The sequence below is a fragment of the Candidatus Nanosynbacter sp. TM7-076 genome (assembly GCF_022828325.1).
GTDB lineage: Bacteria > Patescibacteriota > Saccharimonadia > Saccharimonadales > Saccharimonadaceae > Nanosynbacter.
In genome coordinates this window covers 57,672-115,342 of sequence record NZ_JAJQJS010000001.1, presented here as the reverse complement: position 1 = coordinate 115,342, position 57,671 = coordinate 57,672, and the positions used below count along the sequence as shown (strand labels likewise).

The following is a 57,671-nucleotide window of genomic DNA, read 5'->3' as shown; positions in this document are numbered from 1 at the left end:
GCTCTATTATACAGGTTATGCCTATAATTTGGCAAGCGAATTAGCCTAAAGCTTCGTCAGAATTTCAGCGCCAGTTTCAGTAATCAATACCGTATGCTCAAAATGCGCACCCAGACTGCCGTCTTTCATACTAATTGTCCAGCCGTCGCTGTCGGTAATAATTTTCTCACCACCCAAGCTCGCCATCGGTTCAATTGCAATTGTGTCGCCAGCGTGCAGCATCGGACCAGTTCCTCGCCTGCCGTAATTCGGAATTTCTGGCTCCATATGCATACTCAGCCCCACACCATGACCAACCAATTCACGGATTATACCAAGTTTAGCCTTCTTCAACACAGCTTCCACCCCCGCTGAAATATCGCCAACTCGCGTTCCATCGCCAGTTATCGCGTCAATTCCAGCATATAAACTCTGTTCTGTTGCGTGCAATAAATGTTTCTTCGCACCCTTAGGCTCCTCATCAACAACCATAGTAAAGGCACTATCCGTCTTCATTCCACGATAGCCAATCACCAAATCGAAGCTGACCACATCGCCCTTTTCAAAAACATATTCGGTCGGAAAAGAGTGCACCAATTGCTCGTTCGTCGATATACAGATCACTCCCGGGAACTTCACTTCGTCTGTAAGATAAGTCGCTTCTGCGCCAAAATCTTTAATTCTCTTGGCTACAAAATCATTAGCGTCCAGTTCACTCATTCCAGCCGTTACGGATTTTTTCAATTCATCGTAAATTATCGCAAGCATTTTGCCACACTCGCGCATATCTTTCATCTGTTGCGGCGTTTTTTCTCCGGTAATCAATTGACTCATTTTACGCCCTCAACGATACCGCGACTGACCAGCTCTCTCTCGATTTCATCATGAACTTGACCAACAGTCCCAACGCCGCTCATATGCACAATTGGAACACCATTGTCATTCAAATAGTTCAACATCGGGTAAATTTCACCTCGATAAATACTGAGCCGTTTGTCGATTGCTTCAGGCGTGTCGTCAACTCGACCGCGAACCCTCAAACGCTCCAGAATTTCATCGCGCGGAACTTCCAGCACAATCACCAACTTAACATCTTTTCCGTGATGTGAACGCGACTCAATCAGCCATTTAGCTTGCTCTAATTGCCTTGGATAGCCGTCCAAAATTACACCATTAATATCCTTAGCTTTATTAAGAGCCTCGCCCATTAAACCGTTGATAGTTTCTACTGGCACCAGTTCGCCAGATTGCATACGGTGAATCAATTCGCCATCGTGAGTATCGCGCAACAACTGCCCGGCGCTAAGCCATCGCCAACCGTGACGCGCCGCTAAAATCTGCCCCTGCACACTCTTACCAGCACCCGCCGGCCCAAAAAATACAATCATTTTTCCTCCTATTTTGTGAGTTTTTCTTTAACAATTTTTGCCACCAACGCGCCATCCGCAGCATTGCCAACCTTACTTTTTACCGCGCCAATAACTTGTCCCATTTTCTGAATTGAAACATCGTTCATACCCGCAACAATCTCATCTACAATTTTGGCAATTTCCGCCTCACCAAGTTGCTCTGGCAAAAATTCTCGTAAAATTTCCGCTTCTTTTTCTTCAGGTTCCGCCAACTCCGCACGGTCGTTCTTTCGATATAAATCCGCACTTTCGACGCGCTTTTTCACTTCTCGAGCAACGACTTTTTCAATTTCAGTATCATCCAAGCCGTTTTCTCGCTTGCCCAAAGAAACTTCTTCGTTTAAGATTGCTGCCTTTAGATTACGCAAAACATCACCACGAAAACGATCGCCGCTCAATAGAGCGGCTTTCATTTCACTAGTAATGCGCTCTTTTAGCGCAGACATTAACGCACCCCTAGGCGCATTTTTGCCGTTTTTTCAGCTCGTCGCTCGCGGCGAATAATAGCTTTTTTACGACGCTCGGTCTTTGAAATTGGTTTTTCAAAACGCATAACGCTCTTAGCGCGAGCCAAAACACCGCTTTGCAAAACCCTGCGGTTGAAACGACGAATGATATTTTCGTTCGCTTCCTTCTGATCTTTACGTGTTACTTGTACCATACTGCAAACATTATAACAGATAAGAAAGTATTTGCCAACTAGGTTTAGTTAAGGTTGCCATAAATAATCTTGAAATCCACTTCTTGGCTACCGTTAACATCTATTGCCGATATAACATACATCTCGCGTATTGGGTAGAGCTCTCCATCTGGAAATTTCTCAAGTACTGGGCACGTGAATTTATACGACTTATGACTTCTATCCGCATCCACAACACACCTCGTTCTTGACAAGTCTATAAACACCTCCTCAGGTACGGAACGCTCTTCTACAGACATCTCTCCTCCATCATCTAGGGATGCTGTTGCTATAAGCCTTTTTGTATTAATTTTAACTGGAATAGGCTCATAACTATGTGCAGCCATTTCTTGTGCAGCTTTTGCGAATTCGTCCCAAGAACCAAATGGAACGCTCCCTAATAAGACAGCCTCTTTCCTAATGGTAGTTTTTTTAAGCTCTTCAGTTGCTTTCATTGCTAACGCGCCCATTGTTCGCAACTCACCTTCCGTCAAACCTTCTCCACGCCCAATTTCAGTAAAATTTTCATAGTTTCTCATATTACCACAACTCCTAAAATCACCCTCTACTTAAAAAGTATTACTACACTATAATACACTACTCTACAAGTAATGAAACTATTACACCTAAGCCAAATGCAATAATCACCCTGCAAGCTTTAGGCGGACAAGGCGAGATCTTTAGTGTCAGCGCCATACACAATCGCTAACACAGTAGGGTCGTTCATGACATTGTGAGTGTGGTTGTTCAAAATTCCATATAGTCCGACTTCAGCACTTGTCGACTTAGGCTCACCATTCACAATACCGACAATGCGAGCCATGTCACGCATATTAGTCAAATGACTACCTTCGGGTACAAATATAATAATATTGTTTCGGACATTTGGCGCGGCTTTCAATAAATCTTCCAATAAGCCATCATTACTTAAGGCAAAAGGATCAGTAAGGAATTGCTGGCGCCAACCTTGTTTCGGCGGAGCAAACTCGACACTTGACTCTCCTAAGAGTTTACCAACCTCCTCAATAACTTTAGGATCTTCTCTCTGCAAGAACTTCAAGCCCAGTTCTTTTGCGCTTGGACTCAATGATTTCTTGCCGTAACGTATCAATTCCATGCCTTCTTTTCCTATGAAATTCCACCCCAAAGCAATAATCCCCATTTTACGCGATCCCACCGGATCGAATAGTCGTAACTCATTAACCTTAGATTCCATGTGAGCAACTGACGACGTCGCAACACGACCGCCCAAAGAATGCCCACCAACACTAACCTCGTCGAAATCTTTCGCGACATGGTCAATTACTGAACCAACATATTCCCCTAAGCTATCGTAGCTACCAGTCTTTCGTATCTCCTTACGAACAGACTCGGGCAACATCCCAGAATTGCCCACTCCCGGCATATTCACAACCACAATAGCTGTATCCGGATTCCCGCACGCCAGAACGGAGGCTTCTCGAATTGCGACTGGATTATGGTCATCTCCTCCCCATCCATACAAAACAGCCTGAATCTTATTCGCATTTTCATTACCAAATATCGCGACTTCAAGCCCAACCCTGCCTAGTCCACTAAATACACGAATATAGCGCTGATCTCTCAGTTGTTCAACAGTCTTATTCATGTGGTTTGAATTGTAAGATTCCTCAGCCAAGCGACGCATATCTTCCTGCGTAGCAAGTTGTATAGTCTTTCCCTGTCTTAAGCCGCTATCAATCTTGGCGACCTGTAGACCATTCTCAAAGCCATAATCTGTAGGTTTAGATGACGGCACCCAAAGTTTTTCCGATTTCACAAGAACTTCACTCCAAATAAATTTAAACTACTGGATTTATTATACAATATATATCTAAGTAATGCAACTATTACACCTAAGTCAAATGCAATAATCGCCCCTCAACATACCGCATTCCCTGCCATTCATTTACGGTCGGCTGAAACCAAGCAGATACTTCGTCGCCCACTTCACGGAAAAATTCTTCTGGTGCATTAAAAGCCAGCATTTGCAGCGCAACGTCATTTTTATCACGTAAGGTCAATTTCACGTGTTGCCCATCCGCACCCATTCTCCTCACATTTAAAACCGTCGCTTCAGTTATTTTCAATATAGGCTCCGCGTTACCATTGCCAAACGGTTCCATCTTCGCCAAATTATCAATCAGCTCCTCATTAATTTCCGAAAAATCGTCAATCTCAACATCAGCCCTCGGCAACAAATATAATTCCTGATTTTTTAATTGCAGCGAATCGTAAAACTCATTCACTCGTCGCCTAAAATCGTCAATTCTCTCGGTCGCCAGCGTCACGCCCGCCGCCGCTCCGTGACCACCACCTTTAATAATGATGTCGTCAGCTGCACGAACCGCGTCAGCTGCGGAAAAATCACCAAAACTTCGCGCCGAACCCGTAGCCTCGTCACCACGCTCGCCAATTATAAAAACTGGCTTCTTATATTTCTCAACCAACTTTGACGCCACGATGCCGATAACCCCGTGATTCCAATTGCCGCTATTCACCACCAAAACTCGATCATCAGTCATATTGTCCGCCTGCTGGCAAGCTTCGTCAAAAATCTCGTCCTGAATACTGCGACGCTTAATGTTCAATTCTTCCAGCTTTTCGCTAGCCTCCAACGCCTCCAGCCCATCATTCGCCGTCAGCATATCCAGAGCATATTGCGCCGTCTCCAGTCTACCCGCCGCGTTCATTCGCGGACCCAAACCAAACCCCAAATGCCTAGCATTAACCCTCTCTGGATCAATTCCCGCCACCGACATCAATGCCTTCAAACCAGGACGCTTCTGCTTTTTCAAAACCTCCAAGCCCCAATAGACATTCGCTCTATTTTCATCCGCCAACGTAACTATGTCGCAAACCGTTCCCAGCGCCACCAGATCCAATAGCCACTTCTCGTAACCATCTGGCAGTCCGCCTAGTTCAGTTTGCAGAGCTTGCACCAATTTAAACGCCACACCCGCGCCGCATAAATCGCGGAACGGATATTTATGACCAGGAAACTTCGGATTGACCGCGGCAATACTCGGCGGTGGAGTCTCAGCAACATTATGGTGATCAGTCACCACCGTATCAATTCCCAAACTCGATGCATATTCAATTTCCGCATGGCACAAACTTCCCGTATCAACCGTGACAATCAAATCCGCGCCCATATTTCGCACCTTATCAACGGCGCCTATCGTCATTCCATAACCCTCAACAAACCGATTCGGAATAAATGCATCAACTTCCTTAAAGCCAAACTTGCCAAACGCATCCAGTAAAATTGCCGTCGCGCTCAGCCCGTCAATATCATAATCGCCATAAATAACAATTTTCTCACCCTCAGCGTGCGCCTTTTTCAGGCGATCCACCGCTTTTCTCATATCTGGCAATAAAAACGGATCGTGCTTTACTGACGCGTAATTCGGATGCAAAAATTCTTCACGCGCCGCACGCGTAGTCAAGCCTCGAGCCGCTAAAATTTTCTCAAATAATGTCATTAGTCTTTATCAGCCATGCCACGCTTTGATCGCGCTGAATATTGCTGAGATTTAATCACCATACTTTGCAATTCCTTAAAAATTGGGAATTGTTTATTAGTGAAATACGTACGTGAGTTACCTTGCTTTTCACTCTGCAAAAATCCAACCTTTTCTAGTCGCTTCAATTCTCGTTGAATATTTCCAGGATCTTCCTTAATTAGCTTTGCCAATCCGCGAACATGTGTGTGAAAATCAGGATACTTAGCGTATACTACTACAATTTTTCGCCGCACCCTAGATGTAATAAAAACGTCTAACATAACCTCCCTAACGCATCTTTCTTATTTAGAGTTTATCACAATTTTACAACACCCGACAAGTTTTTTTACTTCCAATTCAAAATAACCTGATTAATTTTCGCTATCGTTTCCTCTTTGGACGGCAATGTATTGTCCTCATAATAATGATTTAATCCCATAAAATTCTCCTTCACATCCAAGATATGCATTTCATCAACCGTCATGTGCAATTTATCCACCGCCGCCACACTGCAAAACGGCACCGCAATCACCAATTTCTCAATCCGAACAGACTTCAGAAAACTCAAAGCCACGTCCAAAACCGACAAATCATCACCAAAACCATCACTCGCCAAAATCACCACCCGATCCTTTAGCATATCCTTATCGATGATTCCACCATCACCCAAAAGTCTATTCATTTTCTGATGAGCCTCGCGCTTTTTCTCTTCCAGATAACCGTGAAATTCACTAGTATATTCATTAATTTCGCCGTCAGAAAATTGACTATTATACGTAAATTGCCCAGACTGCGACATCGCCCCGATACTTAAACTTTCCCCAGGAATCTCAATCCCTTCGCTAAGCAACATCATGAGGACACAGTGAAGCTTCACTGCAATTTGCTCGCCGATCAGCACGCCACCTTCGCCAATTGCAACCACTGCGCAGTTTTCATAGCGATACTTTTCCAGTACTTGATCAGCCAGAATTGCCCCAGCCTGCGAACGACTCTCAAAATACATATGCTTATTTTAGCATTTTTTTCGCGATATAATATAAACATGCATTACTATTTGGTTTCGCCAACAAGAATCGTCCGCGCCGACGCAAGTTCGTTTACGTATTCTTCAGAGGAAAGACTGCCGACCGGAACGATTGTCGCTATAGAAATCGGCAAAATTAACGCTATTGGCGTAGTTCTACAAGAAGTTCGCCAACCAGATTTTGAAGTCAAGCCAATTAGTAAAATCATTGAAGAATATCCCTTGCCAATCGAACTCGTTCAAACTGCTATATGGATGAGTAAATATTACGCTACACACCAAGCGACCGTCTGGCAAGCAATTTTACCCAGCGGATTATCTAAAAAACGTCGCTCAATTAACCAGTCCACCCCAGTTAATCCAGCAGAAAATCGAACAAAAAATGTATTCACAGATGAGCAAAAATCAGCCCTCCAGGCCATCGAAAATCTCCATTCTGGAACGGCACTTTTACACGGAGTAACTGGCTCAGGAAAAACTTTAGTATATATAGAAGCCGCAAAACAAACCTTAAAAGAAGAGCGATCATCAATAATTTTAGTCCCCGAAATCGCCCTAACCTCACAACTGGTTGCTGAGTTTTCCGCTCATCTACCAAATGTCATAGTTACCCATTCCAAACAAACCGAAGCTCAACGATATGCAATCTGGAAAAGAGTCATCAGCTCAAACGATCCAGTAGTAATCATCGGTCCACGATCTGCTCTTTTTGCGCCCGTGCAACAACTTGGACTTGTGGTAATTGATGAGTGTCATGAACCGAGCTTCAAGCAGGAGCAGTCCCCTCGATATTCAGCCCTCCGCGTCGCCTCAGTCCTTACAAATCAACATCGCGGCAAACTAATTCTAGGTAGCGCCACTCCAGCAGTCGCCGACTATTACGTTGCCAAAAAATCAAACACGCCAATCATCACAATGACAAAACCAGCAAGACCAGACACCGTTCGCCCCAACGTGACGCTGGTCGATATGACAAAGCGCAACAATTTTACTCAACATCAATTCCTCTCTGACCCACTTCTGAAATCTATAAACACAGCATTATCAAAAAATGAGCAAGTTCTTATTTTTCACAATCGGCGCGGCACAGCATCAATCACATTATGCGACAACTGCGGCTGGCAGGCTGGCTGTCCACGCTGTTTTATTCCGCTCACTCTGCACGCGGATAGTCATAAATTGTCATGCCACATTTGCGGTTTTTCAACCAAAGTTCCTACTAGTTGCCCTGAATGTAAAAACGCCGACATCATTCATAAAGGTATCGGAACTAAGCGAATTGAAGACGAATTACAGAGGTTATTCCCGAACAAAAAAATTGCTCGATTTGATAAAGACACCGATTTGAAAGCTACCGTGGACGAGCGTTATGATGAACTGAAAAATGGCGAAATAGATATAATTATCGGCACGCAAGTTATCGCCAAAGGACTGGACTTACCGCATTTAACAGTCGTCGGAGTCATTCAAGCCGACACCGGACTTTCCCTCCCTGACTATTCATCGCCCGAACGAACATTCCAATTGCTCGCCCAAGTCGTCGGCCGCGTCGGCAGGTCAAGCACACCAACAGAAGTTGTCGTCCAGTCGTATCAGCCAAGTCACCCATCCATCACAAACGGACTATCTCAAAACTATACAGAATTTTATCAAAGAACCATATCTCAACGACAAAAAACCAACTTTCCACCCTTCACTTACTTATTAAAACTAACCTGCGTTTATAAAACCGAAGCCGCCGCCATAAGAAACGCTAAAAAATTGTCCGAACTATTAAAATCTAAGTTTGACGACATTGAAGTTTTTGGACCAACGCCCACTTTTTATGAGCGCGTCCGCGATACATATCGCTGGCAAATCGTAGTAAAAAGCCCCAAACGACAAGAGCTTCTTGACGCCTTGAATTTCCTGCCGTCATCACACTGGCAGTACGAGCTCGATCCTGTAAGTCTACTGTAATTTCTGGTATAATTATATCAATGACAAAAGACGATATTATCACATTACCAAACCCACATCTTCGCCAAAAATCATCGAAAATCCACGTTGTTACTAATGATGTTGTAAAACTGGCAGACGAAATGACCGCAGCCGCGCTGGACTGGGAAGATTCCAGACCTCACGAAATTAGTGCCGCCCTGGCTGCTGTGCAAGTCGATAAATTAGAGCGTGTTGTGATTGTTCGAGCCGACTTTGAGAGAAAATCAACTCGCGAATTCATTACTCTTATCAATCCAGAAATCGTGAAATATGAAGGTGAAATTGTCGAAGATTTTGAGGGATGCTTAAGCGTTAAAAGTATTTACGGAAAAGTTCCTCGCTATAGTAAAATTCGCGTAAAAGCCATGAATTTAGATGGCGAAGAAGTGCGAATTAAAGCCGAAGGATTTTTGGCGCGCGTATTGCAGCACGAGATAGACCACTGCAATGGATTAGTTTTTATAGACCATATTAAGGACAAGAAAGACGCTTTTTATACACTCGACGAGAAAGGCGAGTTGCAACCGTTAGATTATGACAAAGATATCGCCGAAAATAGTATTCTTTGGAACTGAAAATTACAGCCTAATTACTTTAGAAGCTCTCGTTGAAGAGGAATTTAACGTTGTTTGCGTTATTACCAAACCTGACACTAAGCGCGGTCGCGGACACAAACTTACTGAACCTCCAGTAAAAACATTCGCTAAATCTCACAATATTCCAGTTTTGCAGCCAAACAAAGTCAGTGAAATTACCGACTATATAAAACAACTTCAGTCAGTAACGGGAGTTTTGGTTGCGTACGGAAAAATCATTCCCCAGTCAATTATCGACTTATTTACACCGGGAATTATCAACGTCCACCCTTCTCTACTGCCAAAATATCGAGGGCCTTCACCCATTGAATCAGCTATAGCCAATAGAGATACCGAAACTGGCGTATCGATAATGCAACTTGATAGTAAAATGGATGCCGGCCCCATATACATCCAAACTCGACAACCTCTCACTGGAAAAGAAACAAAGTTCGAATTATACGACAAATTATTTCACGACGGCACTTCTCTGCTAATAAAAAACCTGCCAAACATCATCAATGGGAGTCTCCAGCCAACACCACAGGACAATTCTCAGGCTTCGTACTGTCAACTATTAAGCAAGGACGATTCATGGCTCGATACGGAGCGTATGACCGCCGTCGAAGGTGAAGCTCACGTCCGCGCACACCTCGGGTTTCCGCGTAGCCGAATGACAATTGACGATCGAGATATCATTATCACGAAATCTCATTGCGACAAAACTCCGAATTCTCATCTTGATAAAAAATTTGCCGACGGCAACTATTTAATTATTGACGAGCTCATCGCGCCCAGCGGAAAAACAATGACCGCAGAAGACTACCTAAGAGGCTACAAATAAAAAATAACCCCACATAAGGGGGTTATTTCTATCATCCGCATAAAATTACGCTTGGATTGAACCTAAAATGGCATCTTTATTCGCTATAATTTCCTTTTTCAAATCAGCCATCACTGCAGCCACAACGTCACGATAATCTGGTCGATTAACCTCCAGCCACTTAGTAGCTGCAAATTCATCCTTCAGACGCGGATCGTCAACTGGCAAACCTGAAGCTTGCGACATTTTCTGCAACATTGGTTCCTGTTGATAATTAGGCGCGTGTTTCATCAGAAAGTCATCCACAGCACCCGGAGTTTTATCGATAATTCCCGCAAACTCCTCCAACTGAGCATCGCTCATTCCCTGGCTTAATCGTTCGCCAACTCGAAGCTCTAACTCGCTATAAATATGCTGCAACAACGATTTTTGCTGATCTTCCGGCAGCTGGTCCAGCCCCAATTCTTTAAGAAATTCTTCATTCAGTTGGAACATAGTCCTCCTTTTCTTTCGTCTATATGATTAAGTTAAATTATACCAGTAACTGTTTAATATTACTATCCACGCATCATATTCAGCGCGTCATTGTATAATTTTTGCAGCTCAATCATAGTCTCATTCATCGAGTTTTGAACAATTTCCGTTAAATTAACGCCATTATTTACACACCAATTAAGCACCGCGGGAACATCGTCTCCGTCCAGTAATTTTATAAACTCGTCCAGCTTCGCTTCGCCAACAGCTAGTAAAATCTTCCTTATGATCTTATCCTGGACGCTGTTAGTTACATCTTCCCTCATCTGCTCTTTCTTATCTGTGGGTAGTGATCCAAAACCAGCCTGTGCTAAGAATTCGTCAGTAATTTCAAACATTTTTTTATCTCCTTGTTTATTTTTATATTTTATCTATTAAACATATTTACCCAATATCTCCAACACGCGCGGAGTATCGCTAAGTCCGTCAACTTCCATCCATGTTCCGCCAGGGCCATCAAGCCACCGTACGGTATGACCGTCAGCCATTGCCTTGTCAGCCAGGTTGTGAAGCTGATCCATTGCATTAGCGTCGCCAAACTTCTCAGCAGCCCAGTTCCAAGGATAGTCGTAAGAATTGAAGTTTGATGTATCTGGATTAATATTATTTACGATTTTGTCAACAGAGTTGTCCACAGAAGATGCGCCGCTAGACTGTGGTATTTGCTCACTACCAGATTGTGAAGGTGTAGCAGTATTACTCTCAGCTCCAGTAGCGTGTGCAGAGTTGGCCCAGTCGCCAACATATTTACCAGCAAAGCCGCCCAAGGCAAAACCAGCACCATACTTACCTAATGACGATCGTACTTTCTTACGCAGGGCATCCTGCCTCTCTATACTCACATCCTTAAGATTGTCAATCGATACATTGACTGCATGCTTCATAACATCGTCAATTTTCATGTTAGCCACAGTATCCTTAAATGAAGGATCTATAGCTTCAAGACTGTCGTCATCTATGCGATCTTCGCCACGACGCTCTTCCAGAACAGCTTGCTTTGTTGCTCCAGCAACTCCTAATTCCGTTACAATACCGACAGCCGTAGTAATAGGCCATCCAGCGAAGGTTGCTGTAGTAGCACCTACCGCAAAACCAGTACCGCCCAACTTCAACAACTGAGCAATCCTACCACCCTTATTAAACCATTTACCAACTTTAGCGGCAGCTTTCTTAAATTTACCACGATCATCAAGCATGTCGTCATACTTATCTGTCGTCATTCTTGAGGTTTCTTGCATACTTGCAAACGCCGCTTGACCCATTTCCGCTGCTAATTCAGCCTGCTTTTCTGGATCCTGTTTTGCTGCTTCGATTTTATCAGCAAACTTAAGACGCATGTATTCCAATTCGCACTGCTTCAATTGTTCCGTAGCAGCTTCTAATTCAGCTTGGCGCTTCTTTCCACCAAAGAACCTCTTAAAGAAGTGTGATTCAACGGCAACGCTCGCTTTAGCGAATCTACTTCGAGCAATCTTAAGATTAGTAGCAGCTTCATATGTCTTCAAATCAATCTTCTCTGTTGGGGTGTCATCAACATAAGTTGCGCCTTCGGAATTCAAATCTTCAACCCGCTCATTCTTCTCTGGTTTATCGTCGCCATACTCCGCTTCATCATACTCATCACCAAGATATTTATCTCGCATAGCCTGTTCGTATGGCGTTAAGCCTTCTGGATTATCATTCTTCTCTGGTTTATCGTCGCCATACTCCGCTTCATCATACTCATCACCAAGATATTTATCTCGCATAGCCTGTTCGTATGGCGTTAAGCCTTCTGGATTATCACCAGACTTCATTTCTTTACCTTCATTAGAATCTTCTAGCGTCGCTGATTCTCCTAGAGCATTAACCTTCCTCTTTTCAGTTTTCGATTCATTCGCGCCAGGTTTTGAGGTATCAGTAGAGCCTTCTGAAGCTCCAGTTGGATTTTCGGGATTACCAGGAAAACCAAGCTTTCCCATCAATCCCTTATCATTTTCAGGCCTTTTTGCGTCCGCGCCTATGCGTTTAGCATACTCTTTTCCTGTCGTTACTACACGACTAGCTGCTCTCATTACAGCCTCTCCTATACGCCCAGGCAAACCTTTATCACGACGCTTTGCAGAATCATATTCACCTACTACTCTAGGTATTCTATATTTATCTGATTGGTTCTTGTCCATTTTGTGGTGGTTTCCTTTCGCCTTCTGCACGCAGAATGGCAATAAACTTATGTATATTTAAGATACTATCATAAATACATAAAAAAGTCAATACTTAGAACAGTTTACCCCAGAGTTTTCTTCACTAATTCCCTAGTAAAGAACTCCAATTTGTCGCCAATTTCTAAGGTAACCTTTTTCTTCGTCCTGAGACTCAATCCGCACATTTCGCCTTCAAAGACCTCTTTTGCTTCTTGTTGCTGACGCTGCACAGAAGAAACTTCCACTTCAGCAATTTGCTCTCCGCCACGTTTTACGCGCGCCAGCAAGTCCTTAGCGACTTTACCGTGCTTCACTTCACCACCAGCGATTACTTCTTCGCGCATTGTCCTAAACACGCCCTTAATTTCCAGCTCGCCAATTTCAGTTTCAACGATTTCTGGCGCTAACAAAGCCTCCATTGAAGCCTTAGCGTCATCTAGTAGTTCATAAATTACCTTAAAAATCCGCACTTCCACGTGTTCACGCGCCGCTAATCGCTTAACTGCCGGTGGCAAATCGACATTAAAGCCATAAATCACCGTATTCTCACCAACCGCCAAATGAATATCGTTCTCAGAAATATTGCCAACACCAGTTCCGACAACATGAAGCTCAACTTCACCATTCGTGTCAATCAGCTTCAAACTATCAACCACAGACGTTACCGAACCCTGAACGTCAGCCTTAACGATTACGTTAAATTCTTCCGCATCAAGCTTTCGATTCATCATCTTAAGAATATCTGCGCCAGTAACATTGGTTGTGGCCGCCATTTTCTCTTGTTCAATTTTAGCCTTTTGCGCCAAATTGCGAGCTTCTTTTTCGCTCTTCGCAATCTCAAATCCATCACCGAATTGTGGCAATTCCTTAAATCCGGTCATATTCACCGGCATACTCGGACCAGCATCCTTAACGGCTTTACCGCGAAAATCTTGAAGCGTTCGAACTCGCCCGTAAGCCGTCCCAGCAACCAGATAATGACCAGGCCTCAAATGACCGTTCTCCACCAACAAGCCAACTACGGCGCCACGACCAGTTTCCATGTGCGCCTCAATAACCAAACCTTCAGCCGGAACATCTTCATCTGCGCGCAAATCTTCCATATCCGCCACCAATAAAACCATATCCAAAAGCTTGTCTAAGTTCTGACCAGTTTTTGCGCTAACCTCAACCATCACAGTGTCGCCGCCCCATTCTTCAGGGTTCAAACCATGCTCAGATGCCAATTGGGTCTTTACCAGTTGCGGATTAGCTGCTTCTTTATCAATCTTATTAATTGCCACTACAATTTTAGCGTTAGCTGACCTAGCAAATCGAATAGCTTCAACAGTCTGAGGCTTAACTCCATCATCTGCCGCCACCACGATAATCACCACGTCTGTAAGTGTGGCTCCGTGTTGTCTTAACGCTGCGAAAGCCTCATGGCCTGGAGTGTCCAATAAAGTGATGGTCCGTCCGTTGCGCTGAGCTTGATAAGCGCTAATATGCTGAGTAATTCCTCCGGCTTCACTAGCCGCTGTTTTCTTATCAAGAATCGCATCTAGCAAACTCGTTTTACCGTGGTCAACATGCCCCATCACAGCCACAATCGGCGGACGAGGAACTGCCTTGTCTGATAATTTGTGCGCATGGTGATGAATTTCCGCAGAAACCGTCTTCCGTTTCAGCTGCACATCCAGCCCCAATTCTTCAACAATAATCTGCGCAGTCTCAAAATCCAGCCGCTGATTAATCGTCGCGGCAATACCATTCTTAAACAATTCACCAATCAGCGTAGTTACTGACAATCCCAGAGTTTCAGCCAACTCGCCAACCGTTACCGAATCTGCAATATTGACGATTTTTTCTGCCATAATAAGCTCCTCTCACCTCTGGGCGTAACTACGCTTCAGGGGATTTGTATTATTTTTTCTTTGATGATTTGCCGAGCGAAAGAGAAATCTTACGATTTTCCTTATCGATATCCAAAACTGTAAATTCTTTACGCTCGTTCAACGTAAATACCTTTTCAGGATCAGTACCGTCACCACCAAGCTCTGACACGTGAACCAAAGCTTCAACCGCTGGACTCAACTGTACGAATGCACCAAATGGAGTAATTCGAGTTACAGTTCCCTCAACTTTTTCACCAGGCTTAAATTGCTCAACTTCATCCAACCATGGATCTTTAGTCAATTGTTTCATACTCAAGCTCAAGCGCTCTTTGTCGATTGCAATAATCTTAGCTTCGATAGTTTGACCAACTTTTACGTAGTCGGATGGGTTATTAACACGCTCCCAGCTAATTTCTGAGATGTGAATCAAACCTTCAATACCTTCAACGTTAACGAATACACCAAAGTCAACAACACCTGTAACAACACCTGCAACTGTGTCGCCAATTGCCAACTTCTGGAATCGCTCTGCCAAACCTTCTTTAACTGCCTCTTTTTCAGAGAAGATCAATTTGTTAGCTTTTCGGTCAGCGTCCAAGATTCGCGCCTTGATATCTTTCTTTACCAAGCTGTTCAATCGTTGCAAGATTTCGTCCTTATCGCTAGAACCTACACGAGGATAGTGTTCGGCTGACAATTGCGATACTGGCAAGAATCCGCGAATACCTTCGTATTCAACTAGTAGTCCACCACGGTTAGCGTCGTATGGCACAACGGTGATGATTTCACCAGATTCCAATTTGGCCATAATTTCATCCCAACCACGATCTTTCGCAGCCTTGCGCAATGAAAGTAGCGAATAACCGTCTTCCAATTCGGTATCAATTACGCTAGCAATTACTGAATCGCCAACATTGTAATTCTTTGAAAGGCTAACTTCGCGGCGTGGAACCAAGCCAACACCCAAAGGTCCTAAATCGATTAAAATTTCGTGCTTCTTTACTGATAAAACAGTACCGTCAACCGTTTCGCCAACAGTAATTTGTTTAACACTATCGCCTGCTTGAGCCAGCAGGTCATCCATTGTAATTTTGGCATCTGCCATAAGTCTTCTAAAGACCCCTTCCTTAAAATTGATATTATTCTTCAGGGACATAATAAAAATATCCCCACAGATTATCACAATTATATCACAACAGATAGATAGAAGTCAAAGCTAGATCAGATAACGAGATCGCTGATAAGCCACCGTTAAAAAAGCCAAAATGCCAAAAGCCACTGCAGAAATAGCTACATCTTCTGGTCCAGTTTTTGGTAATCCTTTATCAGATTGCTTAGAAGGAGTAGAAGGAGCTGGCGTTATAGATGATGGCGATTGTTGAGACTGGGAAGGCGCAGGTGTAGGAGTTGTCTTTTTCGACTCTTCAGTCTTCACGTCGGTTCGTGCCTCACCTCTTCCACCTGATTGATTATTCGTTTTTTGATCTGCAGACTGCTGAGATGTGTTGTTGCTCTGTGAATTCTTATTACTATTCTCTGATGCTACCAAATCGCTAGAGATTGGCGACCCATCTTGCGACAAATTATTCTGCCTAATTCCGTAAAGAACAGCCAAAGATATAGCCACTAAAATAGCACCCACTACTACAAAAACTCCGATTGATCCAGCCTGATTTACTCGCTTCATATTATATCTCCACTCAAATTTTCTTTATTATATCATAATGATCTCTTACAAGTAAAGCTGGTGATATAATAAATATATGATTATTACGGTTGACACAGGTGGGACGAAAACATTAGTAGCCAGCTTTGACAAGGAAAAAGACCCTAAGTATATCATTAAATTCCCCACCCCTAAAAATGTAGACCAATACATTCAACGCGTCGCCGATCAAATTCACCTGATTACGAACAATAAGCCAATTGATGCAATTTCTGTGGCTCTGCCAGGAGTAGTCAAAGACGGCGTGGCAGTGTGGTGCCAAAACCTCGGCTGGAAAAATCAACCTATCCGTAAGCTACTTTCACGATATTTTCCTAATATACCAATATTCATTGCAAATGATGCCAATATGGCAGGACTGGCAAGTATTCTCAGATTGCCCAAAACTCCCAGATGCGGCCTATACATCACCCTAGGAACCGGCGTTGGCACTTCCCTAATCCTGAATGGAAATCTGCATAAAGAACTTAGCGACTGCGAAGGCGGACATATGTCTTTAAATTACAATGGCAAGATTACCACTTGGGAAGAGATTGCTGCGGGTAGAGTTTTACAGAGAATTTTTGGCGAATTATCATCAGACACCCCCCTGGAAGTCTGGGAAGAGGTTGCTAATAGAATAAAAGCTGGATTGCAACCGCTCATCGCCTTTACGCAACCAGATGTCGTTGTTGTTGGCGGGAGCGTGGGAGCATTCACATCCTATTTTTCAGATATTTTAAGCGGTCTTCTGGCAGAAAACTTACCCGCCGCCATATCAGTACCAAAAATAATCAGCGCCCCTAACCCCGAAGAAATTGTATTATACGGATGCTACGACAATGCCATCAGTCAGCTTGCCTCAAATTGAACACGATTTTCCAGAACTGCAATTCAAGGAGGGCGAAGTATTTTCCTGGAATCCTAATTCGCAAACAATCTATTACGAAAAATTAGATTCACAAGAAGACTTAGTGCAACTTTTACACGAAATCGCCCACGCTAAGCTTGGTCATAAAAATTATCAATATGATGTCCAGTTAATCGAAATGGAAAGATCTGCCTGGGAATATGCCGTTGATATTTTGGCGCCAAAATACGGCTTAACTCTCAGTATGGACGACGATAACATTCAAGATTCTTTGGATAGCTACAGGGATTGGCTACATAAACGTAGTCTTTGCCCTCAGTGTGGCGCAGTTGGATTACAGGCCACTTCCTCATCTTACAAGTGTATTAATTGCCGCTCAGAATGGCGCGTGAATCAAGCAAAATCCTGCCAGCTTAAAAGATATCAAATAAAATAAGCCTCTCATACGGAGGCTAATTTTAAGAGATTGGAGCGGTCTTATTCTGCAATTTTTTGTACTGTCTTTTTAGTACGGCGTGAAATGCGTCCGCCCTTAGCACCAGCGATACGAGCCAAAGCTGGATTTGCGGCAAAGCCACCAGTTCGACCGTTTTTACCGCCCTTGCGTCCGATTTTTGCGTAAAAATCTGGATCGCGAGCTAGATTTTTTTGAGCAGCCTTTAAGCCGCCAGCCTTTGTTCCTGCCATAGGAAGGTTTTCCTCCATTTTTAAAAAAGATTTCCACATAAATTTAAATGGAAACCCTCACCTTTATATATCACACATGATATGTGTTATGTTTATATGCTAGCATATTACTAATACTTTGTCAATATTTACATAAGTAGTTTTTATTGTGAATAAAATATTGCATTTTACTGACGCGTTAGCTATACTAATAAAGTCAGTTACTGACGGCACCTGTTGGAGCTTCAGAAATCATGAGTTCCACCACAAAAAATTCTCGTTTTCTGCGAGATTCGAGAAGAAAAATATCCCATCACATAGAGGGATATTTTTTATTGCAGATTTATTCTAAAACTCTCTTAATAGATTGTCTATTCTAAGCTGAGATTCTTGTGTTAACTCATTTTGCAAACCAATCCAGGCGTTAATAGCCACGGTAAATTTATCCTTGGCTATAGTAAACTGGTCGCTATCTTTCTTTTCGTTAGTCGACTTCAAATCGCGCGCAGCCAATAAAATAGCGTCTATTCTCTTCATCGCTAACTTACGTAAGTCAACCTCGTTTTCTCTGGATTCCAACCTCTTCTTTGTATCAGTCCATATTTTCTCCATAGCAATAAAGTCATTTTGCTTGGTCTTCGATAACTTATCTGACACCGTACGTATTTCACCGCTCAATTCCTTATCAAACTCCATAAAGCCGACAATCTTCTCTATACTCTGTATAGTTCGGTTCATCTTCTCTACCGATTTATTGCATTCTTCTGAATACTTTTTAAATCTAGTATTAACGTTCTTCTGCCAAGATACAAAAAATACTACATCACAGCTTTGGCGTTTATTTTTTAAATCAGCCAAATATTCATTCAATTTTTTAGTAGATAATTTGTCTTTTTGCAAATTAACAAACAGCGAGCCCTCCACCTCATTAGTGTTTTTTGTTACGCTTTGAACGTTTTCCCAAGATTTCCAGCTCACAAATCCATATGCCAATATCATTATCAGCGTTATAAAACTCATGACAATAGCCAATTTAAGCGTGCGATAATTTTTTATCAATTTCATAGTTCTATCCCCAGCGTAGTTGACCATAATTCACTATCAAGCGGCCAAGGATTAAAAGCACACCCCTGTAAATCAATTGATTGCTGCTGCATAACCGCCGCTGGATTATTAACCCCAGAACAATTCAAATGCCCATGCCCCAACCAGTGCCCAACTTCATGATTGATTACCATATGTCGATAATTACGAATATCACCACCTGCTTTATTCCACGCTGTAGTCGCGCCAGACCATCGATTGTCATTGATAATGACAGAAGACCCGACTCGACAACTCCAATCCGCGTCACAGCCTGACGAGAATGAGGACATCAATTCAGCTTGCGACAGAACTAGATTGAAACTTCCACTCTCTTTTACCTCTTTAAAAATAATCCCCATACGCGCCCAGCCTCGATTATCGTTTAAGGTTTCATTTACCTGTTTCGAGAATTCAGCTAGATTTGATCGGACATTGCCCTTTGTTGATATTGTATATGTGACTTCTTTTTTCACTCCAGAATTCAATTTTTTTGACGATTGAGATGTGGAGTGCCAATCTGGAGTCTGGATATCTGACACCTTAAATCTGGATAGTGATGATGGAGATTTTATTTCAGAAAAAAATTTAGCACTAATCGCCTTCTTCGCATCACTCTTATTCTCATTGGGTGCTGTTATGCTAATCGTTGGAGTTAAAGCAACAGCAATCGCCATACCGCCAGTAGCCACCCTACACACTATACACATACTTATATTCTATCACCCGCCAAAACATACCACAAACGTTTTAAGACAAAGAAGAAAGCCACCCTATTAGGATGGCTTTCTTATAATTCGGCACCGTGCTAGTTTCCCACTTTCGCAGTATAATCGCCGCTGGGGAGCTTAACTTCTGTGTTCGGAATGAGAACAGGTGTTTCCTCCTCGCTATGGGCACCGAAGGAGGGGGTTACGACGCTTGGTTCCGTATATACTCCACGGTGGGCCAAACCCCTTTCTTCGATGTCCAACATCAGCACGGAATTGATTTTTAATTGACCGGTACTTTTGAAAAGCACCAATTACTAGTTAAGTCTACCTTATCCGCAATGTTTATGCAAGCATAAACTCCACGGACAAGGACATAAAAAGGCAATGGGACTATTAGTACGCTTTAGCTCCATACATTACTGTACTTCCACCTTGCGCCTATCAAACAGATAGTCTTTCTGTGTCCTCATAGGGAAACCTTATCTTGAGGTTAGTTTCGCGCTTAATATGCTTTCAGCGCTTATCTAGTCCGCACATAGCTACTCGACAATGCAGCAGGTGGCCACAATCGATACACCAGAGGTGCGTCCGCCCCGGTCCTCTCGTACTAGGGGTAGATCCTCTCAAGTTTCCTATCGTCCATACCGGATATAAACCGAACTGTCTCACGACGTTCTGAACCCAGCTCGCGTACCACTTTAATCGGCGAACAGCCGAACCCTTGGAAGGTGCTCCCCCTCCAGGATGTGATGAGCCGACATCGAGGTGCCAAACAGCGCCGTCTATGTGAACTATTGGGCGCTATAAGCCTGTTATCCCCAGGGTAACTTTTATCCGTTTGCGCTGTCGATCCCACATTCATGTACAAATGTACGTACAGCGGATCACTTGCTCCGACTTTCGTCTCTGATTGGAATGTACTCCTCACAGTCAAGCTGGCTTATGCGCATACACTATCACTTCGATTTCCATCCGAAGTTAGCCAACCTTTGAACGCCTCCGCTACTCTTTAGGAGGCAACCGCCCCAGTTAAACTACCCACCATACACGGTCCGCTAACCGGATAACGGTCAGCGTGAGAACACAATCACAACAAGGGTGGTATTTCACTTGGTGACTCCACAAATACTGGCGTATCTGCTTCAAAGTCTCCCACCTATGCTACACATGTTGAAACCATATTCAATGTAAAGCTGTAGTAAAGCTCCATGGGGTCTTTTCGTCCTGGTACGGACAGACGGCATCTTTACCGCCAATGCACTTTCACCGAGTCCTTCGCTGAGACAGTGCCCACATGATTACTCCATTCGTGCGGGTCAGAACTTACCTGACAAGGAATTTCGCTACCTTAGGACGGTTATAGTTACCGCCGCCATTGACTAGGGCTTCAGTTCGCACCGTGAAGCGCTCCCCTTAACCTTCCAGCATTGGGCAGGAGTCAGCCCCTATACATCCACTTTCGTGTTAGCAGAGACCTGTGTTTTTGATAAACAGTTCCGTGGGCTCTTTTGCTGCGGCCCCCACATCGTTAGATGTCAGAGGTTCACGTTCAAAAGAACAATTCGTTTGCTCTATCTCAGAAAATTCGTTTTGTGATTAAAAATGTACTCTTTAACCTAATATTCACTGAGTGAACGCGGCTGATATCCACCGAAGTGGGGGCAGACCTTATCCCGAAGTTACGGTCGCTGTATTGCCGAGTTCCTTAGCGAAGGTTCGCTCGTAAGCCTGAGTCTACTCGACTCGAGCACCTGTGTTGGTTTGCGGTACGGGCGGCTAAGTCCACGCGTACACCTGCTTTTCTAGCCAGGGCTTTCACCAAAATCGCGACTCCGAAGAATCACTTTCACTCCCTTTGCGTTCCCGCTCGGTTGGACGGATAAACCATGAATCCGCTTCAATTACTTCCCCGTGAACAGTGTACAAAACTTAACCGGTTCAGGAATATTAACCTGATGTCCATCGCCTACGCTCTGCGCCTCGGCTTAGGCCCGACTAACCCTGAGATGATTACCATGGCTCAGGAAACCTTGCTCTTACGGCCGAGAGGATTCTCACCTCTCTTATGGTTACTCATTCCAGCATTCTCACTTCCTACCGCTCCACCGAACCTTCCGATTCGACTTCACCGCTGATAGGAACGCTCCTCTACCACTACACACTAAGAACAAAATCAAAGTTTCTTAATCAATTCAAACCTTGGAATGATCTTTCCGTCTTTTTCAATATTATCTAAAAACATTTTCTTAGGTCTAGCCCATAATTCTCCGTCGCCATAAATGGCTCGATAAACTACAAGCTCTTCAAGCGTCTCAGTATGAACAGCTATACTTACAACAACATACTTATTGCCTTTATAGTGTTTATAAACGCTACCTACGTAAATCTCATTTTCCATAAATTGATTGTAACACAACTTTAACTTTGTACTTAGCGTGTAATCCATATCTTCGGTATAACGTTTTAGCCCCGTTACATTTTCCACGCAAGATCTCTTGACTAGTGAGCTGTTACGCACTCTTTAAATGAATGGCTGCTTCTAAGCCAACATCCTAGCTGTTTAAGAAATCTCACCTTGTTTCCCACTGAACGTTAATTTAGGGACCTTAGATGATGGTCTGGGCTGTTTCCCTTTTGAGCACCGATCTTAGCACCGATGTTCTAACTGCCGTGATTACACACATGGTATTCGTAGTTTGTTAAGGGTGGGTACAGTTGCCCGCCCCAGTCCTTTACAGAGCTCTACCCCCATGTGCTACTAACACGACGCTAGCCCTAAAGCTATTTCGAGGAGAACCAGCTATCTCCGAGTTCGATTGGCATTTCACCGCTAACCACAAGTCATCCAAACACTTTGCTGCGTATCCTGGTTCGGTCCTCCACCACCTGTTACAGTGGCTTCAACCTGCTCATGGTTAGGTCACCCGGTTTCGGGTCTAATCCTTACAACTTAATCGCCCTATTCAGGCTCGCTTTCACTGTGGCTCCGTCAATTGACTTAACCTCGCTGTAAAAATTAACTCGCTGGATCGTTCTACAAAAAGCACGCCGTCACCGGACAAGCCGGCTCCGACTCCTTGTAGGCACTAAATTTCAGGATCTATTTCACTCCCCTCCCGGGGTTCTTTTCACCTTTCCATCACTGTACTAGTTCACTATCGATCGTATATTATATTTAGCCTTGGCTGGTGGTCCAGCCAGATTCAAACAGGGTTTCTCGTGCCCCGTCCTACTCGATAAAACATACATAAGGTCAGCGTCGTTTTCATATACACGGCTTTCACGTTCTTTGGCTAGTCATTCAAACTATTCTACTAACCACGCCGATTTCTTACCTTACTAACTGTTGATAGCCAGTTATCGCAAATCAGATTATTTGAATGAATCAAATTCTCTGACTTGGTCATATGTAATATCACAACCCCTTATAAGTATTCGTCTATCAACTTATTTGCCTAAATTAATAGGCAAAAACTTAAAAGGTTTGGGCTGTTGCGATTTCGCTCGCCACTACTTTCGCAATCGTTATTTACTTTCTCTTCCTCATCCTACTAAGATGTTTCAGTTCAGATGGTTCCCGCTCGCTTGCCTATGTGTTCAGCAAGTGGCAACATGACATGACTCATGCTGGGTTTCCCCATTCGGAGATCTCCGGATCAAAGCTTGTTGACAGCTTCCCGAAGCTTATCGCAGTCTTCCACGTCCTTCATCGGTAATATACGTCTAGGCATCCATTTAGCGCCCTTGAGTACCTTTTTATGCATTGACTTAACTAGTAGTTGCTACTTTGCAATTACTACTACCGTCAATTAAAAACTCAATTTCTTTTACTCTCAAATTGTTAATGATCAGTGCCTCACACATTTGAGTGCACAATCGACAAGTCAATAAATTGACAAATCTATCTACACTCAGATGTTTTCTCACTGCCCTCGCACGTTTTGCAGTGTATTGCCAGAGGTTCGTTTGAACATTCGCTTAACTAGTAATTAACTATACAGCAGCTGAGATTCTTTTGCAAGGGTTTTTTCAAAGTTTTTTCGACTTTTTTTGCTTTTTATTAAAATCAGCGCCAATCGCCTCAGAAATGCTAGAAAAACCGTCATTTTTTAGCAGCTGAAGCAGCTCGCGATTTATTCGCCCAATTAGTTGCGGACCTTCAAAAAACAGCCCAGTTATAAGCCCAACTAGACTAGCCCCTGCCTTAATCTTAGCGTATGCATCTTCGGCCGAAAAAACTCCGCCAACACCAATAATAGTCAGTTTATCTCCATGGTTTTTATATGTATGCTTAATCAATTCTAAGCTATGTGCGCGAGTAGGTTTGCCGCTTAATCCACCCCTAATGTCATCAGTCAAAGGATCTTTAAGATCTACCTTCTCACGATCCTTTATTAAATTAGCGACCGTTACGCCCTGAATATTATGCTCAACAATAACCTTTAATAGCGAATCGAACTGCTTCAAATCATACAAATGTGGCATTTTAACCCAGAAATGAACATTTCTCTCTATAGAATCTAATTCGCTTAATAAAGTCTCTAGCGTATCGGCATAGATAAACGGCTCCTTGCCAGCATTCGGACAAGAGATATTAATCTCTATAACGCTTGCCAGATTGTTTTCTACGATATAACTAACCGCTTTTTTTACGTCCCGAATTATATATTCTTCCGGAACGACTGGCCCAAATTTGTCTTTCGTGGATTTATCAGCAATAACAGCCACAGACACAACTGTCGGCATTGATTTAACCTTAGGTCTATTTAATTCAATGTAGTCACTAATCTTCTCTAGCCCATAATTTGGCATGCCAGCGTACACAACTACAGATTTGGTGTTCGGCAATCGATGAAACCATGGTCGAGGATTTCCTCTTCTCGGCTCCATAGTTACAGATCCGCCAGAAGCAAAGCCAAATCCAACATCTTCCATTAAAGGTGACAATTGTACATTTTTATCAAACCCCGCTGACAAGCCTATTGGGTTATTAAATACAATTCCATCAATTTCCTGCTGTAGCGACTTGTCCTGGAAGCTCCATAATTTACGAATAGCCCATCTAATAGGAGAAAATGCTTGCACCAGACGACCGCAAAAAATAGTTAACTTATGAGTAAAGTCTGGTGTTAGTAGGAATAATATTGGCTTAACAATATGCTTATACATATTCTAAGAGTATAGCTATCTATGCTTTATTAAGCAAGGTTACTTGCAAATAAAAAATCGCCTGTTCGGCGATATTCCTGACTATCTATGATTGGTGGGCGCTGAGGGACTCGAACCCCCGACCCTCTCGGTGTAAACGAGATGCTCTAGCCAACTGAGCTAAGCGCCCATATTAAAAAATATGGTGGGCGATGAGGGACTTGAACCTCCGACCTCGTCATTATCAGTGACGCGCTCTAACCAGCTGAGCTAATCGCCCTCATTCGTCTTGGTGGAGTGTCGTGGACGTAAGCCCACTTCACCCCATATGGTGGAGACACAGGGACTCGAACCCTGGACCCCCTGCTTGCAAAGCAGGTGCTCTAGCCAACTGAGCTATGTCCCCATAAATGGCCAAGACCTTTTAATTGTACAGTATCTTTTTAATTCTGACAAGTGTATAATTAATAATATGTTATATCAATTTAGTTTTAGCGCATTATTTTTTGGGATTTTAGTCTTAATTGCTGGTGGAATAGTCGTCATTTTTCATCAAAAATTAGCCGACAATCTGGGAAGCGGTGTAAGCAGCTATGACCGTTTCAAGTTTTGGGGGCTTGTTACATGTGGAGTGGGATTCGCTATTATGCTCAGCCTGCACACTATCCCACTAAACTGGCTATTAAACTCCCTTTTTGGCGGCGGACTATAATAGACGCTTACTAAAAACAAAATAGCCAAACACTGTTGGCTATTTTTTTGTAATCGCAATTCTATCAAAACATCAGATTTAATAAAATCAGTCACATAAAAAGCCCCTCGTAGAGGGACTTTTTTGTTTAACAATTTGATTGTGCAATTCATCAATCGGTTTATCGTAGAGAAAGGTTGAACTTTTGTCTCGTCCTCGAGAGGACTATTGTAAATATGTAAGCTCGACACATTTACGAGACCGACCTAGCTCAATCTGTGATTGCTCGACAGATTGGCATCGTTACTCCCTAGAAAGGAGGTAATCCATCCGCACCTTCCGGTACGGATACCTTGTTACGACTTAACCCCAATCATGCCCCCCACCTTAGGCCGACGAATCGGACTTCGGGTGTTGGTCACTTTCATGGTTTGACGGGCGGTGTGTACAAGACCCGGGAACGTATTCACCGCAACTTGCTGATTTGCGATTACTAGCGATTCCGACTTCATGCAGGCGAGTTTCAGCCTACAATCCGAACTGGGACTAGCTTTGATGCGATTTGCTTCACCTCGCGGCTTCGCTGCGCATTGTACTAGCCATTGTATTACGTTTCTAGCCCAGGACGTAAGGGAAATACTGACCTGACATCATCCCCTCCTTCCTCCCCGTTACCGGGGCAGTCTGAATAGAAAAATACAACTATTCACAAGGGTTGCGCTCGTTGAAGGACTTAACCTAACATCTCACGACACGAGCTGACGACGGCCATGCATCACCTGTCACAGGGTTCCAAAAGGCACAGTCTACTTTCGCAGACCTTCCCTGGATGTCAAGCCCTGGTAAGGTTCTTCGGTTATCATCGAATTAAAGAACATAATCCACCGCTTGTGCGGGTCCCCGTCAATTCCTTTATGTTTTAGCCTTGCGGCCGTACTCCACAGGCGGGATACTTAACGCGTTAGCTTCGCTACTGAAGGGGTCGATACCTCCAACAGCTAGTATCCATCGTTTACGGCGTGGACTACCCGGGTATCTAATCCGGTTCGCTCCCCACGCTTTCGTGCCTTAGCGTCAGAAATGGCCCAGTAACCTGCCTACGCCATCGGTGTTCCTTCTAATATCTACGGATTTCACTCCTACACTAGAAATTCCAGTTACCTCTACCATTCTCGAGTTTAACAGTTTGAATAATAGTCTGTATGGTTGAGCCACCAGGTTTCACTATTCACTTATTAAACCGCCTACGCAACTCTTTACGCCCAGTCACTCCGGATAATGCTTGCACCCTACGTATGACCGCGGCTGCTGGCACGTAGTTAGCCGGTGCTTATTCATGAGTTACCGTCATATTCTTCACTCATAAAAGAAGTTTACAACCCGAAGGCCTTCATCCTTCACGCGGCGTTGCTCCATCAGGCTTTCGCCCATTGTGGAAGATTCCTCACTGCTGCCTCCCGTAGGAGTCTGGACCGTGTCTCAGTTCCAGTCTGGCTGATCATCCTCTCAGACCAGCTATGGATCGTCGGCTTGGTAGGCCATTACCCTACCAACTACCTAATCCAACGCAGGCTTCTCCCAAAGCGCCCGAAGGCTTTAATCCGAAGACCATATGCGGCATTAGCTACCCTTTCGGGCAGTTATTCCTCACTTTGGGGCAAATTCCTACGCGTTACTCAGCCGTCCGCCGCTCGCCGACATTTTACACAAAATTCTTGAATAGATCTTCTATATTACCCAGAAGCTTCCAGAATTCAGTGTAAAACTCGCTGCCGCTCGACTTGCATGTGTTAGGCACGCCGCCAGCATTCATCCTGAGCCAGGATCAAACTCTCCGTTAAAATCTACTTTGTATCAAAGTATTAAGGCTCTACAAAAATATAAACTGACGATGATATTGCACAATCAAATTGTTAAAGTTCATCTTAAGTCAGACTGAAGTATGATTTACCTCGCTCTACAGATTGTAAATCGTTGCTTAACTCGCACTCCAGCAGCCAGACTTGTTACTAATCTTACAGTATATAATTGTCTAGGTCAATAGATTTTTACAATTATTTTGTTGCGAAAAATACAACGACAGCTACAACCATACCAATGGCCGCCCCAGCCGCCACTTCTACAGGGGTGTGACCATGAGCAACGCGAAGTTTTTTCAACTTGCTACCCTGCTCTGAGATCAACTTATTAAGTGTTTCGCCCTGCATTCCAGACGAATAGCGAACCATCATGGCATCATACATTACTATAATAGCCAGCCAAGTAGCTAGTCCAAATACAGAACTATCCCAGCCATCTTGTAGCCCCAGAAATACCGCCAGCGACACAACAATCGCACTATGAGCGCTTGGCATACCTCCGGATAGAAGTATTTTTGGGTTTGTATCACCGCTAAATACTCGACGATTACGCCCCATGAGATGAAACACTTGCTTCAACCCTTGGGATATCGCCCATGCAATTACTGGGACTATCAAGACTTTCATTTATTAATTACCATCATCCTGCGGACGATCCGCCATCAAGCCGATTGACGAAACAGCGTCGCCGTCAGATAGACGCATAATCGTCACGCCCTGAGTTGTCCTTCCGAGTAGCTTAATATCGCTCAAGCCCAGGCGGATAGTTTGACCATTCTGAGAAACCAATAACGCCTCTGTTATTTCTGGGTCGATAGTCTGCACAGAGATAATCGGACCAGTTTTTGCAGTTACGACTGCGGCTTTTATACCGACTCCGCCACGTTTATGACTTGGGAAATTCGACACCTTTGTACGTTTACCGAAGCCTTTTTCACTAACCACCAGCAAGGTTTGGTCGTCACCCGTAACGATATCCATACCAACAACAGAGTCATTTGGACGCAATCTTACACCACGGACACCACGAGCTGATCTGCCCATTGGGCGCGTATCTTTCTCATTAAAACGAATGGCTTGTCCTGCAGACGTAGATATAATCACATCATTTTCGCCAGTCGTCCTCTTTATCCAGCGCAGTTCATCGCCTTCATCCAATTTAATAGCAATCAATCCATTCGTACGGACATTGGCATAATCTTTCACAGGAGTCTTCTTAACTGTACCCTTCTTTGTCGCCATGAACAGATATCCGTCTTCATTAGCGTTCTTTTCGTGCTTGATAATTGCCGTTATCTTCTCTTCTGGCTGAAGTTGCAATAAGTTAACCGCAGCAACGCCTTTAGCACTTAGGCTAGCAGCTGGCACTTCGTAAGCCTTCAAGCGGAAGATCCTACCCATATTAGTGAAGAATAATAGATAATCGTGCGAGCTCGCCTGAACGACTTGATCAATAACATCTTCTTCCTTAGTCGTCATACCACGCTTGCCTTTACCGCCACGATTTTGCCTACGATAATCACTTACTAAGGTTCGCTTGATGTAATTTTCGCTTGTAAGTAGAATTACCGACTCTTCCTCTGGAATCAATTCCTCATCAGAGAATTTCCCTAATTCATGATTAATAATCTTACTGCGCCTATCATCACCATACTTTTCTTTCATAGCAAGCAGCTCTTCCTTAACAACACGCAAAATCTCGTTCTCGTCAGCCAAAATTGCTTCCAGCTTCTTAATCAGTTCGTGAAGCTGCTTCAATTCTTCTTCAATCTTGTCGCGCTCCAATCCCTGCAATCGTCGTAGTTGCATTGCCAAAATTGCGGCCGCTTGAATTTCCGACAGACCAAATCTCTCCATCAAGCGCTTGTCGGCATCGTCATAACTTTCGCGAATTGTCTTAATCACCTCGTCAATATGATCAAGCGCAATTTTCAGACCTTCCAATATATGAGCTCGTTCCTTAGCTTTGCGAAGTTCAAACTCGGTCCTGCGTCGAATAACACCTTGACGGTGCTTAATAAACTCCGCCAAAATCTCTTTTAATCCCATAACCTTAGGCTGAATACCATTGACCAAAGCCAGGACATTATAATGGAATGACGTCTGTAGTCCAGTCAATTTATACAATTGGTTAAGAATCTTCTTTGGATAAGCGTCTTTCTTCAATTCAACGACAACTCGAACCTTACCGCGAGCACTTTCATCTCGCGCATCGGCAATATGCGTTATTTTTTTGGCAAGGACAAGTTCTCGAACCTTATCAACAAAGCCTTCCTTACTCATACCATACGGAACTTCGGTGATTATAATGCTATAACGACCATTTTTGCGCTCTTCAATCGACGCAACCGCACGAATCGTAACTGAACCACGCCCAGTTTCATATGCCTGACGCATTGGCGCACCACCATAAACTTCCGCACCTGTCGGAAAATCAGGACCCTTAATGTGTGTCAATAGTTCGTCTAGTGTAATTTCAGGATTATCTATTTGAGCAACTGTAGCGTCAACCACCTCGCCAAGGTTATGCGGTGGAATATTCGTTGCCATACCAACAGCAATACCCATCTGACCATTCAACAGAATATTTGGAACGGCCGACGGCAAAACTACTGGCTCTTTCTCTGTTCCGTCGAAGTTATCACGAAAATCAACGGTTTCTTTGTCGATATCAGATAGCAGCTCGCCACCAATTTTATCCATTCGCGCCTCAGTATAACGGGAAGCCGCTGGCTCATCACCGTCCATAGAACCGAAGTTACCCTGACCTTCAACTAGCGTATACCGCATCTTCCAAGGTTGAGCCAAGTTTACCATGGCATCATAAATTGATGAGTCACCGTGCGGGTGGTAGTTACCCATAACTTCACCGACAATTTTTGCTGACTTCACTGTAGCGTGAGGAGCGCGCCAACCATTCTTATTCATCGCATACAAAATACGACGATTAACAGGCTTCAGCCCGTCACGAACGTCCGGCAAAGCACGGTCAATAATAACCGACATGGAGTATTTAAGGAAGGAGTCTTCCATAACACGCTCAACTGTCGACTTTTCAATACCGCGAACTTCTGGCTCTTCGTTCGGAATTTCTGATTCTACTATATTTTTATTATCGTTGTCCGCCATATCTCCTCCTTAAAAGTCCAAATCTTCCACATTAACCTTAGCGGCATTTGTTTGAATAAAATTTTTCCTCAATTCTACGCTATCACCCATAAGCTTCGTAAATATCGCGTCTGCCCGTTCTGCGTCCTCAATATTAACCTTCACTAGTGTTCGATTTTCTGGATTCATAGTAGTTTCCCATAATTGAGCAGCATCCATCTCACCAAGACCCTTAAATCGTTGCTGCGCCGTGTAGCCCGCCTGCTTAAATTTCTCAGCATTTTCATCAATCTTTACACCAGCAGCCTTGCGCTCATTAATCTTTTCGTTCAATTTTTGTTCGAGGGCTACTTCATCATAGACGTAATCTATCTTACGATTACTGCCAGTTCCTCTACTCAGCCCAAACAGAGGCGGCTTCGCCAAATATACGTGACCCGCTTCAATCACTTCAGACATGTATCGGAAGAAGAATGTCATCAAAAGTGTAGAAATGTGCGCACCGTCAACGTCGGCATCTGTCATAAATATAATCTTGTCGTAACGAATACCACTGATATCAAATTGGTCGCCAATTCCAACACCCATAGCCTTAATCAAGGAAACAATTTCAGCATTAGCAAACATCTTATCAAACCTTGCGCGCTCAGTATTCAACACCTTACCGCGAAGAGGAAGAACAGCCTGAATAGTTGAATCGCGACCATCCTTAGCTGAACCCGCAGCAGAATTACCCTCGACAATAAATAATTCACAATCTTTTCGGTTACGAGATGAGCAATCCGTCAATTTAGATGGCAAGTTTAAACCCTCAAATGCTCCCTTACGGATAACGTTGTCGCGCGCAGCCCTTGCTGCCTTACGAGCTCGTGCCGCCAATGTAGCCTTGCCGACAACCTTCTTAGCTGTAGCTGGATTTTCCTCCAAGTAATACGCAAAATATTCGCTCATTACCTGATCAACATAGCGGCGCATCTCTGGATTACCAAGTTTATTCTTGGTCTGACCTTCAAACTGAGGATCTGGCAACTTCACCAAAATAACTGCCGTCAAACCTTCGCGGATGTCATCACCAGTCAGATTATCCTCTTTTTCTTTCAGTAAGCTATTTTTGCGAGCGTAGTCATTAATTACACGCGTGAGAGCTGTTCGAAAACCAACCAAATGAGTACCACCATCAGGAGTTAAGACGTTATTAGCAAATGGCTTTACCACTTCAGCGTAGGTGTCATTATACTGAACCGCAATTTCCACCATACAATCTTCAACCTGCTTCTCGACGTAAAATATATCGTCCGATAAAACGTCCTTGCCAATATTCAGGTTTTTTACATAACTCTGAATACCGCCCTCAAAGTAGAAAGCTTTTCGTTCGTCAGTTCGCTCATCAATAACCGACGTGTGAATACCTTTCGTAAGATATGCCTGATGACGAAGATAATTAACAACCCATTTATAGTCAAAATTAACCGTCTCCTTAAAGATGGTTGGGTCTGGATAGAAAGTAATTGTCGTACCAGAACCATCAGACTTTCCGACTACTTCTAATTCTGTCTGAGGCACGCCTGTTGCGTATTCTTGGCGATAGATTTTACCGTTCTTCCTAACTTCAGCAATCATCCGAGTAGACAGCGCATTCACAACACTAGAACCAACACCGTGAAGTCCAGACGAGACCTTATAGCCACCGCCACCAAACTTACCGCCGGCGTGTAAGATTGTTAATACCGTCTCCAATGTACTCTTACCCGTCTTTGGATGCTTATCGACAGGAATACCACGACCGTCATCAGATACTCGAACACCACCATCCTTTAACAAAGTTACTTCGACCTTTGTAGCGTAACCAGCGATTGCCTCGTCAATTGAGTTATCGGCAATCTCCTTAATCAAGTGATGCACGCCCTCATACCCCGTACTACCGATGTACATTCCTGGACGCTTACGAACCGGCTCAAGACCCTCTAGGACCTGGATTTGTGAGCCATCATAAGATTGTTCATTTGTTTGTTTAGCCATATCTCCCTCACTATTATCTGAATTATCAGCTCTTTTCAACAACCTTATTATACATCAAAATAGATATATTCTCAAACTATTTACTTTTTTAGTATGCTTATGCTAAAGTTAGATTAAAGTTATATAACAACAAAAATAAAAGAGGTCAAAATGTTCAAAAAAATTATCTCGCGCCTACCATACAGCCCTTCAATGATCCACAATTTGGGCTTTTATGCGAAACGCTTACGTAAGGAAGAAGCTAATCGAAAGATCGGTCTTATCTTAACCGCCCTAGCGCTTATCGTGCAATCTTTCACTGTTTTTTCACCGCCAGAATCAGCCAATGCAGCAGATTCCAGCGACCTAATTTATGGCGGAATTTCTAGCGGTCAACAACTAATGGCTCATTATGACGCGAACACAAATAATATTCACGACCTCTACGATCATCTTGGTATTAGCCGCTCAGATCTAGTAGCTGCAACAGGAAATCTTCAGACATTGAACAGTAACATGGGAACTTATTCTTGGGGACTTACGCCTCATTTTGGACCATCAAGAGGTGAAGGTTCATATGTAGTGCGCACATCTCAAGGAGGGGCTCGCACTTTCTACTATCGACCTCACAACCTCTGGGGCAACTTCTCATACAGAGCATTTGTTGGATATTCAGCTGGAACCGGATGGTTTGCAATCATGCTTAACTGTGGCAACTTAATCTTAAAATTCGCACCACCAAACCACCATTGTCCGACTGGTCAAGTTGGCACATACCCAAACTGCTCCACTCCACCACAGCCAGTAGCTACATGTAACGCTCTAGACATAAAGAATAATGGAGACACTTACCAACTTACAGCCAACGCAAGTGTAGCCAACGGTGCTACAATTCAAAAATATGTATACAGTATTTATCGAGGAAACACCCTAGTTAAAACTATAGAAAGCAACGATAAGATTGTATCTTATACAGAGAAAACACCGGGATCATACAAAGTTGTTCTAACAGTAAAAAGCTCGCTAGGCGACAAGACCTCAGACGCCTGCGTAAAGACATTTACTATACCAGAGCCAGCAAGGTGTCCTCAAAACCCTAAATTATTAAAGGACGATCCTCAATGCCAACCATGTCCAGGCGACTCTACTATATGGATTAACGATAGTCGATGTTCTGCCTCGTTCGTGCAGACAAAAACCGCAGTTAATCTCACCCAGAATAACGCCGACGCAACAACTACGGTTGCAAAATCTGGAGATCGAATTACCTACACTCTTTCGGTAAAAAACAAAGGTCTTAAAGAGGAAGAATTTACATTCAAAGATCAAGTCAGCGACCTATTAGAATATGCAGACATATTCGACGCTGGCGGCGGAACATTGACAGATGATAAAGGTGCTAGCGCGGGCAGCAGCAACGCAAAAGTTCTAGTATGGAACCCTATCAAGATCAAGCCAGGAGAAACCCAGAAGCGCAGCTTTACTATCCAAATAAAGAACAACATCCCAGCAATGGCTAGCGGTAAAAGTAATCCAATGTCTTATGATTGTAGGATTGATAACACATTTGGCAATACTGTCAGTACAAAAATTGACTGCCCTGCACCGAAAGTTATTGAACAGACCACTTCGCAATTACCAAAAACTGGCGCCAGCGAGAATATGATGTTCGCAGGAATTATCTCAGCTGTAGTTGTATTCTTCTATGCTCGATCACGTCAATTAAATAAAGAGGTTAGAATTGTTCGGCGAGACATGTCCGCAGGAACTTTATAGGAGGTGAAAAATGAGTGAAAAATTAAAATCTACTGTAGAGAATAATGCTGTCGACACCAGAGAATTAGCAGACTTAAGCAGAGAAAAAGCGGCTGAAATCGAAAGATCTCTAGAAAAGGCGGTTGAAAAAGAAAAATCAAATGCCGAAAATGAAAATAGCATTAAACATGAGGCTATGGAAATTGCCACCCGCCAAGAAAAGCGGCAAGAACAAAAAGAATCTAAAGAGATAAAAGAAGATAAGCCTCTTACAAAAAAAGATATTGAAGCTTCGTATAAGAAGACTTTGGAAAATGTACAAGACCAATTATCAGCTCCATCCAGGGCTTTCAGTAAGGTCATTCATAATCCAGTAGTCGAAAAGACTAGTGACGCAATTGGCAATACTGTTGCCCGCCCTAACTTAATCATTTCTGGCGCCTTAGGAGCAATAGCTTCTGTCGTTGTGTATTTTATCGCCAAAAGATACGGATACCTATTATCAGGATCAGAAACTATTATCCTGTTTGTAGCTGGCTGGTCTATTGGCGCTGTTATTGAATACGCTCGAGTAGGGTTTATCAACAACAGGAAAAATAGCTAGATAGATGTTGAATCTTATCTCAAGCTAATCATCACTTCACTATCGTCGTCATCACCATTGCGTAAATCGAGCCGATTCTTAACTACAGGTTGGCTCGGTTTTACATTTACAGAGGAGACAGGGCTATTATTTGTAGTCATAGACATATTTGGCTTATTGGCGACAGCACTATCTATCGCAGAAGGTTGACTTTGCTGTTTGCTATCAAGATTAGAAGCCGTAGCATTTACGCTATTTATATTAGAAGGCGCATTATTAACCACCTCTGGGCGACCTTGCGGATTCTGTATTTGTGAGGAAGTCTGTGGAGTTTGCGAATTTGCCGGTCTTACGGTTGAGTTAGAAGCGGGCTTTCCTCCTAGTTGTTGCCTCTTCGCTAGCCATTCATCTAAGAACGATGACCCACCGCCCGACGATTTTTGACCAACAGAAGGCGCTAATTGAGAAGGACTCGTCTTTGGTTGCGCACTACCTCTAATCCTGTCAAATATCTCCTTTTCAACGACAGCTCGTGGTCTACCGTATTTAGCAGCAGATAGCCTTACTAACGCGTCTCTCAGCTGATTATTAACTTGCCCCATCGGAGGAATCCAATTCATACTAAACGGCGCAGACGGCACGTTATTAATCATCACAGAAGTTATGGACTGGAAGTTTGGCAATTTAGCCAAGTCGTCGACATCGAAAGTCGGCTGAAACTTCTTAACCATCAATTCGGCGTCAGTCACACCGATACGCCCAGAAATAACCGTACCGACGTTACCGATAATAGCTTCTCGTATCTTATCCGTTAACTGAGTCATAAACTGGTTACCCATAATAAGACTTAATTTATACTTACGAGCCTCAGACAGAATAGATTCAAAGCTGTCAGTGGCGAAGTTCTGGAACTCGTCAACATACAGTGAAAAATCAACCCGCTGATCCTCTGGAATATCCGCCCGAGACATCGCCGCTGCTTGAAACTTCATCACAAAGATAATACCCAAAAGCTTAGAGTTAAGTTCACCCATCTTACCTTTCGACAAGTTAACTAGCAAAATCTTATTATTATCCATAATTTCACGCAAATTAAATCCAGATTTGGTCTGACCAATGATATTGCGCATTGCATCGTTGGAAATAAATGGGCCAAACTTTGATACAACCCATGAAATAACCTCACCTGCCTCATTTGACCTTTGTGACGCAGGAAATTCCTTTGTCCAGAAGTCAATAACTTGCTGATCTTTCACGTACTTAAGCTTGCTTTTCACAAATTCAGGATCAATAAGACACTTCGGCACGTCAATAAACGTTCCACCAGCAGGATCCGACATCAACAATAAAGCGCAGTTTCTAAAAATATGCTCCAAACGAGGACCAACAATTCCCGTATGGCCTGGATCGTAAAGGCCATACAGCATATTAATTGCCTCTTGAACCAAAAAGTCTTTTTGGTCTGGAGTGTCGAACTCAAACATATTCAGACCAATTGGATTGGTCATGTCGGCAGGATTAAAGTAGATAATATCCTCAACGCGCTCTTTTGGAACCTTACCTAACAATGACTCAACCAAATCACCGTGCGGATCAATAAAGGCGAATCCTCGACCATCCATCATATCCTGATAAGCCATATTTTCCTGCAAGACGGACTTACCAACGCCTGTTTGACCAATAATATATACGTGGCGGCGGCGGTCTTTTGTCCCGATTCGAATAGGCTTTTTGACTCCTCGAAATTCGTTATAACCAATCAACAAACCCTCATCCAAAACATCTGTTGGTCCATCAACCTGCTTGGACATCTGTCGCTTAACTTGTGAAGTCGGAATTGCGTTAGCTCCAGGCAAATGAAATAACGTTGCCATTTCTACACTGTTGAGAATATTACTACGAGTTTCCTGAGGAAAGAACCTCATAATATATGCTGTTGTCATTTCCTCAACATTCCTAGTTAAAGAGAACTTAAACCCATTATTGCGCGGTGAGTCAAACAACGAGAAGGCTGCTATTATATTTTTTAACAACACTTGAGAGCGCGCCGCAGTGTTTGACGAAATTACAACACGCACTAAAACTTCATACGCAGGATAGCGAGCTTTTTCGCTGATAGCATCCACTTCCGCCTGCTCTAAAGACGTTAGCTGCTTGTCCTCAGAATTAGAGCCGCCGTCTTTTTCATTATTCTCTGGCGGTTTCCACAAAGCCTCCATAATATCCATAGGAGCAACACCACCGAAACCCTTCTTCTTGCCCTTATTCTTCTTCATACCGTCAATATGAGACTCTGAAGCCTTAGACCAACCGTCATACGCCGGACGCAGTAAAAATTGTACACCTATTCCATCTTCTTTAGATGCCGAAGACAAAGCATTTAATAACGCCCTGGAAGCATCTCTTTTCGACTCCTGATAAGTCGATATTGGATAAACAAAGGATTTTTTCAGGGTGAATTCGCCGCCGATGGTACCGCTCATCTTGCCAACCTTGCTGAATATATTAGTATCAGATACCTCTTCTAGCCGAGCAGAAGGATATGCTGCCGCTACAGCTTGACGAATAACATCAACTAGCACTAGCGGAACAACCGCGTAATAGTGAACTAATCCACCATGCGCAACAATCTCAAACGATATATGACGTTGGCCGTAGACTTTACTTTTGAATCCTTTAGTTGCCGTACTTGAGATAATGTTATACATCACCTGGGCTTGCGACAACACCTCTTCAGTTAAATCTCGCTCATCTCGATTTGAGCTATTAACGTCCTCACTTGTCGGAGGCAAATGTATAAGCAACGGCACCATCTTCAAGCCTCGTTCATAATTTTTGGCCTCTCTCAGCATATTACGATACAACACAAAAGCTACCGCAGCACCAGCGGCTATAATAACAATCGCTATAAAACTAACTATCAAAGGACCCGCACCCATATAAAACCCTACTTATTACCGTCGTCATTTTGACCTAAAGTCTTATTATATCGTTTTTTTAAATAATCAGCCTGCAGCTGTGCAATAACTCTATTCCTCTCATATGGATTATCTTTTGTTAAAGCTATAATCTTTTTAACTTTATCCACCCATTCTCTTTCTATCAAGTCTTCATCCGCTGCCACCAGAGGAGTATCATCATCAGCTACTACCCCTGACTGCTTCGCACTTTGATCGTCGTTTTGAGATTGAGATAAAGGAACTGTTGTAGTATTATCAACAGGCAAAGCCACGGGGATATTGTTATATTGCTCAACCCTAGCACCAAGAGACTGCTCAGACTCTCTTCCAACTTCAGGATTTAATGATGTATTTTCTACATTATACTCACCGCCACCTATATTTTGTGGCTGCACCTCAGGGGTCCTATTAACTTGTGGCAGTTCGGGATTCATAAATATATTGTACCACGTAACTACTTAAAATACACAACTACATTCAGGACGGGATTAGTATCTTTTATGTATAAAAAAACACGCCAGCAATTCAAACACACCAAGTAATAATATCTCAAAAATCCCAACATCTCCCATCGATTGCATACCCACATAAATAACTGGAGCAAGAGAGATTACAGTAGAATAATAATACGTCTTATACTTAGATTCATTGCGACTATTCTTGAAATTAAAAAATTTCGCAGCTATTCGCTCCGATGTTAAAAATACTACATAAGTTAGACAGATAAATAGTACATACAAACATACAAAAAACGCTAAAATCCCAAACGGACCAGCAGAACTCGGGTTTGTTGCATTCAAAATAACCGCAGTCAAAATCAATGCAACCAACGCTATAAAACTAATTATCTTCATCCCCATACTCACATCATACTATACACAAGAAGCCTGAGCGATAATACTATAGCATATAGACACAAACCATCCGCCGATAAAAAATAACTATTAGGCGCGGGTGCTACTTGCCTATTACCGCTCGAGGCGATTTGACCGCTCCTTAATTAAGGAGCATCCTTGCAGTGTTCCTCTGCATACATCCAGGACTTTCATCGCTAGTTCTTTAACGAGGATTAACTGGATGTATGCGGTACTAACCGCGCGCTCAACGCTTTTACAATTTGCGAAATATTGTAAAGGCGGAGCATTGGCTGCGTCATTATAAAAATCATGCAGCCAACTGTCCGTCGATTTATACGCAAAATGTGGCTTTATATAAAATTTATTGTTAATGTATTTTTGCTTTTTTGTTTTTCTAAAAGCTTACCCTTATACTAGCATAGCCCTATTTAGATGTCAACTATTACTCGGTCAAAAAGTATTGTAATTTTCACCTATTTTTTAATGTTGTTAAAATTATCATCTGTTAATTATTCTCTTATCGCTTTATGGCTATCTGTGTATTTTACAACAAGCTTGTCATTTTTAAGTATTATCTAGCACAGATTGCACACCATTCAATGAAGATATCGTCGATTTAGCGACCGCCCAATTACACGACTAACCTATGGTTGCCTGTCATCCAAACATTGCCACAAAAATAGGTTCGTACAGTCAATATCAGACTAACGTCTAGTACTCGAAACCGCGATAAAATAGTAGTCTCTACTACCCGATTTATAAAACTCTGTTCACTTTCATTGTCGCACTATAGCAAACTTAACAAAATTATTTTTTATATTATTACAAGAACATACAAGCATCAGTATGCATATTAAATCCTATATATCAAATGCTATACAGCAGTCTTAATTAAAAATTACAAAACGAAAGCATAAAGTTTATTCGTAGTACACAGAGCCATCCTTTACGTTTCAGTTAAAAAATCCTAGAAAATGTACGGCAATTTAATTTGTGATATACATAAAAAAGACCATCAAATAAGCACCAGTCTCTGACATGTAACTTCATAGTAAAAGTCATTAGAAAAACAGCTGCAAAAATTAGAAAGAAGATTATAAAATGTGTGGTATTTTTTACTCAACTTTTTACAAAAATATTGTTGACATAAGCATTTATATAGCTTATTATAGGGGTAGCTTCTGAATAAAAAAGTTATACAGAAGCCAAAAATAAAAAGAAATTGTAAAACTCCACTTTTTTGAAAACAACCACTACTCGCAGGTGGTTGTTTTTCTATCTTAAAGATAAATTCTACTCTTTAACATAAATAAAGCCAGCGATAAGGCTGACTTTTAATCTAATCTATCTGGTGGAGCTGCCGGGTACTGCCCCCGGGTCCAACTGGTATCACAACATTCGTCTACGAGCATAGGCTTATCTAAATTTATTTAATAACGCTACTCGGATTTAAAATAAACCAAGAAAACCGAGTTCCGTTACGTAGTAAAAGTCCTACATATCCGCTACTTCCAAATATATAGCAAGCAACATAGATATAACACCCTTAGATATTGACTGTTGCCACAATACAAGGATGATCGCTAAAAATTAGGCAGCGATTGGCGCAAAGGCCATCTTAGGAGCGAAAGCGCTCGCTACGAATGACTTTGCTTTTGCAACAAAGTTTGCATTTAAAAAATATATGTTACGCGTATCGTCGGCTCGCAGAATGTCATGATAAGGTCCAATTGTCTAAAGCTATATCAGCCCCACATATCGATTCATATTATATCTCTATCTCATTCAAAAATCTACATGCTTATGTTTTAATAGATTCATGATTAGTAGAGTTATTTCAGCTACACCCTACGGATTTAGTGGACAAATCATCGAAGTTGAGGGAGATATGTCAAAAGGGCTTCCTAGTCTACAAATCGTCGGAATGGGTAATAAGGCCATCGATGAGTCTAGAGATCGGGTACGTAGTGCAATAAAAAACTCTTCCCTAGATTTTCCGAAAGGAAAAATAATCATCAACTTAGCACCGGCAGAGTTACCAAAAGACGGATCTCACTTTGATCTCCCCATTGCCTTATCTATTTTATGCATCAGTGGCACACTCAACCAAGGCGACATAAACGATGCGGTTTTTGCAGGTGAATTAGCACTAGACGGCAGTCTACGTCCAATACGATCAGCAATTATTACAGCCGAAGTAGCCAAAAACCAAAAAATTAAATCGGTATACGTGCCAGCCCAAAACGCCGAACAAGCAGCACTAGTGACTGGAGTTGATGTATTTCCAGTAGAAAACCTAAAATCACTCTTCTTACATCTCAAAAAAGAAAAGATCATTAAGCCAATAGACAGATCATCAATAAAAAATATATCTCGCAATCATAAAAATACTCCAATCATCGACGACATCTACGGACAAGAACAAGCAAAAAGAGCGATTCAAATAGCCGTTGCCGGAAGACATAATATTTTATTGTCCGGTCCTCCGGGATCAGGAAAAACTATGTTGGCAAAATCTCTGAAGAATCTATTACCAGCCCTATCAGAGGATGAAATAGTAGAAGTGACAAAACTTCACAGTCTTGGAGAGCACACTATAATAAACAATCCCATAGTAGATAGACCGTTCAGATCACCACACCACACCGCAAGTAGAGCATCTATTATTGGCGGAGGATCAAAAGTGCAGCCAGGAGAAATCAGTTTAGCTCATAGAGGTGTCCTATTTCTCGATGAGCTACTCGAATATCCACGCACTGTGCTTGAATCACTTCGTCAACCCTTAGAAGATCACGAAATTACCGTCAGTCGTGCAAATGGTAAATTCAACTTCCCTGCCAATTTCTTATTAGTAGCCACAATGAATCCTTGCCCTTGTGGATTTCTTGGAGATCCAGAAAAAACTTGCATATGCTCACAAAATCAAATTCTCAATTATCAAAAAAGATTATCAGGGCCGTTACTTGATCGAATAGATCTAACAGTGTCGGTTTCACGAGTCCCCCATGAAAAATTATTAACTAATAAAATGTCGACAAAATCACAACAAGAGACATTTTTATCTGAGATACATAAAGCCTACTCTATCCAGAAAGACAGATATAAGTGTAGTTACAAATACAACAATGATATTTCAAGCAATACTGTTGATAAAATTACATCAATCTCAGAATCTGCAAAAACCTTCTTGACGAACGCAGCCAGAAAGCTAGATTTAAGCACTCGCAGCTACTTTAAGGTCATAAAAGTTTCTCGCACTATCGCAGATTTAGAAGGATCCGCGTCCATAGAAGTTCCGCACATAGCAGAAAGCCTACAATACAGACAGATTAACATAGGTTAATTATTATCCTTGAAAATAACAAACATCTCTGTTACAATAGCAACTGAGTTAATCTAAAATTGCTTCAAAAAAGGAGAGCCAGAGATTAATAAATCAATCCGTATCAACGGAGCAATCCGTGCAAGAGAACTGCGGATAATTGGTCCTGATGGCGAGCAGCTAGGAATCATGTCCCTTAAAGAGGCTTTAAGTAAGGCCAACGACATGAATCTTGACCTAGTTGAAATATCACCAGGAGCCAATCCGCCAGTTGCTAAAATCATTGACTGGGGTAAGTACCAGTACCAAAAAATGAAGGATCAACAGAAGAATCGGCGCCAAGCCAAATCTGGAGACCTAAAGCAGATGCGCTTTGGTCTAAAGATAGGAGCTGGAGACCTAGAGGTTAAGCTGAAGAAGATCCGTAAATTTTTAGAGGGCGGACATAAAGTTCGTATACAAGTGGTCTACAAAGGTCGCGAAATGGCCCATAAAGAGATCGGCTACGAATTGATCGACAAAATCATGGAACACCTTAGTGAAGACGCAATATTAGAGCAAAAACCTCAGATGGCTGGTCGCAATCTGAGCGTAGTAATAAGGAGTAAATAATGCCAAAGCTAAAGACCCACAAAGGCACTGCGAAGCGTATCAAGCTGACCAGCACCGGAAAATTGACCCGCCAGCGCGCATTTGGCGGCCACTTGTTGGCTAAAAAGTCAAAAAGTCGTAAGCGCGCAATCAACACAACAGCAATAGTAACTGGTTCGATGGCCAAGAACGCCCGTCGAGCAATGGGAGTATAGTTATGCGAGTAAAACGAGGAGTTGCCGCACGCGCTAAGCACAAAAAAATCTTAAAAGCAGCTGAGGGAATGCAACATAATCGCACCAGAAGTTTTCGTCTTGCAAAACAAGGTGTTATTAGGGCTCTACAGTACGCCTACCGCGATCGCCGAAACAAGAAGCGCGATCTACGCGGTCTATGGATTACCCGAATCAATGCAGCCGCTCGACAAGAAGGCACAACTTACGGCAAACTTATAGCTTCTATGAAATCTAAAAATATTGAGATTGATAGAAAAATATTAGCAGAATTGGCAGTTAACGAGCCAAAAGCTTTCGCTGAAATAGTAAAAGCGAGTCTATAACAGGATAAAACTACCAATATAAAACACCCTGACATTATGCAGGGTGTTTTATTCATAGTCTGCCTATAAGCCGGGTTCTGTCTAGGGCAATCATCTATCTAGTTTGCTTGTTGCCAAACAAATCAAGCGGTTATCGATCTGCGGACGGATAATCCTATTTGCAAATCTCCTTGCAGCCGACAGGGTTTACCTCTCGTCTATGTCGCCATAGACGACTGTGGGCTCTTACCCCACTCGTTTCACCTTTTCCCTCGTATATAAAATACGAAGGTAGTTTTGTCTCTGTGGCACTTTCCCTAGAGTTGCCTCCGGTCGCCGTTAACGACTGTCGTATCCTTCGCTGCCCGGACTTTCCTCTTAAGTACAACTTAAGCGATTGCCTAACAGACTACATGATATATTATAGCACTAAACCCCAGACTTGTCTGTGGGCGCTAGATATTCCCCGCATAAATGCAAGGTGGGTGCTCGCAACTTATTGCCACGACAATAAATCATTAAAGCTCCCTATCATATGATGTTAGGAAAATCATACGCGCCCACGGATAAATCCAGGGTATGCTCTTATTATACACCAAATATGTTCATAAATACACGCAAAATTGCCTGAATATAGCCCGACATAACCTGCCCAATTACATCAGAAAACAGCACAACTATAATCATTACTAGAAGAATGCCGTTCTGCTCAATTTTCTGCATAACGCCCCTGATGCTATCTGGCGCTACGGCGTATAGTATTCTAGACCCGTCCAGAGGTGGAATTGGTAGCATATTAAAAACAAAAAAGCCCAGGTTCACCGATACAGCAGTAGAAATAATCAGTCCAAATATCGTAGACTGTACTGCCCCGGTATTATTAATAACGCCGCTAAACACTCCGACGCCAAACACAATAAAGGCGATTATTAAATTAGTAATTGGGCCAGAAAGAGCGACAAGAGCCGCCCCCCAATCGCCAAAACGGACTCTATTTGGATTAAATGGAACAGGTTTAGCTCCTCCAAAAACTGGAGCATGCAGTATCACCATAATCAAAGGAAGCAAAATAGTCATTACAGGATCGATATGTCTTATGGGATTAAGCGTCAATCTCCCCTCTTCTTTTGCGGTATTATCGCCCAATGCATATCCCATAAAAGCGTGCATAGCCTCGTGAATGGTCATAGACAATAATATAACAATCAAAACTACTATTATTTCTAAAATCATAAGTGTTATTATAGCATCAATACACGATCTTGACTAATTACACAAATGCCGCTACAATAATAAGGATTGTTATTAATAATAAAGTAAAGAGAGTGGAAATGGCATCACGATGTGATTTAACAGGCAAAGGCAAGCAGTATGGCAACAACGTCAGCTTCTCCCTGCGCCGCACTAAGCGCGTTTTCAAACCAAACCTTCAGAAGAAGACTTTTGTTGTTGACGGTCAAAAAATTACCATGACTTTAAGCACAAAAGCTATTCGCACCCTGAAGAAAAAAGGTATTTTGGGCGCAACTGCTGATAAGTAATCGCTAAATCAAATTTTAATAAAATAACTCCGATTGTATTATCGGAGTTATTTTTAATTCAATGAGAAGACTCTAACTTTTCGATATTTGAACAACCGTTAAATTATCTGGTAGATCCGTTATTTTCTTTAACTTCCATTTTGGACCAGCCTCAACAACTGGAGCTCCTAGATTTTTTACAAACTCATCCACGCCATTCTGTGGAACTTCATAATGCAAAGTAGCGTCATTGTAATGCACCGGAATCACCACCTTAGGATCCAATTGACGAATTATTGAAGTCGCTCCCATTGCGTCTAATGTATATCCATTTCCACCGACAGGTAATATTGCAAAATCAACAACACCTATATCTTCAAGCTGATCATCAGTTAGTTTATTCTCAATATTACCAACAACCACCCCCTTAGCTTCACTAATCGTAATTTTATATATTGTAGATTTTTTAACATCATCTGCAGCGTCGATATGTCGGCGCGCTGGAATTCCTAGCAATGAGATATCTCCGACTTCATATTCACCTGGACCCGAAAATAGCAATCTTGGTGTAGAACCCACAACAGCAAACCGATCCTCCGTGACCACTTCTACGTCATTATTCACAGAAACATTTTTTCCTCCGACAATCTCTAAATTCGGATCAAATACCACACGAAGCTTCTTTGTGGTAATAATAACAGCATTTGCTCCTTTATACTCTATTTCAAACATGCCTACTCCTTTCTCATTATATTTTCCGTATCTACTAATACAGAGTGCTTGTTTCTTACAATATCCATTATAAACCTATCTTTGACACTCATCCTATAATAGAAATCATCATAAGATATTACGGCATAATTTATCTCTATTTTTCTATCTTTTTCGATTTTTTTAACAAGATTTTTTATAGTTACGACAGACATATCATCGCCAACCAATAGCAAATCAACAGCAGAGCTTGATCCGACTACTAATTTCCCCGAAATAATAGCCAATCTTAAACCTCTCATTCTCCCTAAAGAATCTTTCCAGGAAACGCTACTCGCAGCACCCATACCGCCTTCTGTATTTTTATCTGAGAATATAGCCGCAAGCGGCTTGATATACGGATAATCCTCATTTACGCTATAGTATAACTTATTATCAATAGCATCCTGTTGTACTATGCCTACAGACACCATATTGGCTAGCTCTCGACGAACAGAATTTATTTGCTCATCGATCATCCTAGTAATTTCCCTCACATAAAATGACTTTTCTGGATTGTTCAGAAAAAGATGTAATAATTTTACCCTAGTTTTTGAACCAAATAATGAATCAATCATTGTACTATAATTGTAACATATTTTTTACTTACTATCTAATACTCGAGATAAATATTGTTCACACGAATGAACATCTCCCCATTCAATAAATGGGTTTCGTCTAAACCACGTCAACTGACGTTTTACTAAGTTTACATCACTAACAATAAACTCCTGAATAACCTGATCTTCGTCTATTTCTTTCTCAATTAATTTCTTAATAATAGGATAAACATTACCCGTCATAGCCTCATTACACCACCCGGTATTATTGGCTAACCCTATTGTTTCTTCTACAACACCGTCCTTGAACATTTTTTTTGCTCTATCTGTAATCCTTCGTTTTAATAGTTGTTTACCTGTGGTAATTCCGACAACGATAGTATTATTCAATGGAGCCTCCATTCCAGACGGCTTTTCATCGGCTCGCTCAATAGCCCTAATTAGATATCTTTTATTTTTACTATTCTCCGGCAAGGCTACGTCGTGATTGACGCAGTATTGTTGAAGTTCAGATATCGTCATTTCTTGTAAGTTAGCTCTCTTTTCTCTGCTGAATTTACCTCCAAATTGAAAATCAAATATAACAGAATCAATATACAACCCTGTTCCACCGACAAGAAATGGAATATTTCCTCGACTTCGGACTTCTTTAATCTTTTGACAGGCATAGTCCTTAAATTGTGACACACTAAAAGAATCGCCCGGATTCACCAAATCAAGACCCCAATGAGAAACTCCCTGCTGCTCTTCCAGAGAAGGCTTAGCCGTCCCAATATTCATACCACGATAGACGGTCCTACTGTCAGCACAAATTATTTCCCCTCTATACTTCTTCGCTAATTGTATAGCCAATGATGTCTTGCCGCTAGCGGTAGGACCAACAATTACAATTAGTGGTAGACGACCTTCATCAACGCCGTTATCTAATTTTATAAACCTATCCAATTAGCTCAATCCTACAAAGATTTTATATACTCAGCAAGCTGCTCCAACGATATTTTTTCTTCGCCAGATTGCGTGCGAACACTAACCTCGTTAGCTTCCATATCCTTTGGTCCTACGATAAGTTGAACAGGTATCTTCATAGAGGTAGCTTCCCTAATCTTCTTACCTAATGATTCATTTCTAGAGTCTATTGTAAATCTTACATCATTATACCTAACTGGCTTCATGAGGGTAATGTCTGATAATATAGTTGTTATTTTATCAACATATTCTAATACTGTATCGTTGATTGTCAAAACACGAACCTGTTCTGGAGCCGCCCAAAACGGGAACCATCCGCCAGTATGCTCTATAAACACACTTAAGAATCGCTCAATTGATCCCAATAAGGCGCAATGAATCATAACTGGTGTTGTAAAATTACCATCAGCATCCGCATACTCCAAACCGAACCTTTGTGGTTGCACGAAATCTAGCTGCACAGTTGCAACTTGATGCTCACGGCCGATTGCATCCGTTGCCATAAAGTCAATCTTTGGACCATAAAATGCCGCCTCGCCCTCTTGCTCAAAATAATCCAATCCTACTTTCTCAACAGCAGATTTTAACTGGTTCTGCGCGGAATCCCATAAGCTAAGGTCACCTAAATACGAATCGGATTCATCACGATAACTTAATCGGACCCTAAGCTTCATATTGATTGATCCATACAGCTCACGAGCGGCAGATAATAAATTATTAATCTCGCCCTCAATCTGATCAGTACGACAAAATATATGACTATCATCCTGCGTTAATGAGCGTACACGATTCAATCCGCCCAGCTCGCCAGTTTTTTCGTCGCGATAATCTGTTGTCGTCTCCAAATATCTTACCGGCATATCACGATAACTTCGCGGTCGTGAGGCGAAAATTTGCGTATGATGCGGACAGTTCATGGGCTTAAGAGCCATCTCATCACTAGTTTCTTGGCTTTTAACTAAAAATAACTCTTCTCCGAACTTAGCCCAATGACCCGATGTTTCATATAGATCTTTTTTCGTAATATGAGGGGTCCAGACCTTTTCAAAGCCAAACTTCTGCCTCAGCTGGTTCGAATATTGAGCCACTATATCTCGTAAAATCGTACCGCGAGGAGTAAACAAGGGTAAACCAATCCCCACTAGAGGAGAGGTTGTATACAAATCAAGCTCCTTGCCTAACTTGCGATGATCTCGCTGTTTTGCAACTTCCAATCTATTCAGATATTCATCCAACTCTTCCTGTGTAGCGAACGCTACACCATATATTCGCTGCATTTGTGGATTGTTCTCATTGCCTCGCCAATATGCTCCAGCCGTCTTAGTGAGTTTAAATGCACCAACTTTTCCAGTACTATCCACATGTCCACCTCTACACAAATCAGTGTAATCACCCTGAGAATACAAAGAAACAGTCTCGACTTTACTATCGCCATCAGACACAGAGCCCATTTTTTCTCCAGCCAATTCGCTAGCAACGGTAGTGCCAGATCGCTTAAGATCATTCAGCAATTCCATTTTAAAGGTCTGATCTCCCTTTATAGCCCAATCAATAGCCTCTTCTACCGACACATCGCGCCGCTCAAACGGATAATTAGCCGCTACGATCTTTCGCATCTCCTCTTCTATCTTCGGAAGGTCAGCTTCAGAAATTGTCCCGTTGTCAAGATAAATATCATAGTAAAAACCATTATCGATAGCTGGACCCACGCCAAACTTCGCCTGAGGCCATAAATGCTGAATAGCCTGTGCCATAATATGCGCCAGGCTGTGTCTCATAGATTTTAGTTCTTCTTCACTCATATCAATATTATACCACGCTCCTTGATAGTAGACATCTGTTATGATAATATTATTATATCTGGGCGATTAGCTCATTTGGCTAGAGCGCTTCATTGACGTTGAAGAGGTGAGAGGTTCGAATCCTCTATTGCCCACCAGATACGACATATAAGCCTCGTCGATAGTAGACGGGGCTTTTTTATTAATAGAATTAGTTAATACAACAAAAAATGACCAAACCTACACGTTTGCCATATAAACCTTGACTTTATTTGATAAGTATGTTAGAATTTAAAGTATGAGTAAACATGACTCACCTAGTTTAGACACAAAAAAGCCGCAACACTGTTCTTTATTGAGCAAGACCAAAATTCACTACGAATATAACAAGAAGATCAACGAAGAAAGATCTATACTTAATTAAGTTGCCAGATTTATAAAGTAATCGCCTCTAAAACGAGGCGATTTTTATTTTACACAGCACTTTTCCACTGGATTTTTTTATAGTTGTATGTCAATATATTGATATGATATGCATAAAATGTTTTCACGAAAAAACCCACGTAACAAATTCTCGTCAAAATAAAAAATGCCCAACAACCTGGCGTAGACATATATGCAACCAATGCGGTTATTCTTTTACAACCTACGAAAAGCCTGCAGTTCCCCTTGTTGTCATATCACAAGATGGCGAGAAAAATAATTTTTCTATAGGAAAACTGATACTTAGTATTGCGCGAAGTTTTAATCATAACGAAAAATTAGCAGGCTCATATAGCTATGACTTGGCCAATACTATACAAGATAAATTAATACATCTACACAACAAGCCCACTATATCATCGCAGCACATCGCCGAGATAACCCACTCAACATTACAGAATTTTGACCAAATAGCCGCACTGCAATATGCAGCACAACATAATCTTATTATCTCTCAGAGAAAGAGGCGTCGTGGCCGTCCTTCTTTTTCTTATTCTGAGCACGACTCTGATCATTCATCTCTACAGTAGTCTTCTCCGTTACGTCAAACTTATCAAGATATTTACCAAGCAAAAGGTGAGTCTGTGCATTATATGACGCCAAAGAGCTATATACAATAGAAGTAACAGGCATTAAGAACCATTGTAGAACCATCAATGTGTTTCTACTCTTCTTATATCTTTCTGGACGAGGCGGCAACAACTTGAACGATACAAAAATCAATACCAAAATACTTATCATAGCTACCTGTTGTATTAAACTAACAGTATCCGGCAACTGGTGAGCAGCAACACTGCGTGCGGCTTCACTGTTTAGTACAAGAGGAGCCCATCCACCGAAAGCAACAATTAGAGCAATACAAGCCTGAGTTACATGACCATCTAATAGCCTTATAAACCTAGCTAGGCTAGGCCAAAATTTTACCGTCCTATTTTTATTAAATATATTATTACCAACATACGCCACATCCGAAGCTCCATAACTCCAACGGCGCAGCTGGATAAACTGAGCTTTTAATGTTTTTCTATAACTGTTAGCCAGCACTGCATCTTGATAAATCGGCACAAAAATTGGCACAACTTCATAATTACCATCAAAATAGAAATAGCTTCTCCAGTACTGGTGGCCATCCTCAACAATTGTTCGCGTGCTCCAAAAGTTCATCTCAACGAGAGCGTTCATTGGTTGCGAATGTGACGCAAAGTTACGCAAAGAATATGGGCGCATGGAGCTGATAATATTCCAAAATGAATTCCCTGTTGCCACTACTCGCATCGGTGCAGGTACATCCCATATATTATTAGTAAACAAACATATTGGCTGAAACGATAGGTGCTTTCTATCTTCGTGAACAATATATTCGTACGTCACATAATCAAAGTAATACTTATGCGGCTTATTATCACAGTCCATTGTTGTAACAATAACATCAGAAAAAGCTATTTCTTCCTGTTGTAAATATTGCTCCAGCCACTTGCCTGCATACGTGATGTTTCCGCCCTTACCAACTACCTCATTTGGTAGATCTTTTGGATGTTTTACAATGTGGAAAGAATGAAAGTACTTACCGTATTTCTTTTTCAGTATTTTAGCTGTTGTATCAATATCAACGCCACCACGTTCTTCGTACGCAAAAACTATAATCAGACGCTTCTTATCATATGTTGTATCTAAAACTGATTTAAGAGCAGGCTCAATCACTTCTATACTCTCGTTGTATGCAGGCATAATAAGAGCGTTGTAAATATTACTAGGTTTAGGATAGTACCCATCTTCCGCAGCAGACATAAATCTTAGGTTATCTACATGTTGTTGATATAACAACTCCTTAGATTGATTATCTCTCAGCCTAGAATACGCATCCTTCGGATCTTCCAAATCAGATAACCGTTTATTCCAGTCGGCTTTTGAAGCTTTCACCATATTATTATGACCATTAACTATCCTATAGCTGATAGCTATTGTTTTTACAAAAGCAATTAGTATTATAGTCAACAAATAAATTGATGCTAAAACAGGACTTACTATAGATAAGATAATCAGAAGGACAATAGCGCCATAACTTAGCAACCCAGGAAGCATCTCAAGAAAACGATATTTTTTTGTTCGTTTACCAAGTGGGATTTCAATGTCCATGTATTATCCTATCGATGCAATTTTAATTATAGAATAGGCTAAAATAGCTAAAATAGCTAAAATGCCCAATGTCAACCACAAAAGAAATATAGCCAAGCTTCGTTTCTCTAGTGAAATTAACTTGACACTTAGTGCGGAGTGACCAAAAACTATCATAAACGCCAAAACAAAATAACTAAATAAACTAGACCAGTGACTCCTATAAAAATTCGCATCACCATACGTAGTGTAGCGCGTAATAACCTGAGCCTCGCTATGCTTTATTGATGATCCTAAAAATATAGATACAACAATAGCCACAACAACGTTAACTATCAAAAGAGTTGCCACAGTCCTGTCGCTAAAAACAATTTTTATCGATTTCTTTACAGTATCTTTCATAAAATGGAGCCGTTGACTGGGCTTGAACCAGCGACCTGCTCGTTACGAATGAGCTGCTCTACCAACTGAGCTACAACGGCAAACTCCTTAGGAAATTATAGCAAAAATAGGAGTTTTTTCAAACTAGATCGATTATTTATCGATAGAAATGAAATATTTTACTTTATTGTTATTTTTTAAGTAGTTAAACTGGCTATTAAATTCAGTCAACGGAACTTTTACATAAGAGTAATTTACGGTGTTACCTTCAATGTTATTAAGCATCACAAAATAATATCCGTCACCCGAAAGAGTCTTTATAGGACCCGAGATTTTACCCTTTGTTAATGACATAGCCGCTTTCGTTAGACCTCCGTCAGAATTATCCGTAGAGACAGATAGATCAAATACCGACTGCACTTTGTCACCCATTTCCGTAGCAATATCCTTTAAGGATTTGCCCTCTTGCAGTCTCTTCTTAATATCAGACACTAGGTTATTAGCTGTTTTATCAATCTTAAAAGATACTTCTTGCTTTAACAGAGTATATTTCATAGCAGTTTTTAGTTCCTCCATTGACCAGTGAAGATTGTCTTTCACTACAGACTCATAAGCGGACTGCGATAGCTTGCTAGATTCCTGCTGTTTTTTGATAAGATCTTGAACCTTTTTATCATCAACAGTAATATTATTTTCTCTCGCAAGTTTTTTGGCATATGCCACCTCTAACGCCTTGTCTATGGACTGATTTTGATAGAACTTAACTTTATCTTTTTGGTCTGCCTGACCTTGAGATTGTAATACCGCTAATGAGCTGCGATGATACAATAAATAATCGCTATATTCGGCATTTTCTCCATCAATATTAGCCACAGGAAGAGGTAAAATCTTAGTTATCCTATATGCGATATCACTTGTATCTTTCCAGACATATAACTGCGCCCAACCAAGGACAACAAAAACAATCAGAATAACAACACTAACAAGCATCGTTATCCATACCAATCGACGTTTAGTGTATTGGATGGGATATTTATGCTTACGACCAGCTGCCAAAACCTTCTCGCGGTGCTGAGCTACTGTATCGTTTGTAATCCTCTTAGGTAGCTCCTTTGGTTGTTTTTTATCTTTACGGTTCAATAGATTCTTCATTGATATCCTCCTTCTTTGTCGAAATTTCCACTGCGTCTTGTAATTTATTATAGATCTTATCTGGATGTTCTACGTTTTTTATAACAAGATCTCCAACAAAAGTTTGAATAACTATTGTTCCGAATTTAAACATTTCTCCACTAAACCCCGGAATGCTATAACTAATGTTCTGAATTTTTGATAATTTCAACTCAATGACGTCTTTGCCAAAAAATCCATGTTGAGTAATCTGACGAATCCTCTGATCGGTAACAATATAGTAAGTGTAAAACCACATCAAAAAATGATAGAAAAATAGCATTAGACCAAAAATAAATCCGCCGACAAACACCCATAAAAGGTTCAAGTTATCTTGCCAAATTAAAAAAGGCAATGAACCAAGCGTCATTGATCCTAGAAGCAGATAAAATCCTTTTCTCATAGCAATTATGTGACGACGAAACACAAACAACAGTTGCTCTCCGTCACGCTGCCCATCAAATTGCTTATCTTTAATTTGCTCTGTCATATATTTGGTACCCCGGGCAGGAGTCGAACCTACAACCTTATCCTTAGGACGGATCTGCTCTATCCAGTTGAGCTACCGAGGCATACAACCATTATACCACGGTAACTCTCAGGAAAGACTAGCTTAGCGAGTAAACTTTTCACTTAATGTGTGATAATTTACCAATTCTTCCGGCTTGAACCAGTGCTCGATCTCACGAACGGCCTCATCTGAATCACCAGATGCGTGAATCAAATTTGGAACTCCCTTTTGACACTCATCTGCATAGCCAAAACTAATGTGTGAGTAATCACCGCGAATTGTTCCCATATCAGCCGACTTAGGTTCTGTTGGACCAACAATCTTCCTAACAACAGCAACAGCTTCGACGCCCTCTAGTACCATTGCTATAACTGGACCATCCATCATCATATCTAGTGTTATATTCAAAGTATCCTCGCCTCGACGAGTAGCCAATTTACCGATGTCCTCGTAATGAGCATAGTAATGGTCTCTGGATGGTGATGTCATTTTTACACCAACTATTTTTAGTCCAACTCGCTCAAAACGTTGTAAAATTTCCCCAACGATACCTCGTTGAACTGCGTCAGGCTTAAAGACGATTAGTGTCCTCTCAACGCCACAGTAGTTTTTTTCGCTTTCTGCCATAGATACTCCTCTGCTTATTATTTTCTAATATAGTAACAGAAATAAATAATTTGATAAACATATTCATTAGCGATAGAATAAATATTATGTTTATGTCAGAAGCTTTAACTGATTTCTTAGAACACCTAGAGGTTGAAGGTGGACGCAGTCAAAAAACCATCATAAATTATCAACTATACCTGGAGAGATTTATCGATTTTGCTGGCGATATAAATGTTGATAAAATTACATCAGAGCTAATACGTCAGTATCGCCTCTGGTTAAACCGTTATAAAAATGACAACACTGGCGAAGGGCTGTCTTTAATTACCCAAAGTTATCATCTTATTGCATTGCGAGGTCTACTGACCTACCTTTCTCGTCGTAATATCAAAAGTCTAGCGGCCGACAGAATTATATTACCCAAAGTAGTCCGTAAACAAGTGACTTTTTTACAATATGACGAGGTTTTACGCATGATTGATCAAATACCAACCGATACAGAATCTGGACTGAGAGATCGAGCAATCGTTGAATTGCTATTTTCCAGCGGACTACGTGTTTCAGAATTGGTCAATTTAAACCGCGATCACATAAACCTAAAGAGGCGCGAATTTATGGTGCGAGGAAAAGGACAAAAGGATCGCCCTGTTTTTATTTCAAAAAGTGCCGCCGAACACATATCGGCATACCTGGAAGCTAGAACAGATAATCTACCCGCTCTATTTTTAAGCTATAGCAAACGCCGCGCAACTCCCAACACCTCCGGAGACTACCGTAGGTTAAGCGCGCGCAGCATTCAGAGAATGATTGGTCAATATGCTAGATTGGCTGGTATCACAAAACATGTAAGCCCACACACCATGCGCCATAGCTTTGCCACCGACCTACTTATGAACGGTGCAGACTTGCGTTCAGTCCAATCAATGCTGGGACATAGCAATATATCAACAACACAGGTATATACGCACGTTACCGACCAGCATCTGAAAGATATTCACGACCGATTTCATAGCGACACAGAAGCTTAGCTTATGGGCTTACATCGACCTGCGGTAGCAGATCCGCCGCCAGATACAGAGAAATCTTTGCATAGACTATTCTTTAATTCAACCGCATTATTAGGATATGCGAAATCATCTCCTATTTGCAATCGAGCTTCAACTCTTCTGAATAAATCACTTGCCCGCCCCGTGGAATCGACAATTGGCTGGACTCCATCAAAATTGACAATCGTTCCGTCGGTTTTCTGAAGAGAAATCTTCACACTACCACCTTTATATATAGGTAATAACCTTAAGAACGCAGTTTCGCTACCGGCTGGAATCTCATCAACATCAATCACCGCTTTACATGAATATTCGCCAGAAAACTTGAATGTCTTGCTGCAAGAAATCACACTTGTTCCGTTATTATGTTCGTTACCGTCAGTTGCGCGTGGATGATCAGAAATCTTACCAGAAACAGCAGTACCATTCTGACCTACTACGTCTGATCTTAAAACATTCGGTCGTAAGAAAGAAGTGACACCAGTTGAGTCTAAAGCCGCTAAATTAAAGGTGGCGCCTGGGTTAATAAGCTGCACGCGCATCAATTGTGGCGAATTGGCATTCCAGTTGTTTTTCGTCGGCAGATCCCCAGAAGTGGATATTTCAGTGTTAGCGGCGTTGGCGCCATTCAAATTACTCTCATCATCGCGCCTATACCATTCAATAGATATCTTATTGAATGAACCAGTTGCGCGTAGTGGCACAATTTGAGATTTTTCCTCGATAGACTTATATATAAAATCTTGAGATTTCATAGTGATCTTTACGCAAGTATACGCTTGATCAAATTTTTTACCCGCATCTGTACCAGTTTTAATAATAGTTTCACCAGAAGAGCCACCTCCGACAACACCAGATGCCGCGACCATATTACAATTAATTGGACCATTCAGCACTCCCGCCGCTTGAATATTGCCCGTCTGGGCGGCACGAACCACACGCTTAGCATCTTCAACCCCAGCCAAAGCCGCGTCATAAGCACTCTGCGACAGATCATTATTCGAGGATTGTCGCTGATCCATAATCATCAACTTAATAAAACCAATAGTAACAATAGTCAGCAACATCGCGCCAAATATAACCGCAAAAAGAGATACAGCACCTGATTGTCGCGCATTTTTACCCATTTGTCCTCACAATCATCTCAAATTTATTTATAGCACAGAACTCAAAATTGCTATCATCTTCAGTCGGAGCTTTACAGGAAGAATTCCTTATTTCACTCATCTTGCTCGTCCCCAGCGTAAAGGTCAATTTATACAGCGCCTCCCTTGAATTGTCTGAGGTAACCTTTTCTAATGTAACTTCGTGTACACCAATTGAGCCATCGCCGCTATTGATAGCCCTGAGCAAATTGGACGATTTCGCAAGATCGACGGTTTCCGGATATTTGCCAGAAGCATCTTTTTTACACAATCCACTATCCGCATCAACTACGCGCACCAAATTCACTGGATTACCATTAACCTTAAACAGGCTATTTCCACCCAACAGGCTAGGATCGTCCAAATACTTCGGATTATTCCACACATAAGAATGAGAGCCAAGACAAAGTCGACCAGTTGACCAATTGCTATTATTCGGCACTCTCAAGCCTGTAGTGTCAATTTTTTCGGCATTCGCCTGAAGAAAATCACGTCGAATAGTGTCTGAAATATCTCGCCCCGCCTGATTAACATCACGAAGCACAATTCCTCTGCTATACATTTTTCCCGCTTGAATACCTACCATTGCAATCGACAACAAAAGAACAGAGATAAAACTCATTGCGAGCATCAATTCGATAAGTGTAAATCCTTTTTTATAATCCCGAATCATACAACCTCACAATCGTACCAATAGTCGCCGGCATTTTGCTGCCAACTGGCATCCAGCACGCTTTTATGTACGCATCATATTTATTGCTATCCCTGCTTCCAGTAGCCGTACTCGGCTTAACTAATCTAACAGATATTCCATACGTTTTTTTAGTATCACTATCGACCCGCGCGTACGTTTCTGCTGGTTTATAATCTCCAGGATTGTTCAATATACTAATCTTCGAAGCGAGCGAAGGCGTCGCAACCAAAGCAAACTCTTTCGTAGAAAAATCATCAGGACATTTCTCAGCACCCAAGTTTCCTTCATTGCTATTAACAGCAGAAACGCTCACCGAATTATTGTCTACCAATTTCTTCCAAGTATCATTTTTCATATCATGCGCATATCTTAGCATTTCAGCCTGAGCGTCAACCTGTTGACGAACCAACGTCGTCTCCAAAGAATACTGAGCAATAGCCATCCCGCGATTCATAGTTTCTAATGCAATAACGGCAACTAGGCTAAAAATAGTTACTCCAAGTAACACTTCGACAAGCGTGTCACCTCTGCTAAACTTACGCATCAGCACAACCTCCTGTCGCATTACCCATAACTACAGCATCGGCAGAACCTGCGTGTGATCGTAGAAAAATAGATAATCTCTCTCCCGGTAGCCAGCCGTCATCATAAACACAAATTTCCCTCTGTTGACGCTGCTCACCAGCAGATTGCACAACTCCAGCACTATTTTTATTGTTGACGAAATCAGTCAAATTGTCACCAAATCGGCTCGTGTCGGTTCTAATGTCCAACTGCCCCGTCTCTGGGTGGCGGTACATCAAAATAGAAATATACGCACTATCTTTGGCCTGGTTAGAAAACCTAGTTTTTGCTTGCCAATTAACGATATATTTATCAGACTCAGCGCCACGTTTATAAGTCCA

At 42.0% G+C, this 57,671-nt stretch carries 54 protein-coding genes, 6 tRNA genes, 3 rRNA genes and 2 other RNA genes (1 of these 65 only partly in view); 16 read left to right on the top strand and 49 right to left on the bottom strand.

The genetic code is table 11. The annotated features are described in order from the left end of the window. Nucleotides 1-45: 45 nt before the first annotated feature. The 9 genes from map to LRM47_RS00560 all read right to left on the bottom strand — a co-directional run bounded on the left by map (nt 46) and on the right by LRM47_RS00560 (nt 6,597). Complete coding sequence (map, locus tag LRM47_RS00600; protein WP_243822401.1) at nt 46-813, bottom strand: type I methionyl aminopeptidase; 768 nt, start codon at nt 811-813, stop codon at nt 46-48. Next, entirely contained in the window at nt 810-1,367 is a 558-nt protein-coding gene (locus LRM47_RS00595) for an adenylate kinase family protein (RefSeq protein WP_243822400.1), read from the bottom strand. The genes map and LRM47_RS00595 overlap by 4 nt, the downstream gene beginning before the upstream one ends. 8 nt (nt 1,368-1,375) lie before the next feature. After that, complete coding sequence (locus LRM47_RS00590) at nt 1,376-1,834, bottom strand: GatB/YqeY domain-containing protein (RefSeq protein WP_243822399.1); 459 nt, start codon at nt 1,832-1,834, stop codon at nt 1,376-1,378. Then, nucleotides 1,834-2,049: a 30S ribosomal protein S21 gene (locus LRM47_RS00585; RefSeq protein ID WP_039326918.1), complete on the bottom strand. Its 216-nt coding sequence runs from the start codon at nt 2,047-2,049 to the stop codon at nt 1,834-1,836. Before LRM47_RS00585 ends, LRM47_RS00590 begins: the two co-directional genes overlap by 1 nt. 44 nt (nt 2,050-2,093) lie before the next feature. Continuing rightward, nucleotides 2,094-2,606: a hypothetical protein gene (locus tag LRM47_RS00580; RefSeq protein ID WP_243822398.1), complete on the bottom strand. Its 513-nt coding sequence runs from the start codon at nt 2,604-2,606 to the stop codon at nt 2,094-2,096. Nucleotides 2,607-2,725: 119 nt separating this feature from the next. Beyond that, nucleotides 2,726-3,865 (bottom strand): alpha/beta hydrolase family protein, encoded by a 1,140-nt coding sequence (locus LRM47_RS00575; RefSeq protein WP_243822397.1) that lies wholly within the window; start codon nt 3,863-3,865, stop codon nt 2,726-2,728. A 76-nt stretch (nt 3,866-3,941) separates the two neighbouring features. Further along, nucleotides 3,942-5,570, bottom strand: a complete 1,629-nt coding sequence (recJ, locus tag LRM47_RS00570; RefSeq protein ID WP_243822396.1) for a single-stranded-DNA-specific exonuclease RecJ — start codon at nt 5,568-5,570, stop codon at nt 3,942-3,944. Then, on the bottom strand, nt 5,570-5,872 hold the full coding sequence (locus LRM47_RS00565; protein ID WP_129632285.1) for a helix-turn-helix domain-containing protein: 303 nt from the start codon (nt 5,870-5,872) through the stop codon (nt 5,570-5,572). Before LRM47_RS00565 ends, recJ begins: the two co-directional genes overlap by 1 nt. A 65-nt stretch (nt 5,873-5,937) precedes the next feature. After that, on the bottom strand, nt 5,938-6,597 hold the full coding sequence (locus LRM47_RS00560) for a phosphoribosyltransferase (protein ID WP_243822395.1): 660 nt from the start codon (nt 6,595-6,597) through the stop codon (nt 5,938-5,940). Between the two features lie 39 nt (nt 6,598-6,636). Here LRM47_RS00560 and priA point away from each other — a divergent pair, with 39 nt between their 5' ends. From priA to fmt, 3 genes are read left to right on the top strand one after another with little or no spacing between them, the layout of a single operon-like run. Further along, nucleotides 6,637-8,577 carry a replication restart helicase PriA gene (priA, locus tag LRM47_RS00555; RefSeq protein ID WP_243822394.1) on the top strand — a complete coding sequence of 647 codons (1,941 nt, stop codon included), beginning with the start codon at nt 6,637-6,639 and terminating at the stop codon, nt 8,575-8,577. A 20-nt stretch (nt 8,578-8,597) separates the two neighbouring features. Next, nucleotides 8,598-9,173, top strand: a complete 576-nt coding sequence (gene def, locus LRM47_RS00550; protein ID WP_243822393.1) for a peptide deformylase — start codon at nt 8,598-8,600, stop codon at nt 9,171-9,173. Continuing rightward, a complete protein-coding gene (gene fmt / locus LRM47_RS00545; protein WP_243822392.1) occupies nt 9,133-10,017 on the top strand; it encodes a methionyl-tRNA formyltransferase in 885 nt (294 codons plus the stop codon). Before def ends, fmt begins: the two co-directional genes overlap by 41 nt. Before the next feature lie 45 nt (nt 10,018-10,062). Here the strand turns inward: fmt and LRM47_RS00540 are convergent, their stop codons facing one another. The 6 genes from LRM47_RS00540 to LRM47_RS00515 all read right to left on the bottom strand — a co-directional run bounded on the left by LRM47_RS00540 (nt 10,063) and on the right by LRM47_RS00515 (nt 16,274). Further along, nucleotides 10,063-10,491 carry a DUF5663 domain-containing protein gene (locus tag LRM47_RS00540; RefSeq protein WP_243822391.1) on the bottom strand — a complete coding sequence of 143 codons (429 nt, stop codon included), beginning with the start codon at nt 10,489-10,491 and terminating at the stop codon, nt 10,063-10,065. Between the two features lie 62 nt (nt 10,492-10,553). Beyond that, the gene (locus LRM47_RS00535) at nt 10,554-10,868 is read right to left on the bottom strand and encodes a DUF5663 domain-containing protein (protein ID WP_243822390.1); all 315 of its coding nucleotides are present in this window, start codon (nt 10,866-10,868) and stop codon (nt 10,554-10,556) included. 36 nt (nt 10,869-10,904) lie between these two features. Continuing rightward, a complete protein-coding gene (locus LRM47_RS00530; protein ID WP_243822389.1) occupies nt 10,905-12,692 on the bottom strand; it encodes a hypothetical protein in 1,788 nt (595 codons plus the stop codon). A 104-nt stretch (nt 12,693-12,796) separates the two neighbouring features. After that, entirely contained in the window at nt 12,797-14,566 is a 1,770-nt protein-coding gene (gene infB / locus LRM47_RS00525) for a translation initiation factor IF-2 (protein ID WP_243822388.1), read from the bottom strand. Between the two features lie 49 nt (nt 14,567-14,615). Continuing rightward, nucleotides 14,616-15,692: a 30S ribosomal protein S1 gene (locus tag LRM47_RS00520; RefSeq protein ID WP_243822387.1), complete on the bottom strand. Its 1,077-nt coding sequence runs from the start codon at nt 15,690-15,692 to the stop codon at nt 14,616-14,618. A 111-nt stretch (nt 15,693-15,803) separates the two neighbouring features. Continuing rightward, nucleotides 15,804-16,274 carry a hypothetical protein gene (locus LRM47_RS00515; RefSeq protein WP_243822386.1) on the bottom strand — a complete coding sequence of 157 codons (471 nt, stop codon included), beginning with the start codon at nt 16,272-16,274 and terminating at the stop codon, nt 15,804-15,806. A 76-nt stretch (nt 16,275-16,350) separates the two neighbouring features. On the opposite strand from LRM47_RS00515, the gene LRM47_RS00510 reads away from it, so the two are divergent. Both LRM47_RS00510 and LRM47_RS00505 read left to right on the top strand, forming a co-directional pair. Then, on the top strand, nt 16,351-17,163 hold the full coding sequence (locus tag LRM47_RS00510; protein ID WP_243822385.1) for an ROK family protein: 813 nt from the start codon (nt 16,351-16,353) through the stop codon (nt 17,161-17,163). Further along, nucleotides 17,135-17,599 carry a hypothetical protein gene (locus LRM47_RS00505; protein WP_243822384.1) on the top strand — a complete coding sequence of 155 codons (465 nt, stop codon included), beginning with the start codon at nt 17,135-17,137 and terminating at the stop codon, nt 17,597-17,599. The genes LRM47_RS00510 and LRM47_RS00505 overlap by 29 nt, the downstream gene beginning before the upstream one ends. A gap of 41 nt (nt 17,600-17,640) precedes the next feature. Here LRM47_RS00505 and LRM47_RS00500 read toward each other — a convergent pair whose 3' ends face one another. From LRM47_RS00500 to LRM47_RS00460, 9 genes are all read right to left on the bottom strand, one after another. Continuing rightward, on the bottom strand, nt 17,641-17,850 hold the full coding sequence (locus tag LRM47_RS00500) for a con-10 family general stress protein (RefSeq protein WP_129637339.1): 210 nt from the start codon (nt 17,848-17,850) through the stop codon (nt 17,641-17,643). A gap of 327 nt (nt 17,851-18,177) precedes the next feature. Continuing rightward, complete coding sequence (locus LRM47_RS00495) at nt 18,178-18,894, bottom strand: hypothetical protein (protein ID WP_243812821.1); 717 nt, start codon at nt 18,892-18,894, stop codon at nt 18,178-18,180. Then, nucleotides 18,891-19,622, bottom strand: a complete 732-nt coding sequence (locus tag LRM47_RS00490) for a DUF3152 domain-containing protein (protein WP_243813356.1) — start codon at nt 19,620-19,622, stop codon at nt 18,891-18,893. The genes LRM47_RS00495 and LRM47_RS00490 overlap by 4 nt, the downstream gene beginning before the upstream one ends. An 85-nt stretch (nt 19,623-19,707) precedes the next feature. Then, nucleotides 19,708-19,816 (bottom strand): 5S ribosomal RNA (gene rrf / locus LRM47_RS00485). Nucleotides 19,817-19,997: 181 nt separating this feature from the next. Next, nucleotides 19,998-23,384, bottom strand: a 23S ribosomal RNA gene (locus LRM47_RS00480). 270 nt (nt 23,385-23,654) lie between these two features. Then, nucleotides 23,655-24,794 carry a dihydroorotate dehydrogenase (quinone) gene (pyrD, locus tag LRM47_RS00475; RefSeq protein ID WP_243822383.1) on the bottom strand — a complete coding sequence of 380 codons (1,140 nt, stop codon included), beginning with the start codon at nt 24,792-24,794 and terminating at the stop codon, nt 23,655-23,657. 92 nt (nt 24,795-24,886) lie between these two features. Beyond that, nucleotides 24,887-24,963 (bottom strand) — tRNA-Val (locus LRM47_RS00470). Between the two features lie 13 nt (nt 24,964-24,976). Next, nucleotides 24,977-25,053 (bottom strand) — tRNA-Ile (locus LRM47_RS00465). 49 nt (nt 25,054-25,102) lie between these two features. Continuing rightward, nucleotides 25,103-25,179, bottom strand: a tRNA-Ala gene (locus tag LRM47_RS00460). Between the two features lie 66 nt (nt 25,180-25,245). Between LRM47_RS00460 and LRM47_RS00455 the strand changes: the two genes are divergently transcribed. Then, nucleotides 25,246-25,485: a hypothetical protein gene (locus LRM47_RS00455; protein ID WP_146555276.1), complete on the top strand. Its 240-nt coding sequence runs from the start codon at nt 25,246-25,248 to the stop codon at nt 25,483-25,485. Nucleotides 25,486-25,778: 293 nt separating this feature from the next. On the opposite strand, the gene LRM47_RS00450 is transcribed toward LRM47_RS00455, so the two are convergent. The 4 genes from LRM47_RS00450 to LRM47_RS00435 all read right to left on the bottom strand — a co-directional run bounded on the left by LRM47_RS00450 (nt 25,779) and on the right by LRM47_RS00435 (nt 32,450). After that, nucleotides 25,779-27,305, bottom strand: a 16S ribosomal RNA gene (locus tag LRM47_RS00450). A gap of 213 nt (nt 27,306-27,518) precedes the next feature. Then, entirely contained in the window at nt 27,519-27,950 is a 432-nt protein-coding gene (locus tag LRM47_RS00445; protein ID WP_243822382.1) for a divergent PAP2 family protein, read from the bottom strand. Between the two features lie 3 nt (nt 27,951-27,953). Then, a complete protein-coding gene (gene gyrA, locus LRM47_RS00440; protein ID WP_243822381.1) occupies nt 27,954-30,452 on the bottom strand; it encodes a DNA gyrase subunit A in 2,499 nt (832 codons plus the stop codon). A 9-nt stretch (nt 30,453-30,461) separates the two neighbouring features. Further along, nucleotides 30,462-32,450, bottom strand: a complete 1,989-nt coding sequence (locus LRM47_RS00435) for a DNA gyrase/topoisomerase IV subunit B (RefSeq protein ID WP_243822380.1) — start codon at nt 32,448-32,450, stop codon at nt 30,462-30,464. Nucleotides 32,451-32,600: 150 nt separating this feature from the next. Here LRM47_RS00435 and LRM47_RS00430 point away from each other — a divergent pair, with 150 nt between their 5' ends. Beyond that, complete coding sequence (locus LRM47_RS00430; protein WP_243822379.1) at nt 32,601-34,205, top strand: hypothetical protein; 1,605 nt, start codon at nt 32,601-32,603, stop codon at nt 34,203-34,205. Between the two features lie 10 nt (nt 34,206-34,215). Continuing rightward, the gene (locus LRM47_RS00425) at nt 34,216-34,788 is read left to right on the top strand and encodes a hypothetical protein (RefSeq protein ID WP_243822378.1); all 573 of its coding nucleotides are present in this window, start codon (nt 34,216-34,218) and stop codon (nt 34,786-34,788) included. A gap of 14 nt (nt 34,789-34,802) precedes the next feature. Here the strand turns inward: LRM47_RS00425 and LRM47_RS00420 are convergent, their stop codons facing one another. From LRM47_RS00420 to ssrA, 4 genes are all read right to left on the bottom strand, one after another. After that, nucleotides 34,803-37,706: a type IV secretory system conjugative DNA transfer family protein gene (locus tag LRM47_RS00420; RefSeq protein ID WP_243822377.1), complete on the bottom strand. Its 2,904-nt coding sequence runs from the start codon at nt 37,704-37,706 to the stop codon at nt 34,803-34,805. Nucleotides 37,707-37,714: 8 nt separating this feature from the next. Then, nucleotides 37,715-38,161: a hypothetical protein gene (locus LRM47_RS00415; protein ID WP_243822376.1), complete on the bottom strand. Its 447-nt coding sequence runs from the start codon at nt 38,159-38,161 to the stop codon at nt 37,715-37,717. Nucleotides 38,162-38,215: 54 nt separating this feature from the next. After that, nucleotides 38,216-38,587 carry a hypothetical protein gene (locus tag LRM47_RS00410; protein WP_146423691.1) on the bottom strand — a complete coding sequence of 124 codons (372 nt, stop codon included), beginning with the start codon at nt 38,585-38,587 and terminating at the stop codon, nt 38,216-38,218. 1,346 nt (nt 38,588-39,933) lie between these two features. Further along, nucleotides 39,934-40,337: a transfer-messenger RNA gene (ssrA, locus tag LRM47_RS00405) on the bottom strand. A 66-nt stretch (nt 40,338-40,403) separates the two neighbouring features. On the opposite strand from ssrA, the gene LRM47_RS00400 reads away from it, so the two are divergent. The 4 genes from LRM47_RS00400 (at nt 40,404) to rplT (ending at nt 43,056) form a co-directional block, all read left to right on the top strand. Continuing rightward, nucleotides 40,404-41,927: a YifB family Mg chelatase-like AAA ATPase gene (locus tag LRM47_RS00400; protein WP_243822375.1), complete on the top strand. Its 1,524-nt coding sequence runs from the start codon at nt 40,404-40,406 to the stop codon at nt 41,925-41,927. An 84-nt stretch (nt 41,928-42,011) separates the two neighbouring features. Then, nucleotides 42,012-42,518 carry a translation initiation factor IF-3 gene (gene infC, locus LRM47_RS00395; RefSeq protein ID WP_146423485.1) on the top strand — a complete coding sequence of 169 codons (507 nt, stop codon included), beginning with the start codon at nt 42,012-42,014 and terminating at the stop codon, nt 42,516-42,518. Next, entirely contained in the window at nt 42,518-42,712 is a 195-nt protein-coding gene (rpmI, locus tag LRM47_RS00390; protein WP_243822374.1) for a 50S ribosomal protein L35, read from the top strand. The genes infC and rpmI overlap by 1 nt, the downstream gene beginning before the upstream one ends. Nucleotides 42,713-42,714: 2 nt before the next feature. Then, a complete protein-coding gene (rplT, locus tag LRM47_RS00385; RefSeq protein ID WP_129743558.1) occupies nt 42,715-43,056 on the top strand; it encodes a 50S ribosomal protein L20 in 342 nt (113 codons plus the stop codon). A 50-nt stretch (nt 43,057-43,106) separates the two neighbouring features. Here the strand turns inward: rplT and rnpB are convergent. Together rnpB and LRM47_RS00375 are read right to left on the bottom strand one after the other, a co-directional pair. Next, an RNA gene (gene rnpB / locus LRM47_RS00380) (RNase P RNA component class A) lies at nt 43,107-43,448 on the bottom strand. A gap of 175 nt (nt 43,449-43,623) precedes the next feature. Beyond that, on the bottom strand, nt 43,624-44,268 hold the full coding sequence (locus LRM47_RS00375; protein ID WP_243822373.1) for a site-2 protease family protein: 645 nt from the start codon (nt 44,266-44,268) through the stop codon (nt 43,624-43,626). A 98-nt stretch (nt 44,269-44,366) separates the two neighbouring features. Here LRM47_RS00375 and rpmB point away from each other — a divergent pair, with 98 nt between their 5' ends. Then, on the top strand, nt 44,367-44,576 hold the full coding sequence (gene rpmB / locus LRM47_RS00370) for a 50S ribosomal protein L28 (protein WP_129632249.1): 210 nt from the start codon (nt 44,367-44,369) through the stop codon (nt 44,574-44,576). A 72-nt stretch (nt 44,577-44,648) separates the two neighbouring features. On the opposite strand, the gene LRM47_RS00365 is transcribed toward rpmB, so the two are convergent. The 4 genes from LRM47_RS00365 to thrS are packed head-to-tail and all read right to left on the bottom strand — an operon-like array spanning nt 44,649 to nt 48,633. After that, nucleotides 44,649-45,287, bottom strand: a complete 639-nt coding sequence (locus tag LRM47_RS00365; protein ID WP_243822372.1) for an MBL fold metallo-hydrolase — start codon at nt 45,285-45,287, stop codon at nt 44,649-44,651. 2 nt (nt 45,288-45,289) lie between these two features. Next, the gene (locus tag LRM47_RS00360) at nt 45,290-45,883 is read right to left on the bottom strand and encodes a hypothetical protein (protein WP_243822371.1); all 594 of its coding nucleotides are present in this window, start codon (nt 45,881-45,883) and stop codon (nt 45,290-45,292) included. A gap of 24 nt (nt 45,884-45,907) precedes the next feature. Continuing rightward, nucleotides 45,908-46,810, bottom strand: a complete 903-nt coding sequence (locus LRM47_RS00355) for a tRNA (adenosine(37)-N6)-dimethylallyltransferase (RefSeq protein ID WP_243822370.1) — start codon at nt 46,808-46,810, stop codon at nt 45,908-45,910. An 11-nt stretch (nt 46,811-46,821) separates the two neighbouring features. Next, nucleotides 46,822-48,633, bottom strand: coding sequence for a threonine--tRNA ligase (gene thrS / locus LRM47_RS00350; protein ID WP_243822369.1), 1,812 nt, complete (start codon nt 48,631-48,633; stop codon nt 46,822-46,824). A gap of 60 nt (nt 48,634-48,693) precedes the next feature. On the opposite strand from thrS, the gene LRM47_RS00345 reads away from it, so the two are divergent. Continuing rightward, nucleotides 48,694-48,770 (top strand) — tRNA-Val (locus LRM47_RS00345). A 369-nt stretch (nt 48,771-49,139) separates the two neighbouring features. Then, nucleotides 49,140-49,625: an NrdR family transcriptional regulator gene (locus LRM47_RS04175; RefSeq protein ID WP_353524819.1), complete on the top strand. Its 486-nt coding sequence runs from the start codon at nt 49,140-49,142 to the stop codon at nt 49,623-49,625. On the opposite strand, the gene LRM47_RS00340 is transcribed toward LRM47_RS04175, so the two are convergent. From LRM47_RS00340 to LRM47_RS00310, 7 genes are all read right to left on the bottom strand, one after another. Beyond that, nucleotides 49,543-51,231: a glycosyltransferase family 2 protein gene (locus tag LRM47_RS00340; RefSeq protein WP_243822368.1), complete on the bottom strand. Its 1,689-nt coding sequence runs from the start codon at nt 51,229-51,231 to the stop codon at nt 49,543-49,545. The genes LRM47_RS04175 and LRM47_RS00340 overlap by 83 nt on opposite strands. A gap of 3 nt (nt 51,232-51,234) precedes the next feature. Beyond that, complete coding sequence (locus tag LRM47_RS00335) at nt 51,235-51,612, bottom strand: hypothetical protein (RefSeq protein ID WP_243822367.1); 378 nt, start codon at nt 51,610-51,612, stop codon at nt 51,235-51,237. A 4-nt stretch (nt 51,613-51,616) separates the two neighbouring features. Further along, nucleotides 51,617-51,692, bottom strand: a tRNA-Thr gene (locus LRM47_RS00330). 52 nt (nt 51,693-51,744) lie between these two features. Beyond that, on the bottom strand, nt 51,745-52,743 hold the full coding sequence (locus LRM47_RS00325; RefSeq protein ID WP_243822366.1) for a SurA N-terminal domain-containing protein: 999 nt from the start codon (nt 52,741-52,743) through the stop codon (nt 51,745-51,747). Then, nucleotides 52,721-53,251 carry a PH domain-containing protein gene (locus tag LRM47_RS00320; RefSeq protein ID WP_178143150.1) on the bottom strand — a complete coding sequence of 177 codons (531 nt, stop codon included), beginning with the start codon at nt 53,249-53,251 and terminating at the stop codon, nt 52,721-52,723. Before LRM47_RS00320 ends, LRM47_RS00325 begins: the two co-directional genes overlap by 23 nt. Nucleotides 53,252-53,256: 5 nt before the next feature. Next, nucleotides 53,257-53,333, bottom strand: a tRNA-Arg gene (locus LRM47_RS00315). Between the two features lie 41 nt (nt 53,334-53,374). After that, on the bottom strand, nt 53,375-53,899 hold the full coding sequence (locus LRM47_RS00310) for a nucleoside-diphosphate kinase (protein ID WP_129743549.1): 525 nt from the start codon (nt 53,897-53,899) through the stop codon (nt 53,375-53,377). 92 nt (nt 53,900-53,991) lie between these two features. Between LRM47_RS00310 and xerA the strand changes: the two genes are divergently transcribed. Further along, nucleotides 53,992-54,909, top strand: a complete 918-nt coding sequence (xerA, locus tag LRM47_RS00305) for a site-specific tyrosine recombinase/integron integrase (protein ID WP_243822365.1) — start codon at nt 53,992-53,994, stop codon at nt 54,907-54,909. On the opposite strand, the gene LRM47_RS00300 is transcribed toward xerA, so the two are convergent. The 4 genes in view from LRM47_RS00300 to LRM47_RS00285 are tightly spaced (each overlapping or abutting the next) and all read right to left on the bottom strand, a layout consistent with a single transcriptional unit that may run on beyond the window. After that, on the bottom strand, nt 54,906-56,054 hold the full coding sequence (locus LRM47_RS00300; protein WP_129634912.1) for a hypothetical protein: 1,149 nt from the start codon (nt 56,052-56,054) through the stop codon (nt 54,906-54,908). The two genes, xerA and LRM47_RS00300, sit on opposite strands and share 4 nt — an antisense overlap. Next, nucleotides 56,047-56,745 (bottom strand): PilW family protein, encoded by a 699-nt coding sequence (locus LRM47_RS00295; protein WP_243822364.1) that lies wholly within the window; start codon nt 56,743-56,745, stop codon nt 56,047-56,049. Before LRM47_RS00295 ends, LRM47_RS00300 begins: the two co-directional genes overlap by 8 nt. Next, nucleotides 56,729-57,310: a type II secretion system protein gene (locus LRM47_RS00290; protein WP_243822363.1), complete on the bottom strand. Its 582-nt coding sequence runs from the start codon at nt 57,308-57,310 to the stop codon at nt 56,729-56,731. The genes LRM47_RS00295 and LRM47_RS00290 overlap by 17 nt, the downstream gene beginning before the upstream one ends. Next, nucleotides 57,303-57,671 carry the final stretch of a type II secretion system protein gene (locus tag LRM47_RS00285; RefSeq protein ID WP_243822404.1) on the bottom strand. 372 nt of this gene lie beyond the right edge of the window, so the window shows 369 of its 741 coding nt (coding positions 373-741); its start codon lies off the right edge, out of view — the gene reads right to left on this strand; its stop codon occupies nt 57,303-57,305. The genes LRM47_RS00290 and LRM47_RS00285 overlap by 8 nt, the downstream gene beginning before the upstream one ends.

What these genes read in the sequence shown, in the direction of transcription:
- rpmI (WP_243822374.1), top strand. Translation starts at nt 42,518, where the DNA reads ATGCCAAAGCTAAAGACCCACAAAGGCACTGCGAAGCGTATCAAGCTG.
- infB (WP_243822388.1), bottom strand. Translation starts at nt 14,566, where the DNA reads ATGGCAGAAAAAATCGTCAATATTGCAGATTCGGTAACGGTTGGCGAG.
- LRM47_RS00595 (WP_243822400.1), bottom strand. Translation starts at nt 1,367, where the DNA reads ATGATTGTATTTTTTGGGCCGGCGGGTGCTGGTAAGAGTGTGCAGGGG.
- LRM47_RS00565 (WP_129632285.1), bottom strand. Translation starts at nt 5,872, where the DNA reads ATGTTAGACGTTTTTATTACATCTAGGGTGCGGCGAAAAATTGTAGTA.
- LRM47_RS00510 (WP_243822385.1), top strand. Translation starts at nt 16,351, where the DNA reads ATGATTATTACGGTTGACACAGGTGGGACGAAAACATTAGTAGCCAGC.
- LRM47_RS00360 (WP_243822371.1), bottom strand. Translation starts at nt 45,883, where the DNA reads ATGATTGATTCATTATTTGGTTCAAAAACTAGGGTAAAATTATTACAT.
- LRM47_RS00365 (WP_243822372.1), bottom strand. Translation starts at nt 45,287, where the DNA reads ATGTTTGAAATAGAGTATAAAGGAGCAAATGCTGTTATTATTACCACA.
- LRM47_RS00425 (WP_243822378.1), top strand. Translation starts at nt 34,216, where the DNA reads ATGAGTGAAAAATTAAAATCTACTGTAGAGAATAATGCTGTCGACACC.
- def (WP_243822393.1), top strand. Translation starts at nt 8,598, where the DNA reads ATGACAAAAGACGATATTATCACATTACCAAACCCACATCTTCGCCAA.
- LRM47_RS00290 (WP_243822363.1), bottom strand. Translation starts at nt 57,310, where the DNA reads ATGCGTAAGTTTAGCAGAGGTGACACGCTTGTCGAAGTGTTACTTGGA.
- rplT (WP_129743558.1), top strand. Translation starts at nt 42,715, where the DNA reads ATGCGAGTAAAACGAGGAGTTGCCGCACGCGCTAAGCACAAAAAAATC.
- gyrA (WP_243822381.1), bottom strand. Translation starts at nt 30,452, where the DNA reads ATGGCGGACAACGATAATAAAAATATAGTAGAATCAGAAATTCCGAAC.
- LRM47_RS00560 (WP_243822395.1), bottom strand. Translation starts at nt 6,597, where the DNA reads ATGTATTTTGAGAGTCGTTCGCAGGCTGGGGCAATTCTGGCTGATCAA.
- LRM47_RS00445 (WP_243822382.1), bottom strand. Translation starts at nt 27,950, where the DNA reads ATGAAAGTCTTGATAGTCCCAGTAATTGCATGGGCGATATCCCAAGGG.
- pyrD (WP_243822383.1), bottom strand. Translation starts at nt 24,794, where the DNA reads ATGTATAAGCATATTGTTAAGCCAATATTATTCCTACTAACACCAGAC.
- LRM47_RS04175 (WP_353524819.1), top strand. Translation starts at nt 49,140, where the DNA reads ATGATATGCATAAAATGTTTTCACGAAAAAACCCACGTAACAAATTCT.
- thrS (WP_243822369.1), bottom strand. Translation starts at nt 48,633, where the DNA reads ATGAGTGAAGAAGAACTAAAATCTATGAGACACAGCCTGGCGCATATT.
- LRM47_RS00515 (WP_243822386.1), bottom strand. Translation starts at nt 16,274, where the DNA reads ATGAAGCGAGTAAATCAGGCTGGATCAATCGGAGTTTTTGTAGTAGTG.
- LRM47_RS00580 (WP_243822398.1), bottom strand. Translation starts at nt 2,606, where the DNA reads ATGAGAAACTATGAAAATTTTACTGAAATTGGGCGTGGAGAAGGTTTG.
- LRM47_RS00505 (WP_243822384.1), top strand. Translation starts at nt 17,135, where the DNA reads ATGCCATCAGTCAGCTTGCCTCAAATTGAACACGATTTTCCAGAACTG.
- rpmB (WP_129632249.1), top strand. Translation starts at nt 44,367, where the DNA reads ATGGCATCACGATGTGATTTAACAGGCAAAGGCAAGCAGTATGGCAAC.
- LRM47_RS00420 (WP_243822377.1), bottom strand. Translation starts at nt 37,706, where the DNA reads ATGGGTGCGGGTCCTTTGATAGTTAGTTTTATAGCGATTGTTATTATA.
- LRM47_RS00310 (WP_129743549.1), bottom strand. Translation starts at nt 53,899, where the DNA reads ATGGCAGAAAGCGAAAAAAACTACTGTGGCGTTGAGAGGACACTAATC.
- LRM47_RS00335 (WP_243822367.1), bottom strand. Translation starts at nt 51,612, where the DNA reads ATGAAAGATACTGTAAAGAAATCGATAAAAATTGTTTTTAGCGACAGG.
- LRM47_RS00340 (WP_243822368.1), bottom strand. Translation starts at nt 51,231, where the DNA reads ATGGACATTGAAATCCCACTTGGTAAACGAACAAAAAAATATCGTTTT.
- LRM47_RS00435 (WP_243822380.1), bottom strand. Translation starts at nt 32,450, where the DNA reads ATGGCTAAACAAACAAATGAACAATCTTATGATGGCTCACAAATCCAG.
- LRM47_RS00590 (WP_243822399.1), bottom strand. Translation starts at nt 1,834, where the DNA reads ATGTCTGCGCTAAAAGAGCGCATTACTAGTGAAATGAAAGCCGCTCTA.
- fmt (WP_243822392.1), top strand. Translation starts at nt 9,133, where the DNA reads ATGACAAAGATATCGCCGAAAATAGTATTCTTTGGAACTGAAAATTAC.
- LRM47_RS00300 (WP_129634912.1), bottom strand. Translation starts at nt 56,054, where the DNA reads ATGGGTAAAAATGCGCGACAATCAGGTGCTGTATCTCTTTTTGCGGTT.
- recJ (WP_243822396.1), bottom strand. Translation starts at nt 5,570, where the DNA reads ATGACATTATTTGAGAAAATTTTAGCGGCTCGAGGCTTGACTACGCGT.
- priA (WP_243822394.1), top strand. Translation starts at nt 6,637, where the DNA reads ATGCATTACTATTTGGTTTCGCCAACAAGAATCGTCCGCGCCGACGCA.
- map (WP_243822401.1), bottom strand. Translation starts at nt 813, where the DNA reads ATGAGTCAATTGATTACCGGAGAAAAAACGCCGCAACAGATGAAAGAT.
- LRM47_RS00585 (WP_039326918.1), bottom strand. Translation starts at nt 2,049, where the DNA reads ATGGTACAAGTAACACGTAAAGATCAGAAGGAAGCGAACGAAAATATC.
- LRM47_RS00455 (WP_146555276.1), top strand. Translation starts at nt 25,246, where the DNA reads ATGTTATATCAATTTAGTTTTAGCGCATTATTTTTTGGGATTTTAGTC.
- LRM47_RS00535 (WP_243822390.1), bottom strand. Translation starts at nt 10,868, where the DNA reads ATGTTTGAAATTACTGACGAATTCTTAGCACAGGCTGGTTTTGGATCA.
- LRM47_RS00325 (WP_243822366.1), bottom strand. Translation starts at nt 52,743, where the DNA reads ATGAAGAATCTATTGAACCGTAAAGATAAAAAACAACCAAAGGAGCTA.
- LRM47_RS00295 (WP_243822364.1), bottom strand. Translation starts at nt 56,745, where the DNA reads ATGATTCGGGATTATAAAAAAGGATTTACACTTATCGAATTGATGCTC.
- LRM47_RS00415 (WP_243822376.1), bottom strand. Translation starts at nt 38,161, where the DNA reads ATGAATCCCGAACTGCCACAAGTTAATAGGACCCCTGAGGTGCAGCCA.
- LRM47_RS00410 (WP_146423691.1), bottom strand. Translation starts at nt 38,587, where the DNA reads ATGGGGATGAAGATAATTAGTTTTATAGCGTTGGTTGCATTGATTTTG.
- LRM47_RS00430 (WP_243822379.1), top strand. Translation starts at nt 32,601, where the DNA reads ATGTTCAAAAAAATTATCTCGCGCCTACCATACAGCCCTTCAATGATC.
- LRM47_RS00375 (WP_243822373.1), bottom strand. Translation starts at nt 44,268, where the DNA reads ATGATTTTAGAAATAATAGTAGTTTTGATTGTTATATTATTGTCTATG.
- LRM47_RS00495 (WP_243812821.1), bottom strand. Translation starts at nt 18,894, where the DNA reads ATGAAATTGATAAAAAATTATCGCACGCTTAAATTGGCTATTGTCATG.
- LRM47_RS00500 (WP_129637339.1), bottom strand. Translation starts at nt 17,850, where the DNA reads ATGGCAGGAACAAAGGCTGGCGGCTTAAAGGCTGCTCAAAAAAATCTA.
- LRM47_RS00540 (WP_243822391.1), bottom strand. Translation starts at nt 10,491, where the DNA reads ATGTTCCAACTGAATGAAGAATTTCTTAAAGAATTGGGGCTGGACCAG.
- LRM47_RS00490 (WP_243813356.1), bottom strand. Translation starts at nt 19,622, where the DNA reads ATGTGTATAGTGTGTAGGGTGGCTACTGGCGGTATGGCGATTGCTGTT.
- LRM47_RS00530 (WP_243822389.1), bottom strand. Translation starts at nt 12,692, where the DNA reads ATGGACAAGAACCAATCAGATAAATATAGAATACCTAGAGTAGTAGGT.
- LRM47_RS00400 (WP_243822375.1), top strand. Translation starts at nt 40,404, where the DNA reads ATGATTAGTAGAGTTATTTCAGCTACACCCTACGGATTTAGTGGACAA.
- LRM47_RS00320 (WP_178143150.1), bottom strand. Translation starts at nt 53,251, where the DNA reads ATGACAGAGCAAATTAAAGATAAGCAATTTGATGGGCAGCGTGACGGA.
- xerA (WP_243822365.1), top strand. Translation starts at nt 53,992, where the DNA reads ATGTCAGAAGCTTTAACTGATTTCTTAGAACACCTAGAGGTTGAAGGT.
- LRM47_RS00520 (WP_243822387.1), bottom strand. Translation starts at nt 15,692, where the DNA reads ATGGCAGATGCCAAAATTACAATGGATGACCTGCTGGCTCAAGCAGGC.